The organism is Streptococcus porci DSM 23759, from assembly GCF_000423765.1.
Lineage (GTDB): Bacteria > Bacillota > Bacilli > Lactobacillales > Streptococcaceae > Streptococcus > Streptococcus porci.
Genome location: NZ_KE384089.1, coordinates 127,071 through 184,741, shown reverse-complemented (window position 1 = coordinate 184,741; position 57,671 = coordinate 127,071). Strand labels below are relative to the sequence as shown.

Here is a 57,671-nt window from a genome sequence, read left to right as displayed (position 1 = left end):
ACCAATAATGTGACCAGCACTTGTGGTTAAAAGCATGGTTCCACCATCTGATAGACTTGGCACCTGCACGGTGACGTACCATTTACCAGACGCCTCTTGCTGAGCTTGATAAGTCTGCCCGCTATAGGCATCTATCACACTTGCATCTTGGCTAACTTCTAGACGCAATTCTTGTGCCTGATTTTTCAGTTGGAAAAGAAGGTAAGCTGAGTCATTGTCAGTTTCGCGCTTTGCTAAAAGCCACTGTTGACTATCATTGGCGGCTACAGTTGAACGGTTTCCTCGTGCCATCAAGTCACTATGTGCATTTCTAAAGGCTAGAAGTTTTTGGTAATGGCTGAGCACTGAGCTGGTTGCCACCTTATCCCAGTCAAAAAGATAACGGTTCTCATAGATAGGCCAGTTATTCGCTCCGCTTTGACCCAACTCTTCACCATAGTAAATAACCGGCTGACCTTTTGATGTCAAAAGAAGACTAGCCGCAAGTTTTAGTTTTCCTTCATCGCCTCCAATGCTGAAAAGGAAACCATCCTCATCATGGCTACCTAAAAATTGTGCCAAGGCATAGTTGCTGGACAAAACCTCATTTCGAGCAATCAATTCTTCATTTGCAGTCTTCAAGCGACCATTAACTGCTAGCTTAGCAATATCTTTGAAACCAAAGTCCAAGAGACTGTCCATGGTTCCAGTCCCTAGGTCACCTTTGGTATCCTTGTAGTTTGCCCCCCAAGATTCACCAACCAAATGGAAGTCTGCATCTTTCAGAGCTAGCTCATTTTTGAAGTGTTGCCAAGTGACATCATCAACATGCTTAACCGTATCCACACGGAAACCGTAAATGCTGTTTCCTTTTGCTGTTGTCGCTGTTTTTAGCCAAGCGGTCTGCCAGTTGACTAACTGTTGACGCACAGCCATTTCTTCCGTTTTAAAGTCTGGAAGATTTGACAATGAACCTTTTTGGTCATCACCTGAAACTTCTTCTTCTGGTTTACGAACCATTCCTGTAAAGGTATCCGCTGTCCCATAGCCTGAATGGTTGAGCACCACATCCACGATAATATTTATGCCACGAGCAGCCGCTTCATCAATCAAAGTATGAAATTCTGCTAAAGTTCCAAGGTGTGGATTGAGTTTTTCAAAGTTTTTTGCCCAGTAGCCATGGTAAGCATAATATTCGCCATCTTTTTTGGTTCCAAAGTCTTCATCCACATTTTCAACAATTGGGGTGACCCAAATGGCTGATACACCGAGCTCTTTTAGATAATCTAATTTATTAGTAACACCTTTGAAATCGCCTCCCTGATAAGCACCAGCTTTGTTTTTAGCACTTGCCAGAAGGTCGGCTGCATCATTTGTACTATCTCCATTGCTAAAGCGGTCAGTCACCATGAAGTAAATGACCTGCTCATCCCAATCGCGCTCATTGGCTGCTTTTTGGCGTTCAGTGATTGTTACTGAAACTTTAGTATCATAATAACCGTTATTTTCGTCATAAACACGTACAGGTAAATCATAATTTCCTGCGGCTGTTTGAGAAGATGCCGTGATAGTAACTCGATTCAATTCAGGTGAGATTTCAATGATACCACCGCCTATTGTTTTGGTATCAACTTCCATACGGGTAACTTTCAGCTGACTTGGATTCGTTACAGAAAGATCAATTAGACCTGTTTCATTATAATTAAAGGGACGGTAACTACTTGCTGTGACTGTAATGCCTGCTTGACCTGGAGTAGCCTTACTAAAATCCTGTTCAACCTGGGTTGGGATGCCATATGGATTAGTATAAACAGTATCGTCACCTGCTTTGATAAAGATATGACTATGAGTTTCACGGTCTGAAAAGGCTAAGTCTTTGGTCTTATTCCCAGGTGCTTGATCATCATTTTGATTAACCAATAAAAAGCCGATATTTGACGCTAAGCCTTTTGATAATGAAATATCAAGGTAAGCACCTTTATCATCCTTGCCAGTGAAATCAAGTGCATCGCTCGGCCATTTTTCAAAGGAAGCTGACGTATCTCCCCAAACCCAAACGCCCCAGCCTTCGTATTGGTTATCTTCACGTTTGTAATGCAGGCGTAACAGATTTTCATCTGCTAAAGGAGCATAACTGTAAGTAGTGAAATCTGAACGTATCCACGCTTCGTTCATTTCCGCTGCTAAAGGAGATATTTCTTGGTCACCTTCTGCTACTTTTTCTCCATCTTTTAGAAGGAGGTAGCCGATTTTGCCCGGCGTCTCACTCTGTTTGACATCAATGTAATAGCCGAAATCATCTTTTTGCTCAGCGACAAATGGTTCTACATCATTTGGCCATTGATTACCATCCGATGGTTCGGCAACTGCTCCCCAAGTCCAAAGTCCGTATGAAGATATTTTCTCATCTTCCAAGCCCTCGAAGTGTAGACGAATGTGTTGATCAGCGATTGCCCGGTCTGCTGGTAACTCAGTAGCTACTGGAGTCGCTTCAAGAGAATTTACTGGCGCACTTTCCAGACTTGCAAGTGGCTGCACTGACTCAGCAAGCTTACTAGGCTCTTCAACTTGCTCACCGACAGCAATTTGGGCAGAGGTTGCTTCAGGAACTGAGAGTGACTCAGCTAATGCCACCCCATCAGTAGAATTTGCAACCGCTATTTCTGCCGTTGGAGCTTGGCTAACGGGCTGCTCAGGCTGGCTTTCTTGAGAGACGATAGGAGATGTTTCTTGCTTCGGAGCGTCCTGCTCCTCAACACTATTACTAGCAAGAACAACCTCATTTGGACTATCGGTCACAGTATCAGCCGATACATTAGCATTTCCAAGGCTTGTTCCTAAGAAAAAGGCTGACGCTATCGTAACAGAAGCAACTCCCACCTTCAAACGACGAATACTAAAAATCTCGCGTTTCTCTGGATAGGCGTGCCCATGGTTTTTAGGCTTGAGATACATGATATCCTCCTTATATTAAAATATAGTACAACATCTTCATTATAACCATCTCACCAAAAATACGCAAGCGTTTTCATTTATGTTTTTAATCTTTTTGAGCATTTTCTGATGTCTACGAAAGTCTACTACTTGCTTTTTAAAGCAAGCGATTGCTTTTAAATTATGATAAAAGAGCTGGAATAACTCACGATGACTGCTGCACAAACACCCGCAGAACACAGAAAAGAACTGACAAAGCCCTCACTAGGATTATACTCCTAATGAGGGCTCTTGCTTTTTTTATCACACTCTCTTATTTCGCATACTTCATGCGTAGAATTTTCTCTTGATTTTTTGATAGGCGAAGTAAGATGACTACCTTATCAATAGACATGTTACTTTCTAAAAGGCGCTCGGCTGCCATCATAAGACCATTATTGATACCCATCTCAAGCACTGGATTTTTCTTATCATTGACATCAAAGATAAATTTATTATCAGGAAGGTCAAAGAGGACTTTAACTGCACCAAAGAGTTGCTCAAAGTTGTCAATAGCTACGTCATAAACCGGTTTTGTCCCAGGTTTAAGGGTGCGTCCGCGATGGTTAAACCACATAGAATGCCACCCACCATTATGAGCTCCCTTAACATCATTATCATAAGAATCACCAACGTAAAGCGTCGTTTGAGGATTCATGTCAAATTGCTCAGCAGCCAAATTAAAAATCTCTTTTTCTGGTTTTTGAAAACCTGTCGCCTGACTGACAATGACACGTTTTGGATCTACATAGTCATATAACCCTAACTTCTTGACTTTTTTAAGCTGGTGCTCCGTTGGACCATTGGTAATAATGCCTATGGGAACACCTTTTGATTTTAGAAAATCAAGGGTCATGCGCATTTCATCAAGCATGGTAATATTTTCCAGCTCATGCTCATAGACTTCTTGAAAATGATGTCCCTCTTCTTCAGTGATTTCCTGATAACCAAACTCCAAAAGCGTCTCCTTGCACCGCCAGAAACGAAAATATTCTGTCGTCCACTGCCCTGCCATTACCCTTGGAAAACCAACATCCGAATAATGACGAAAGCGGATATAGGCCTGATTAATTTTGCTCATATCAAAGTCAGGGAAACACTTCTCCATGGCAATGCGGTAAGGTGCCTGCTGGTCATAGATGGTATCATCAACGTCAAAAACAATAGATGTAATCATGGATCTCTTTCTTTCCTTTTTGCTCTGTTTATTATACTATCTTTCTGCACAGTTTTCAATAAGCGCCTGTCACCAGAACTTTCACGATAAAACACCTTAGCTTTACTTTTCCTTGAAAGAAAATCGCTATTTTTGTGGGAAAAGCGGAGCTTTTATGGTAAAATAGTTTGGAATATCTATTGGAGGATAACATGTCTAACGAACATTTAGAAGAATTAAACGACCAGCAGATTGTTCGTCGTGAAAAAATGACTGCCCTTGCAGAGCAAGGTATTGACCCTTTTGGAAAACGTTTTGAGCGTAGCCACAATTCTGCAGAGTTAAAGGCTCTTTATGCTGACAAAGGTAAAGACGAATTGCATGAGCTGGGAGAAACAGCTACTATCGCTGGTCGTCTCATGACTAAGCGTGGTAAGGGAAAAGTTGGATTTGCCCACTTGCAAGACCGTGAAGGTCAAATTCAAATTTATGTCCGCAAAGATGAAGTCGGCGAAGAAAACTACGAAATCTTCAAAAAAGCAGACCTCGGTGACTTTCTCGGCGTAGAAGGCGACGTTATGCGCACAGACATGGGAGAGCTTTCAATTAAGGCTACTCACATCACCCATTTGTCAAAAGCCCTGCGCCCACTTCCTGAAAAGTTCCACGGGCTAACCGATGTTGAAACCATTTATCGTAAACGCCACTTGGATTTGATTTCAAATCGTGAAAGCTTTGACCGCTTTGTAACACGTTCAAAAATCATTTCTGAGGTACGTCGTTACATGGACGGACTTGGTTTCCTTGAAGTCGAGACGCCCGTCCTTCACAACGAAGCTGGTGGTGCTGCTGCTCGCCCATTTATTACCCACCACAATGCTCAAAATATTGACATGGTGCTTCGTATCGCGCTTGAACTGCACTTGAAACGCCTTATCGTGGGAGGTATGGAACGTGTTTATGAAATCGGACGTATCTTCCGAAATGAAGGCATGGACGCCACTCACAACCCTGAATTTACAATGATTGAGGTCTATCAAGCTTATGCTGACTATCAAGACATTATGGACCTAACCGAAGGGATTATTCAACACGTTGCTAAAGCTGTTAAAGGCGATGGATCAATTCTATACCAAGGAACTGAAATCAAAATCAACGAACCATTCAAGCGTATTCACATGGTTGATGCTGTCAAAGAAATTACTGGTGTTGACTTCTGGAAAGAGATAACCCTTGAAGAAGCGCAAGCACTTGCCAAAGAAAAACAGGTTCCTCTTGAAAAACATTTCAACACAGTCGGTCACATCATCAATGCTTTCTTTGAGGAATTCGTCGAGGAAACCTTGATTCAGCCAACTTTTGTCTATGGTCATCCAGTAGAAGTTTCTCCACTAGCTAAGAAAAATGCAGATGACCCACGGTTCACTGATCGTTTCGAACTCTTTATCATGACCAAAGAGTACGGTAACGCTTATTCTGAGTTAAACGATCCTATTGACCAACTGTCTCGTTTTGAGGCACAAGCAGCCGCTAAAGAGCTTGGTGATGATGAAGCAACTGGTATCGACTATGATTACGTTGAAGCCTTAGAGTACGGTATGCCACCAACAGGCGGACTTGGAATCGGTATTGACCGTCTCTGCATGCTCTTGACTGACACAACAACTATCCGCGATGTATTATTGTTCCCAACGATGAAGTAAGACGTCTCAGAAACGTTGTCATATCAACGTTTCTATAGAGTAATTGGTACAACTTACCAAAAATTTACCACAAGAATACAAACAGTTATAAAAACATATAACGACTTACAGCTTCTCTTGGATTATTTCAAGGGAAGTTTCTTAGTTTCTGGAAAACAAAAAATGACAGCAGAATTTCTACTGTCATTTATGTTTTTCGGAAAGCAATTTTTAAAATCTTAAAATTGAAGAATTGAATCTCTCCAACTTAAATCAAAATTTTGTGGCAACAACGCAAATGAATTCTCAACATTCGAAATTAACTGACTGCTTTTTGTATTGTTTTCCAACAACCTCTGCAATTCTTCGTTATTGATTGGCATTATTTTAACATTTTCAACCTTTTTCCCGTCAGTTTTGTGCTCTCTACTTGATTTTAAAGGTACACTCGCAACTGCACACCAAATGTTTATTGTATCATTTCTATACTTTACCGACGAGTTTAAACAACTCTTGTTGCCTTTTCAAAGCTAATTCAAATAACTGTAGAAGTTTTCTAGTTTCTCAGATGCAGACTTTGGACTTCTTTTGGACATACGAAAACTCCTCTTATAGTTTCTTGTGAAAATTTTTGTTTTTCACAGTCCACGATATGGGGAGTCACTCGTCTTGAAGAAGTTTATTTTTTCCAAGCTGATTTTTCAGCTACGGCAGTAAAGAGAACATCTGTTGATGAATTGAGAGCTGTTTCGCAAGAGTCTTGGATAACCCCAACCACAAATCCCACTCCTACGACCTGCATAGCAAGGTCATTTGGAATACCAAAGAGGCTACAGGCTACAGGAATAAGGAGGAGTGATCCTCCTGCCACACCTGAAGCGCCGGCGGCAGATAAGGCAGCTACGACGGACAAAAGCAGGGCTGAACCAAAATCAACTGTTATGCCTAGCGTATGAACCGCAGCCATAGTCAAAACGTTAATGGTTACAGCTGCACCAGCCATGTTAATGGTGGCACCTAGTGGAATAGAAACTGAATAAGTATCCGGATCAAGCCCCAATTTTTCACACAACTTCATATTGACAGGGATATTAGCTGCCGAACTACGTGTAAAAAAGGCAGTTACACCACTTTCTCGCAGACATTGGAAAACCAACGGATAAGGATTGGTTTTCATAACAAAGAGGGCAATCAAAGGGTTAACCACCAAAGCTACAAAAACCATACTACTGACCAAGACCAGCAAAAGCAAACCATAATTTTTCAAGGCTACTAGACCATTACTTGCAATCGTTGAGAAAACCAGCCCCATAATACCAAATGGCGCCAAGTTGATAACCCAAGTTACTACTTTTGAAGTTACTTCAGCCGCTGACTGCAACAAATCCTTAGTCTGATGACTGGCGTGACGAAAGGCAAGGCCAAAGATAACTGCCCAGGACAGCACACCGATATAATTTGCGGTAGCCAGAGCATTGATGGGATTGTCAACCACATTTAATAACAAAGTTTGAAAAACCTGAGCAACTCCTTGAGGTGGTGTAATGTCTGTCGTTGACGCTATGTCAGAGAAAACCAAGCGCATAGGAAAAAAGAAACTAGCCACCACCGCCACTAGGGAAGCAGAAAAGGTTCCAACCAGATACAAGAAAATGACCATTTTCATATTGGTTTTCTGACCTTTTTGGGTTTGGGACAAGGCGTGCGCAACCAAGGAGAAAACCAAAATTGGCGCAACAGCCTTCAAGGCTCCAACAAATAAGGTTCCCAATAGTCCAATAACCTGAAACTTGGGAACAATAAGACCCAGTATTAAACCTAGAACGACTCCCATAGAAATCTTCTTAATCAAATCTATTTTTTGCCAGATTGCTACTATTTTTGACATTGTTTTCTCCTTATAAATATACCTGTCTATTATAGCTTTTTTGTATATTTTTGTCAAATAGTCTGAGAATATACTAAAAAAAGAGAGGATAAAATCGATAAGTCGGTATACTTGCTGATTTTGATTTTGTCCTCCACTTCCGAACAGTTGATTGGGAGGGAACCTATCCATTGTATAGCAAAGGATGAAGACTTCCAATTGACCACTACGCCAAAGCAACTGTCTGCAATAATGTGAAAAGGCTAGGACTTTAGTCCCAGCCTCCCCATGTTTCATATAGTCATTTGAATTAGCTTTGATACATCATCACTTTCTACTCGCCGTACTCTAGTAGTGCCTATACCTTAGTTCCTTGCCTGAAAGCTAATTCATTCGACTATATTATTTTGCTACCGTTGCTTTGAGGGCATCAACTTTATCTAATTTTTCCCATGGAAGGTCAATGTCTGTACGTCCCATGTGTCCATAGGCTGCGGTCTGCTTATAGATTGGACGTTTGAGGTCAAGCATCTTGATGATGCCTGCTGGACGTAGGTCAAAGTTTTCACGCACCGCTTTTTCCAAAAGAGCCTCGGAAACTGTCGAAGTTCCAAAAGTATCGACACGAACTGAGACTGGGTGGGCCACACCGATAGCATAGGCCAACTGCACTTCTGCTTTCTTAGCAAGGCCTGCCGCTACGATATTTTTAGCAATATAGCGCGCCGCATATGAAGCTGAGCGATCGACCTTAGTTGCATCCTTACCGGAGAAAGCACCACCACCATGGCGAGAATAACCTCCGTAAGTGTCAACGATAATTTTGCGTCCTGTCAAGCCAGAGTCCCCTTGAGGACCACCGATAACAAAGCGACCAGTAGGATTGATAAAAAACTTGGTTTTGTCATCCAAATATTCCGCTGGAATTACCGCCTTGATAACTTGATTAATGATATCCTCGCGAATTTGATTGTTAGTTGCTTCAGGGTCGTGTTGTGTTGAAATAACAACAGTATCCACACGTACTGGTTTATCATTTTCGTCGTATTCAACTGTCACTTGAGATTTAGCATCTGGACGTAGGTAGCTGATAGCACCTGATTTACGAAGCTCAGCTAATTTTCGCACCAACTTATGAGACAGTGAGATTGGTAGTGGCATTAGCTCTGGCGTTTCATCAATAGCAAAGCCAAACATCAGACCTTGGTCTCCCGCACCAATCAGGTTAAGCTCATCTTTCTCACCTTCTCGCACCTCCAGAGCTTCATTAACTCCCTGAGCGATATCTGGAGATTGTTCAATCAATGACGGATGTACCCCTACTGAATCCGCAGCAAAACCGTACTCTGCGTTGTTGTAGCCAATTTCTGCAATGGTTTCACGAACGACCTTGTTGATATCAACATAGGCAGTCGTTGAAATTTCGCCAAAAACATGGACTGATCCTGTATAGACAGCCGTCTCAGCTGCTACGTGGGCCTCAGGATCCTGCTCTAAAATAGCATCCAAAATTGCATCTGAAATTTGGTCTGCAATCTTATCCGGATGCCCCTCCGAAACCGACTCAGACGTGAAAAGTTTACGTTCTGACATAAAAATGTCCCCCTTGATAATATAGTGTTACTAGGTTACAAAGCACCGACTGAAAGGAGATACTTTACAAGCGAAGTAATGAGTAGAAATCTCCATCCTTTTTTCCTTACAGCCGCCTTTTCGGGACTTAATAACCCTAGTATTCTAACATATTCCGTTCATTTTTACCATTAAATTTATTCTATAAAATGCTGTCCAAGAGCTTTTTTGTGCTATACTAGACTTATGAAAACCTACGAAAAAATTTTTGAGGCCCTCTACGAGAAAAAGGAGTTTATGACCGGTGAAATGCTGGCACAATCCTTGCAAGTATCTCGCACAGCTATTTGGAAAGCAATTAAAACTCTGGAGGAACAAGGGGTTTCTATCGAGACCTGTAAAGGAAAAGGCTATCGTTGGCTATCGGGCGACCTCCTTATTCCTGACAAGATTACACAAAAAACAGGGCTTCCGGTAACTTTTATGCAAAGTAGCGCTTCTACCCAGTTAGATGCAAAGCAGGGAATGGATAGGGGTAATTCCTCACCTCGTCTCTATCTGGCAGGAAATCAGACAGCTGCTCGTGGTCGCATGGGGCGGCAGTTTTTCGCTGAGAAAGATGGAGGCATTTACATGAGCCTTCATATCAAGCCAAACGTCTCCTTTGATAATCTTCCGACCTATACCATCATGGTTGCCAGCGCTACAGTTCGTGCTATTCACCGTCTGACTGGCAAAGATTGCGACATCAAGTGGGTCAATGATATCTATCTAGATGGCAAGAAAATTGTCGGTATCTTGACCGAGGCGGTTTCCTCAATAGAGACAGGTACCATCACTGATGTCATCATTGGCGTAGGAATCAATTTTCATCTAAAAAATATCCCAGATGAGCTGTCACTCAAGGTCGGTAGTCTGTTTTCAGAGGAAAATCCTAACATCACGCGCAACGAATTGATTAGCGAAATTTGGCAGATTTTCTCCACCGTTCCCGAGCAAGATCTCTATAAAGTTTATCGTGATAAATCCTTAGTCCTAGACAGACATGTCACCTTTACTCAAAATGGCGAAGATTACTCTGGAATTGCTCAGGACATCACACCAACTGGTGGACTTCTGGTAGAGCTAGATAAGGGTGGACTCATGGAAATTTCCAGCGGTGAAGTTAGTTTGACTTCTTGGTAAGCTAAGAAAGTGATGAAAAATTGACATTCTTCTCAATTTTTCATCACTTTCCCCTTTTCAGGTAGTCACCAAAAACAGCCTATCCCCAGACTTTGATTGATGTAAGCTGACTACCGTCAACTTATAAGCCCCGCTTCAAAAGGTCCCACAGGTCATTACACTTGATTAGGAAGGGCCATCCATTATATTACAAGGGTTGATGATGGCTTTCAATCAACTGCTGCGCTAAAGCGCTTATCTGCAATAATGTCAAAAGGTTAGGATTTTTATCCTAGTCTTTTCTAATCTTCTAAAATCTCCACCTTAGTTGCCAAGTATGAAAATTCTTCTGGTAAAGCTGGCGTCTCATCCGTCTCTTCAACTTGCTCAATGCGCTGTGCCTTCATTTTTTGGGCAAATTCGCTCCTAATATCGTTGAAATCCTGACGTGGTACTGCCATAATTTGTGGTGAAAAACCAGCAGCCTTGCTCATAATGTTGCCAAAGATAGCATTGAGATTTTCACGCTTCATAACTTGCTCGGCATTAAAGGCTGCGTCAAAAGCTAAGATGGCGTTTTCTGAGTTGGCTAATACAGGTTCAGAACCTAAAAGGAGCGCCCTATCCTGAGCTGAGATGGAGTCTAAAATCTCATTCCAAGCTCCTTTTAGTGCCTCCAGATATTCTCTAGAGCGTTGGCTATCTGCTACTGTTTCTTCCATAATGGTCACGATTTTCACCCTATCCACTTTGAAAGCGACAGCACTTTTCTTACTTTGCGATTTTGGAACAATGGCAGAGCTAGGAGCGGATGCCCCTTGAGCCACTTGTTTTTTCAGCTCTGCGATTTCAGATCGTAACTGGCTGAGCTCCGCTTCTAGGTTTTCAAAAATGTCCAACTGAGCAGCTTGGCTTGCTTGCCCCAAGCGAATGGTCATCATCTCTGCATAAATCTTAGGGTGAGTACCTGTCTTAATCTCAGGCAAACTTGTCGTCACCGTGTCAATCATGGTAAAAATTTGACTCTGAGGGATGGACAGATTTTCAGAGAAAGCCACTGTTTGGCGGGCTACCGTGCCACCTGTCTGCACAATAAGCAAATCACGCAGATAAGTCAGTAAATCTGTGGCAAAACGGCTCATGGACTTACCGTTGTTAAAGAGCGTTTCAAGATTTTCAAGGGCAGCCGTCACCTGATGTTGGCGGATGTTTGAGACATAAGTATCTAGCGCCACTAGACCAATGGAGCCTGTAATTTCCTCTGCAACAGCAACCGTCACTTGATTATCTGGAGCCAAGCTAAGCGCCTGATCCAAAATTGACAGGGCATCACGCATACCACCTTCAGCACGTCTAGCAATGATAACCAGGGCATCCTCATCAAAAGCAATGCCTTCAGTCCTTAAAATACTCGCTAAATGCCCCTGAATGGCCACCTGTTTGATCGATTTAAATTCAAAGCGTTGCACACGTGATAAGATTGTGGCGGGAATCTTGTGCAACTCCGTCGTTGCCAAAATGAAAACCACATTTTCAGTTGGTTCTTCCAAAGTTTTCAATAGGGCGTTGAAAGCTCCTGTTGAAAGCATGTGGACCTCATCAATGATATAAACCTTGTATGTGGCACGGCTAGGTGCATACGTTGATTTATCCCGAATCTCGCGGATTTCATCAACGCCGTTATTTGAGGCTGCGTCAATTTCAATCACATCCTCAAGGCTACCATTAGTGATGTCACGGCAAATATCACAGTCATTACAAGGCTCGCCGTCTACTTGATTAGGACAGTTCATGGCCTTTGCAAAGATTTTTGCCGCCGAGGTCTTACCCGTTCCGCGAGGTCCAGAAAAAAGATAAGCATGACTGATTTTACCAGAAGCGACAGCTTGTTTCAAAGTGGTTGAAATCACTTCCTGACCGACCATCTCATCAAAGGCTTGGCTGCGGTATTTTCGATAAAGAGCTTGGTACATTAGCTTTCTACTCCAAACATGTCAAAGTTAAAAATGGTTTTTTCAAGCAAAATTGCCACAAATTTTTCTAGATAATCTTTATCAATAGCATCATAGTCCGCTATCAAACGTGAATCTAAATCAAGCACACCAACTAACTGTTCGTTTTTAACCATAGGGATAACAATTTCAGACATTGCTGCGCTGTCACAAGAAATGTAGTTGGCATGTTTGGTCACATCGTCAACAATCATCGTTTGGCGCTTCTGAGCTGATTCACCGCAGACACCTTTTCCAAGTGCGATATGAACACAGGAAACGCCACCCTGAAATGGTCCTAAAATTAATTCTTTACCATTGTATAGATAAAATCCTGTAAAAACTGAATTTGGCAAGATTCCATTCAACATAGCCGAAGCATTTGATAGATTTGCTAATGCATTCGTCTCATTTGCAAAAAGTCCCTGAGCTTGCATTAACAATAATTCATAATTTTCAATTTTTTGCTTATTTTCCATAGGAATATTATAGCACATGCTAGCTGAATTTTCTTCACAGAAAAAACAGAAGTCGCCCACCCCAAAACACAAAAAAAGCCTACTGCATAACGTAGAAACGTTGATACAATAGGCTTTTTCACGTTAAATTATTTTACAGCGTCTTTAAGTGCTTTACCAGCTTTGAATGCTGGAACTTTTGAAGCTGCGATAGTGATTTCTTCACCAGTTTGTGGGTTACGACCTGTACGAGCTGCGCGTTCGCGAACTTCGAAGTTACCAAAACCAATAAGCTGAACTTTTTCACCAGCTGCAAGGTATTCTGAAACTGCTGCAAAGACAGCGTCTACTGCTGCTGCTGAATCTTTTTTAGTCAACGAAGTGCTTTCCGCAACTTTTGCAATCAAATCTTGTTTGTTAGCCATGTTAACAAATCCTCCAATTTTTTTTGAGCACATTGCTCTAACAGTGTTTATCATAACTTAAAAACGCTTCATAGTCAAGTTTTACGAGTCTTTTCCCAAAATTTCAAGGGAATTTAAGCCATTTTAAGAAATTTGGGTGCCATCAAACAAATCAATGCTCTAAAGTAAAATCCGATGAAACCACTATATATGGTAGTTTCTGAAAAATGTCCGTACTATATTTTGTGTTAGGCTAGGATTTTAAAGTTGCATTTTCTGTAGATTTTGGTATGCTAGTAAAGTATCAATCTAAGGAGAAAAGAAATGGCAAAAATTACTGTTTACTCAAAACATAACTGTATGCAATGCAATATGACAAAGAAATTTTTGGAAAAAGCTGGTGCTGATTTTGAAGAAATCAACATTGACGAACAACCCGAAAAAATCGATTATGTGAAATCTCTAGGCTTTACAGCAGCTCCAGTTATCGAAGCAGGTGATCTTGTCTTCTCAGGTTTCCAGCCTGCAAAATTGAAAGAAATCGTATAATCTTCACTATAGAAAAGGAACATCACAATGTCATTGAAAGATTTAGGCGACGTTTCCTACTTCCGCCTCAATAATGAAATCAACCGACCAGTCAACGGTCAAATTCCTCTCCACAAAGATAAAGAAGCACTTGATTCCTTCTTCAAAGAAAATGTGAATCCAAACACCATGACTTTCGATAGTATGATGGATAAAATTAGCTATTTGATTGAGCATGACTACATTGAGACAGACTTCATTGCTAAATATTCACCAGATTTTATTGAAAGACTAGCACGGGACTTGAAAAAGGAAAACTTCCGCTTCAAGTCTTTCATGGCGGCTTACAAATTTTATCAGCAGTATGCCCTGAAAGATAATGCTGGGGAGTTCTACCTAGAGTCTATCGAAGATCGCGTTATGTTTAACGCACTCTATTTTGCGGACGGCAATGAAGAATTAGCTCACGATTTAGCGATGGAAATGATTCACCAGCGCTATCAGCCTGCGACCCCATCATTCCTCAATGCTGGACGCAGTCGTCGCGGAGAATTAGTATCTTGTTTCCTAATTCAAGTGACTGACGATATGAACTCTATTGGACGCTCCATTAACTCTGCTTTGCAACTATCCCGTATTGGTGGTGGTGTAGGAATTTCACTCAATAACCTACGTGAAGCTGGTGCTCCAATCAAAGGCTACGCTGGTGCTGCTTCAGGAGTCGTTCCTGTTATGAAGCTTTTTGAGGACAGCTTTTCTTACTCAAACCAACTTGGTCAGCGTCAAGGAGCAGGTGTGGTTTACCTCAATGTCTTCCACCCAGATATTATTGCTTTTCTTTCTACCAAAAAAGAAAATGCTGATGAAAAAGTTCGTGTCAAAACTCTCTCTCTGGGCGTAACTGTTCCTGATAAATTCTATGAGCTTGCGCGTAACAACCAAGACATGTACCTTTTCAGCCCTTACACAGTTGAAAAAGAATACGGTATTCCTTTCAACTATATTGATATCACTGAAATGTACGACGAATTGGTTGCCAACCCCAATATTACCAAGACTAAAATCAAAGCTCGTGATTTGGAAACTGAAATTTCAAAACTCCAGCAAGAATCTGGCTATCCTTACATCGTCAACATTGATACAGCTAACCGTGCCAATCCAATTGATGGTAAAATCATCATGTCAAACTTGTGTTCAGAAATTCTTCAAATTCAAACCACAAGCGAGATTAACGACGCTCAAGAATTTCTCAAAATGGGCATGGACATCTCATGCAACCTTGGATCAACCAACGTAATCAATATGATGACATCCCCTGACTTTGGAAAGTCCATCAGAACCATGACACGTGCTCTAACTTTTGTCACTGATTCATCAAGTATTGATGCTGTTCCAACTGTCAAATACGGTAACTCTCAGGCTCATACCTTTGGTCTTGGTGCCATGGGACTTCACTCTTACTTGGCCGTTAACCACATTGAGTACGGCTCACCTGAGTCTATTGAATTTACCGATATTTACTTCATGCTCATGAATTATTGGACCTTAGTAGAGTCAAACAATATAGCTCGTGAACGTGGCGTTTCTTTTGCTAATTTTGACAAGTCAGCTTATGCAAACGGCTCTTATTTTGATAAATATGTGACTGGTCAATTTGCGCCTAAGTCTGACTTAGTAAAAGAGCTTTTCAAAGACCATTTCATTCCGACTGGTGAAGACTGGGCTGCTCTTCGTGAATTAGTCAAGGAGCACGGCCTTTATCATCAAAATCGCTTAGCAGTTGCGCCAAACGGCTCTATCTCTTATATCAATGACTGCTCTGCTTCTATCCATCCGATTACCCAACGTATTGAGGAACGACAAGAAAAGAAAATCGGTAAGATCTACTACCCAGCTTACGGGCTATCTACTGATACAATCCCATATTATACTTCGGCTTACGACATGGATATGCGCAAGATGATTGATGTCTATGCTGCTGCTACCGAACATGTGGATCAGGGACTTTCGATGACCCTCTTCCTGCGCAGCGAATTACCAAAAGAGCTCTACGAATGGAAGACGGAAAGTAAACAAACGACTCGAGACCTCTCCATCCTCCGCAACTATGCTTATAATAAAGGCATCAAATCGATTTACTACGTTCGTACCTATACCGATGACGGTGAGGAAGTGGGTTCTAATCAGTGTGAGAGTTGTGTCATCTGATTTTTTCACAAAGTAAAATAGTTTTTAATGCCATCATTTAGGAAATTATCATGCTTGGTCTTGATAAAACAAAACGAAAAAATGAGAATAAAAACGATTTAAATCAATAGCTATTGACGGATGACGCCACGGCAATCCTGAAGCTGGAAAATATCTAGTAAACAAACGAAAGAAGTCATTATGCAAACTTACTACAACGCTATTAACTGGAACGAAATCGAAGATGTGATTGACAAGTCAACCTGGGAAAAGCTGACCGAACAATTTTGGCTAGATACTCGTATTCCCCTGTCAAATGACTTGGATGACTGGAGAAAGCTGAGCGCTGCAGAGAAAGACTTAGTTGGAAAGGTTTTTGGAGGCTTGACCCTTCTTGATACCATGCAATCTGAATCTGGTATCGAAGCTATCCGCGCAGATGTTCGCACGCCACATGAAGAGGCTGTTTTGAATAACATCCAATTCATGGAATCTGTCCATGCAAAATCCTACTCATCAATCTTCTCAACTCTCAACACTAAAAAAGAAATCGAAGACATCTTTGAGTGGACAAACACCAACGAATTTTTGCAGAAAAAAGCTCAAATCATCAATGAAATCTACAAAAATGGTGATGCTCTACAGAAAAAAGTTGCTTCAACCTATCTTGAAACCTTCCTCTTCTACTCTGGTTTCTTCACACCACTCTATTATCTTGGAAACAACAAACTTGCCAACGTAGCTGAGATTATCAAGCTTATCATACGCGATGAGTCTGTTCATGGAACTTACATTGGTTACAAATTCCAACTTGGTTTTAACGAATTATCGGAAGAAAAACAACTCGAGTTTCGTGAGTGGATGTACGACTTACTTTATGAACTTTACGAAAATGAGGAAAACTACACGCACTCCCTCTACGACTCTGTTGGTTGGACCGAGGAAGTCTTGACCTTCCTTCGCTACAATGCCAATAAGGCTCTGATGAACTTAGGTCAAGACCCACTCTTTCCAGACACAGCCGATGATGTTAATCCAATCGTTATGAACGGAATCTCAACTGGTACTTCTAACCATGATTTCTTCTCACAGGTCGGTAACGGTTACCTTCTTGGTACTGTTGAAGCCATGCAGGATGATGATTACAACTACGGACTTTAATACAAGATGTACACCAATTTATTAATTGGTGTTTTTTTAGGATAACATAGAGTAAAAAAGAATTTGAGACGAACGTTTAATCTCAAATATAAAAAGCGAACAAAACTGGTTTTCTGAGCTTTTCTGATGCTCGGAATCCAGCATTGTTCACTTTTTATGTTTAATTATCAGAGTTACTGATGAAAAATCACATGAATCAAAATCATTTGTCCCAGCTTCCTTTGTGTCATCAGAAATAAATTTTACTTTTCATCTTCATCCATTGAAAGAACAGACAAGAAGGCTTCTTGGGGAACTTCAACAGAACCAATAGCTTTCATACGCTTCTTACCAGCTTTTTGTTTTTCAAGTAATTTACGCTTACGGGAAACGTCTCCACCATAACATTTAGCCAGAACATTTTTACGTAGGGCCTTGATGTCTGTACGCGCCACAATCTTGTGCCCAATAGCCGCCTGAATAGGTACCTCAAATTGCTGACGGGGGATTATTTTCTTCAATTTATCAACAATTAACTTACCGCGTTCATAAGCAAAGTCTTTATGAACAATAAAGCTAAGCGCATCAACCTTATCTCCATTGAGGAGGATATCCATTTTCACCAATCGAGAGGCACGATATTCTGAAATTTCATAGTCAAAAGAAGCATAGCCACGGGTTGAAGACTTGAGTTTGTCAAAGAAATCAAAGACAATTTCAGCCAATGGAATCTGGTAAATAACATTGACACGATTATCGTCAATGTAGTCCATAGTCACAAAGTCTCCACGCTTGCGCTGGGCGAGCTCCATGACCGCACCCACATACTCTTGTGGTACCATGATTTGTGCCTTGACATAAGGCTCTTCAATAGCAGAGATACGAGTTGGATCTGGAAATTCAGACGGGTTAGAAACACTGATTTCCTCACCATCAGTCGTTTGAACGTTATAAACAACGGACGGCGCTGTCATGATTAAATCAATATTAAACTCACGCTCCAAGCGCTCTTGGATAACATCCATGTGAAGAAGTCCCAAGAAACCACAGCGGAAACCAAAGCCTAGAGCTTGTGAGGTTTCTGGTTCAAATTGCAAACTGGCATCGTTGAGCTGGAGTTTCTCCAAAGCCTCACGGAGATCATTGTACTTATTGGATTCGATTGGGTAAAGCCCCGCAAACACCATAGGATTCATCTGTTTGTAGCCAGAGAGAGCCTGATCAGCTGGAGTATCAGCAAGCGTCACCGTATCACCAACACGAGTATCAGCAACCGTCTTGATAGAAGCCGCAATATAACCAACATCACCCGTAGCAAGATAATCACGACCAATAGCCTTAGGTGTAAAAATACCAACCTCTGTCACATCAAATGTCTTGCCATTAGACATCATCTGAATCTTATCTCCAGGCTTAACCATGCCATTAACAATACGAACTTGTAAGATAACCCCACGATAAGGATCATAAACTGAGTCAAAAATTAGAGCTTGAAGCGGTGCTTCCACGTTACCAGTTGGTGCGGGTACTTTTTCAACAATCTGCTCCAAAATTTCCTCAATACCGATACCTGCCTTGGCTGATGCTGGAACAGCTTCCGAAGCATCTAAACCAATGACATCTTCGATTTCAGCACGAACGCGCTCAGGATCAGCTGCAGGCAAATCAATTTTATTGATAACAGGTAAAATTTCCAAGTCATTATCAAGTGCTAAATAAACATTAGCAAGAGTCTGCGCTTCAATACCTTGAGCCGCATCAACAACTAAAATAGCACCTTCACAGGCTGCCAAAGAACGAGACACCTCATATGTAAAGTCAACGTGCCCCGGAGTGTCAATCAGGTGGAAAATATAGCTTTCTCCATCTTTAGCCGTATAGTTGAGCTGTACTGCGTTAAGCTTGATAGTAATCCCACGCTCACGTTCTAAGTCCATAGAATCCAACAGCTGCGCCTGCATTTCACGACTGGAAACAGTCTCAGTTTTTTCCAAAATCCGATCAGCTAGAGTTGATTTGCCATGGTCAATATGGGCAATAATGGAGAAGTTACGAATCTTCTCCTGACGTTTTTTTAATTCTTCGATAGTAGGCATTTTTCTTAATCTTTCCAAAAGAGCTTTGCTCTTATTATACCAAAAAAGAGCCTGAGACAAAAGTCTCTGACTCCCATTTGTTACTTTCACACCTTAAACGATGCGAGTCTCTGTCACTTTCTTCTGCGTTTGCCTTTCTTTTGATCAGCTTTTTGACCATAGCTACCGTAATTACCGTAAGCCCCATATGAATCTAGTTGGCTATCAACCTTATTTAAGATAATACCAAGAAAAGCAGCGCCGCTTTGTTCCATTTGCTCCTTAGCTTTTTGAACAAACTTGCGCTTAATAGCTCCTGCCTCGGTCACGATGATAGTCCCGTCACATTTTTGAGCAATGATAGCCGCATCGATAACAAGACCAATCGGTGGTGTATCGATAATAATGTAATCGTAGTACTCCTTAAGACTATCAACCATGCTTGTAAAATTACTATTTTGCAAGAGAGTTGTTGGATTTGGAGCTGTTTTTCCAGCAGGAATAATGGATAAATTAGGAACGTTAGTTTCACAAATAGCTTCCGATAGGTAGGCATTCCCTGATAAGTAACCAGTCAAGCCATTGACCTTGCCAGTCGCTTTAAAAGATCCTGACAAAACTGAATTTCGGGTATCTGCATCAATTAAAATGGTTTTAAAACCAGCATTTGCAAAAGATATTGCTAGGTTAGATGATGTGGTTGATTTCCCCTCGCCAGGTTGTACAGATGTGAGAGCAATGACACGGATGTCTTGACCACTGAATTGGATATTGGTACGAATGCTATTGTAGTATTCTTCAACTTGTGTATAAAGATCTTGTTTTGATTTTACTAATTCTAAGAGTGCCATAATCGCTCCTATTTCATCTTATTAATATCTGGAATAACACCAAGAAGGGTCATGTGAAGAACTTCTTCTACATCTTCTGCACGGTGTACGCGGTCATCCAGAACCTCTTTAACAAGGATAATAACGATTGCTAAAAATCCTCCCGCTAACAGTCCCAAAATTGCATTTCTTTTGAGATTTGGTGAGGACGGTGATGATGATGGCTCTGCTTCTTCAATCGTCTTAACATCCTCAACGTTAGTTACTTCTTTAACTTTTTCAGAAGCAACTTCTCGGTAAGTATTGGCTAATTGACTAGCAACTTCAGGATTTTCATCTGTCACTGTAATGGAAATGATACGAGTATTGACTGGAATATCAATACGCACTTTTGAACTCAATTCTGAGGGTGATAAATCAAGCTGTTCTCGTTCAATAATCGTTGAAAGAACAGTCTTAGAAGTAATAATCTCTTTGTAGTCTTTTACCAAATAATCTCCTGCCTGTAAATCTTGCGTAGAAATTTTTGTATCATCTGAAGCCTTGTTGATGACGTAGAGTTTTGTCAAAGATTCATACTTAGGTGTGATTAAGAAAATGCTACCAGCCAAAGTAGCCAAGGCAAAGACTAGAGCTGTGAAAATGATGGCAAATTTACGTAGCCAGAGTTTTTTCAAAAGATGTAATACATCAATTTCAAGTTGTGAATCGTTTTGGTTTTGCATGATTTCTCCTAAATAAATTGATTTGCTAATAAAGTAGCTGGGTTGTCATGGAAGAGTTGTTTAGCTTTTTTGGCACCAAACTTTTTTTCAACAAGAGCGTAGGCCTCTTGCATATAAGGTTTTCGACCTTCCAGATTATGCATATCACTAGCCACACAATGAACCAGATCCTCTTCCAAAAAATAAGCCGCGCGCTTTTTGAAAACCTTATACTTATCTCCAAAAAGCTTTGCCTTCAATAGGTGAGAACTATTAACTTGTGTGTAGCAACCCATATCAATCAACTCCTTGACACGCTCCTTGTGATTTTCCAAGGCATTGTAACGTTCGATATGTGCAACAAGAGGTGTAATCCCTACATTTAATAAGTCTTCTACAGCTCCGTGTATCGTTTTCCAAGGTGTCATCGAAGAAAATTCGACCAAAGCAAAACGCGTGCCGTTAAGAGTTGGTATCGTCTGGTTTTCAAGTTTTGAAACGATGTCCGTTGTAAAATAAATCTCTCCCCCATAAAGTAGGGTCATCTCTGGCAATAGCAATTCAACCTCGTCCTTTACAATAGCAAAGTGAGAAAGAATGGTTGCCTCTGGTGTTTCAAACATGCCCTTTCGGCGATGAGAGGTCGCAACAATGGTTCTAACCCCCTGGCGGTATGACTCCTTGATAAGGGCAAGGCTCTCTTCAAGAGTCGCAGGACCATCGTCAACACCAAAAATAATATGAGTGTGGATGTCAATCATTTTAATTTCCTTCCATCGTTGCTTTTATAGCCTCTTTTGCAGCCTCAAGACTAGCATTATCAATACTTAACATGTAAAGACTGGCATTAGGCATAGCGTAAGAAGGAAGCTCACCCGTTGAACCTGTACCTGTGATTGCTTGTGAAGTCACTTCGTACTTTTGCCCGGATTCCAACTGACCGTTAGCAAGAGTCATCATGGTTTCAAATGGCATATTAGTTTGGATAGAGTCTCCTAAGCCATTGATAATATCACTGTATTTAGCAATGGAGTCAAGGCTTGCTAATTTGTTAACGATTGCTGCGATAACCTTGGTCTGATTCTTCCCACGATCATTATCGCCATTTACTAGAGAGTAACGCTCACGGACAAAGGCAAGAGCCCGTTCTGAGTTAAGAGTTACTTCGCCAACTGGGAAATGTCCTTGACCGTTTGTGAATTCTTGATCATTTGTCACAGTAATCCCACCAATTAAGTCAATCAAATTTAAAAATGTGGTGAAGTTAATACGAGCATAGTAGTTAATGTCAATACCATAGAGATTTTCCAGGGTGTGAATGGAAGAGTCAACCCCGTAAATACCCGCATGGGTCAATTTGTCGTATTGATTGTTGCCACCATCTGCTATAGGTACATAGGAGTCACGAGGTGTGGTCGTCAATAAAATTTTATGCGTTGTGCGGTTAACTGTCATGATAATATTGACATCTGAGCGTGAAACGGATGAAATTGATCCGTAAGTATCAATCCCTGAGATATAGACGTTGAAACTATCTGAATCTAACTTTTGACTACTGCTATTTTGAACTTTTTTCTTAACGGTGAAGGTGTAAATAGCTTTCACCTTGCTATCAAAATCCTGATGTTCACTACTTAGCAGTTCTGCATAGGCTGAGTTCATGACCATGGCCTTTTCTTCGCCTGCTAGCAGACTTTCATAGGCTGTAGCATAAGACAGAGAGGTCTTCTCAGTCAGAGTGATTCCTTTATCTGTACTGATATGGCTAAGTAGAGCAGTGATATTATCTGCATCACTGGCAACTGGAGCTAGAACTGATTCTAACTCGGTCACATCTGTAATCGGACTATCCACTGGTACAAGGACACTCATCTCCACTTGGGACACGCGGGCAGTTGTGTTAAGCTTATTTGAAAAATCAAGGGCTGATTTAACAAAAAATAATCCCGTACACAAAACAATCACCATCAAGGTCAGAAATACAGTGACCAAAACTTTGCCTTTTTTCGATAAAATCCAAAAGAAAAAACCTAAAATAAAGACTCCTAAGATGATTGGAATGATAACATTGAGGCCGTTAAAGGCCAAAATGTTGTAGGTCAGCATAGCCACAAGAACTGTAGCAGATAGCAAAACGACTAGTAACCACAAGGTAAAATTGAGAACTCCCAATAGTCCATGTTTTGACGTGTGTTGAGGCCTTCTGCGGCGACTCCGTGAAGACATAATAATCCCCCATTTTATAACTTTTTCTCTTTATTATATCTAAATTTTCTTTATTTTACAAATACTTTACAGATATCTTTCATTAATTATTCACTTTTCTTAATATCTTCTTTCATTTCGTCAACATTAAATTTGGCAAAGAGGTATTTTCTGTCCTGAACAGGAAAACGCTGATCCAACTGATCGACTGGGCCAACTTCCACAATCCCTTCTTGGATAACAAAATCCATGACATGACCACCAAAACTATGGTCATCTGAAAGAAAGTGCAAGTGATAGCCAGCCACGCTAACACCGTGAAACATTTCTGGTGTCCAGATACCGACAATAGTTCCTGTCACTTCCTCTGCTTCATACTCAGGCTGGCTAATCGCCACCTCAGCAAATTTACGGTCACTTGTGGATTTAGGAATCATTCGGACATGCATACGGCTGAATATTCCATGAATTTTGATAGAACGAAAGAGATTTTCTCCATCGTAGTAGGACTCGATACGCTCCTCTAATTCCTTATCGGTCATCTCAAAACGTTGCTTGAAAATCACTTCTGCCTGATGCGGAACAACGGCTGCATAGGGCACCTTAACATGACCTGGAACTTCCACCACCTGAAGATTTCCATCTGTCGATTTAGCTTGATACGCTTTGCCGTCTAGGACGATAAGTTCTCCGTCAATGGAATCTAGAGTGCCAATCCCTAAATCCCCATGTTCGAGGAGCTCTGCTATGGTCAACGAGCCGTCATAAAGACCAGCCATGAGCGCTCCTAATGTGTTGTACTGAAAAAGTTTTATCGGTTCTGACACTAGAGTTCCTCCATAAAGGTCGCCATATTGATATCATCAGGTACCAACTTCAGGTATCGCTCTGCCATTTTTCTTGCCTCATCAGGATAAGCAAATTCTCGTAAAATATAGGCGTAATCCTGCAAAAATTCTGGATTTTCAGATAAGTCCACTGAAATTTCTTTGTAGAGTTCAAAGGCCTCTTCTTCTTGATCCAGCTCCTGATAAGCCTTAGCAATATTCCATTTAGTCAGAACCATTTCGATATCCTCTGAAAGCAGGGCTATCACTTCTTCGTACCGCTCGTCTTCAAGATAGAGAGTTGAAAGTCGTAGGAGAACTTCTTCCACATCCTCTGCCAAGTCTTTAGCCAATAAAAGATAGGACTCAGCAGCTTTTTTATCGTGTGTTTCATAGGAAAGTTGTGAAGCTAGCAGTAAAAGTTGACTGTCAAATTCATTTTTTGTCAACCCCTGCTGAACTAGACGTAGTCCTTCTTCTGCTCTATGATCAGCTTGTAGCGATAGGGCGTAGATATACTCATAGCCAGCAAAATCAGGGTTCATGGTATCTAATTGCTTAAAGTAGAGATTAGCCTTTTGGTATTCTCCTTGATCGTACAATATAACACCAAGTTCAAAAGCAGTGGCATCATCGTATTCAATTTCAAGAGCTTTTTCTAAGAACTCAATTGCGGCTTCAAATTTGCCAAGATTGGCGTAAGAACGACCAATGCGCTGGTAGGTTGAGATGCCAGTCATTTCCAACATCTCACGGTTATCGAGTTTGGCGTAGTAATCAATAGCAGTTTTGTCATTTTCTAATTCGTATTCTAATTCAGCCAGCCCAAAGATAACCAAGGGTTCGTCTGTCAATTCTGATGCAAGAAGGAGCTTGTCTCGGGCCACATCTGTTAGGCCTTCCATCTGGTAAAGGTCTGCCATAACTAAGAGGGCTGACAGATAATCCTCACTCTCTTCTGAGATAGCATCAAGGTAGAGAAAGGCTGATTCCAGATCACCATCTTCAGCCGCAATCTGCGCTAGGTTAATTGAGACTTCTGGATAAAGAGGTCTTATTTTTTCATATATGACCTTGGCTTGGTGTAAAAAACCAATGGATTCCAGATATTCTGCTAATCCTAAAAGGACATCCTCAGGATCACTTTCAAGAGCTTTTCGAAAATATTTTTCAGTGTGAGCTAGGTCCTGAGCCTCCAAGGAGGCTAACATCTTCTCACTATTTAACATGATTTTCTCCTTCGCTTTCTGTCTGCTCTGCGATTTCTTCATACAAACCACTCGCGTCCTTATACCAGTTAAAGAGTTCAGCTAGAACAACCTTTGCTGCGGCATAAACTGGAATACCAAGAAAGACTCCCCAGACACCAAAGGCTGAGCCCGAAATCAAGAGGATAAACATGATGGTTATAGGATGGATATTGAGTTTACTGCCCAGTACCAGTGGCGTCACAAAACGTCCCTCAATAGTTTGCTCAATAGTGAAAACCACAGCAACCTTAACCAGCATCAGAGGCCCGTCAACTAAAGCCAAAATGACAACCGGTACCATCGCTAAGAATGAACCTAGGTAGGGAATCATATTCAAAAATCCAGCTGTAATACCGAAAGTCACCGCATAAGGAAGACCAATTATCGTAAAGAGAATGGAGAACATAATGCCAACAACGATAGCCACTGTCACTTGTCCTTGAACGTAACCAGAAAGTTGCGCATTGACGTTATGTAGGATACGCGCAGTTGTTTCTCTCATCGGAGTTGGGAGAAATTTGACAAAGCCATCTTTCATGGTACTGCCGTCACGTAGTAAATAAAAGATGATAAAAGGCGAGATGATGATAGCAACCGTCACACGGGCGACAGTACCTGCAAAGTTTCCCGCCCAGTCAACAGCATTCTTCGAGAAGGTTTGAGCAAGTTCAAGTGCTTTGCCAGAAAAGTCTGTCACGAAACTTTCTAACTGTGGACGGAACTGTGCTAGACGATCATCTTTTAAGATTAGGGTCACCTGATTTTCAACGTCCGTAATATAGTTAGGGAGATTAGTGACAAAAGCCGTCAGCTGAGTCTCAATCATGGGCACTAGCGCAGCAATTGCCCAAATCAAAAAGAGAATAAGACCTAAAAAAACGATAAGGATGGCCCATAAACGACCAAGGCCTTTTGACTCCAGCCAATCCACTGCCGGCTTGAGAAGGTAGTAAACTAGGGCGGAAATCACCAAGGGCAGACTAATAACCGCTAGAAATGAAAAAATTGGCGTCAGCAGAGAGCTAATATGAGTAAAAACCCAGATGTTCAGAAAAACCAAAAGCATGACTAAAAGAACAGTCACACCTTGATTGTTTAAAAACCATCGGAAGAACCAACTTAGTGAAAATTTGTCGTCATCTTTCATAACCATTCTCCAAAGACTAATATTCTGCTACTATTATACCAAAAATTAAGCAAAAAAATCACCGATAAGGGTGACTTTCAGGCCTATAGAATAAAAGAAATTCAAAAATAGAACACTAAGCGTTGCTATTAGAGTAAACCAGTAGAAAACCCTCATACTAAAACCAGAGGTCTTGGATCCTTCATCTTCTTTGATGAGTTTCAACTCCTCTTTATAGTAAGGGAAGAAATAGTACATCAAGAGTAAACTTGCAGTGAAGTGTGAAATCATAAAAGCAACTTTTGGCAATATGCCCAGTTGTTCGAAATAAAACAACTCTATCATTCCCAGCCCATTTAAGGCGACTGCTCCATACAAATATCTTTCACCTACCACTTTCGTGCTCCCACTAAGCATAGCCATGACCTTAGCATCTCCCTTGATAAGTCCGTCCAGAGAAACTCCGTATAGGTCACTAAGTGCAACTAGGCTATAGATATCAGGAACTCGCCTATCATTTTCCCAGTTGGAAATGGTTTGACGACTGACCCCTATTTTCTCAGCCAACCGCTCCTGATTCAGTCCATTTTCTAAACGAAAGCTCCTTAATTTTTCTGAAATCATCTCAGGATATCCTTTCTTTTTGATGCTTTTATTATGGCAAAAAGCTGACACCTTGTCTGCCTACAAAGCTTGTCAAATCAGCATGTAAACAGATTTTGATATCAATTTTCATGAGGATAGAAGGTCACTTGCTTCTCGATCAACTTTTCATTTTCATAGGTCATTTTGGCAGAGAAAAAGGGAACATCATCTAAAATCCATTTGAACATTTCATAGTCACCTTCCCAAGTTGGTTTTGACAGCACTTGATCATAAGGTACCCATTCTAAAGTTCCCTCGGGACTATCTTCCATAACCTGGCCTTCAAACTTAGTCACCTTAAAGACATAGGTGTACCAATCATTACCAGGAGTAAACTCTGGGAAAGTAATGATGCCAGAAAAATCCATGTCAAGAACAGTTAGCCCAGTCTCTTCAAGAATTTCGCGCTTAGCACATTCTTCTGGTGTCTCCCCTTTTTCAAGTTTTCCACCCACAGAAATCCATTTCCCTTGATGCACGTCATTTGGCTTTTTATTCCGATGCAAGAGCAATAGCTCGCAGCCATTATCAATATAACAAATTGTTGCTAATTTCATATTTTCCTCGAATTTCAAAATCATTATCGTCTCTTATTATAGCAAAAGTTGCACAGTCAACCAAATTACTTTTAAAATACGCTAGTTTATGATTTAATAGCCTTATCAAAAAGAAAGAGGTTTCACTATGAATCCACAAGACCTATTTAACCAAGTTAAAGAAATGATTGAGAAGAAAGATTTCTCAGCTGCTATGAACTTTGTCAACGAACACAAAGACAATCTTGGCGAATATTTCGACCAAGCTAAACAGCTCATCGACGGCGCCCAAGGTGCTGACGGTATTCTCGATAAAGTCAAGGGACTTTTCGGTGGCAAGTAGCTCTAACAGATCGACAGTGTCGGTCTGTTTTCTTTTGATAAAAAAGAAAGTCAGGAAACTCCTAACTTTCATCTTTATTTTTCGTCAATAACCAAGCGGACTTTTTTACCTGATGTTGGTACCGAATAGACAATGGCTCTAATCGCTGTAATTGTGCGCCCTTTTTTACCGATAACACGACCGATATCTTGTGCGTCCAAATTAAGGTGATATTCCAAAAACTCTGGTGTATCTTCAATTTTAATAGTCAATTTATCTGGTTGTGAAATCAAGGGCTTCACAATAGCGATAATGAGATTTTCAATGGTATCCATAGGCTTTAGTCACTCGCTTAAATTATTTTGAGAATTTTTGTTCGTGGAATTTCTTCATAACACCTGCTTTTGAAAGGATGTTACGAACGGTATCTGAAGGTTGTGCACCTTTAGCCAACCAGTCAAGAACGCGATCTTCTTTAACTGTGATTTGGTTTTCTTCAACAAGTGGATTATAAGTACCAACTGTTTCAATGAAACGACCATCACGTGGTGCACGTGAGTCTGCAACGTTAATGCGGTAGAAAGGTTTCTTTTTAGAACCCATACGAGTCAAACGGATTTTTACTGCCATTTTAAGTGTTCTCTTTTCTTTATTGTAATTTTGTTTGGGCCAATAGCAGTGCTATTAACTTACTAAAATTAGTATACCACAAATATTTTGTCTGTCAAGAAAAAAACTTGACAGACTTACAAATTCTCTTGGAGCAGCTGCATCACTCGATCAAACAAGGAGGTTTGTTCCCTGATATCTCGTTCAACTTGCCTAACTTGGTCTGGATAGTCCGTAATGATACCATCAACAGCTTGGCGTAGAAAATGCTCCATACGCTCGGAGTCATTGATGGTCCAGACATAAACCTGCTTTTTCAACCAAGCTGCTTGGTAGGCTAAAGTTGGACGATAGGAGAAGTCTTCGATAACATAGAAATCAATCTTTTCTTCACCGAAAAAGCCGAATTGCAAAGGGATGACATAACCAGTCTCAATTTCTGGTTTTATCCTATTGATTTTTTCCATCAGTTTGACATCTAAAGACATGGCTTTATAGTCCAGCTCAACGAGTCCAAGTTTTTCAAATTTATCAATAAAGCGCTGGCCATAGTCAGCTGGTTCCTTGCCAGTTGGTTTTAATTCCACTAGGAGTTTGACCCCCAGTTCTTTAGCCCTAGCCACGTAGGTATCAAAAGAGACCAGCTGGCTGGTAAAGTTTCCCTGACTAATCTTAGTTCCTACTACTTCATTCAAAGTCGAACCAGAAATCGTTTGATTGAGACCTGCTAAACGTTTGAGGTTATCATCATGCGAAACCACAAACTCACCGTCTGCTGTCATGATGATATCCATCTCTACATAATCACTGCCATGTTTTGCAGCAGCTTCCAAGGCTTCAAGAGAATTTTCAACCCCGCCTGATACCATGCCACGATGAGCTATGATAAGCTTTTCATGATTGGATGGGAGGGTGTGAAGGCGCTGACTGGCAACAAAGCCTGTCCCCAGGCATGCTAGGATAGAAAGGACAGCTAGTCGTCTTTTTTCACTCAAAGTTGGCTGACTCTGTCTCTTTTCCAAACCCAAAGGACGCCCTAAACTATCGGCTATTAGGAGCTTGATTACTAGACTGGTTAGAAATATCAAAATCCAAGAGAGGGTTAGAAAGGGAATTTGGTAGACGAGACGGTTTCCCGCTGCATCAAGTTCCGTCATCAGGAGCATCAAGACTAACATCAGCAAGACTAGACCTAGAGTGGTAATGACACTAACTGCAATGATAGAAAAAGCTGTCGCTAGCATGCGCTTGTGACTAATCTTCCAGCTGGCTTTGATGCCATTGAGGAAAGTATCATCTTTAATGACCACATAGGGAATGGTAAACATGAGTCGCAAGTTCAGATAGAATATTACCAGATAAGTGCTATATAGGCCTAATTTACCAATCAAAGTCTTGCTTAACTCACCTGTAATAAAGTTTGGAATGGCGAGCTTTTGCGTCACAATGGTGGGTAAAACAAGCTGTAAGACAGGGATTGTGATTATCAGATAGAGTATAACAACTGGTAAATTCCACCCACCAAAAAGCCTCCAAATTTTTTTAGCATAATCCAGCGGTGAACTCCACTTGAAAAGTTGCTCTCCTTTGACAATCTGAAAAAGAAAGTAGAATTCCACATGCAATATAGCAATGGCTAAAAGACCGTAAAGGAAAAAAAGAGCTAGGCCGAAGGGGTTGGTAAAGAGCATTTTTATATTGCTGATAGTCACATTGGACTGGCCCAGAAGTACCAAGCTCCCATAAAAAGCTTCACGTAAGATCAACTGACCAAGGATGACTAGAGCCAGTTGCAAGAAGGCAGATTTTTGAATTTTAACCAAAGATAGACTTTTAAACAGAGTAATAATTTCTCTAAACATTCGTCACTTTCTAAAAATCCCCTGCAAAAGACAGAGGATTTAATCGTATTCTTTCTTTTTGTCCTATAAAAATTGCTGGATCCATTGACCTCCGTAAATCCACAGATAACCGTAAGCTATCGTCGAAAAAGGTTTACAGAGGAGGATAATCCGAATAAATTTATAATAAGACATGTGAGATAAGCCTGTTACCATAACCATGATGTCTGCCGGTGCAACGGGCGAAATCATATTGAAGATAAAAAATCGTTCAAAGTTTTTGGAACTGAGATGCCTCTCGTACTTCTGCAAATGTTTTTCATCCACAAACAAGAGAATAAAGGCTCGGCCGTATTCCTTAACCAACCAGAAGAGGATTAAAGATCCTATGCAAAGACTGATGTAGTTTAAGACAAAGCCCCAAACAGGTCCAAAGGCCATAAATCCTACAACTGTTGTGATTCCCCCTGGAATGATAGGAATGACCACCTGAACAATTTGAACGATGAAAAAAACAATAGAGCCAATCAACATATGATTTTTGATAAGCTCGGCTAAGGCATCTGGCTCTTTAAAAATATTCAAGCCTCGAATCAGATAAGCAATCAGAAAAATAGAGATAAAGATAGAAACCGCACCAACTATTTTGATAATTTTCTGATACATCTGATAGCGCTTAGGGTCAATTTTTCTATTCATAACGTAAGGCCTCAATAGGGTCTAGTTTACTTGCTTTATTGGCTGGTAAGAGTCCAAAGATAATACCGATAACTGCTGAAAAGGCGATCGCTACTCCTGCTACGTCTAATGAAACGGTAGCGTTTGGCATATTGAGAGCATTTCCGACCACATTAACTAGCCCGAATGCTAGTCCAAGACCGATTAAACCTCCTAAAACTGTCAATACTACTGCTTCAATCAAGAACTGAGTCAAGATTTTCTGACGAGTAGCACCTAGCGCCTTACGCAGACCGATTTCTCGAGTACGTTCAGTGACAGATACCAGCATGATATTCATGACACCGATTCCGCCAACCAAAAGTGAGATACCTGCAATGGCACCTATTACTGTAGTTATTGTACCATAAATGGTATTTAATTGCTCAGTTAAAGCTGCCATGTCAGCCATAACATACTTGCCCTCAGTCACTCCTGAACGTTTTGTCAAAAGCTGCGCAGCTTTTTTTCCAGCCACTTCAGCCAGGCCAGCATCCTCCAAGTGCATATAAATTGAGCCTACTTCATCAACACCAAATTCTGAGGCAACCTGAGTGTTGGTCATGATGGCAGATCCCGTCAAGCCAAGTATGGAGATGGTTTCTGTCGCAGATTTGTAGACACCAACAACCAGATAGTCTTTATTTCCCAAACTGACAACCTTGTTAAGGGCTTGATGATAATTCCCTTTCCCGAAAAGCTCGTCAGATAAGACACTATCCAGCATAATGATGCGCGAAAAATTCTGGTAGTCGTTATCTCTAAAGATACGACCAGCTAAGATATCGTATTTTTTGGCAGAGAAATAAGCAGAGCTAACACCCGTAAGGGTTACATTTTCCATGGTTTTCTTACCAAAGCTGATGGGTGAGCTAGACATATTGGTCACATAATAACCATCAATCCCTTGAACCTGAGTGGCAATTTCTGCCAACCAATCAGGCTTGATGGAAACGTTGGAGATAGAGGAGCCTCCGTAAAGTGCCGCATAGGGATCGTCCTCAGCATCAGCTGCTTGATAATAAAGTTGTACTTCCTTCTTATCACCGGCAACACTATCAGTTACGCTTGTGCGCATCGCATTTCCCAGTCCCATAATCAAAACAACTGAAGACACCCCAATAATGATACCTAACATGGTCAAAAAAGATCGCATCTTGTGACTGAGGACAGAACTAATCGCAAATTTCCAATTTTCCATAAGTCCTCCTAATCAATTCTGACACTATCTGTGGTGTCAGCAGTAATCTCACCGTCACGAATGACAATTTTCCGTGTGGCGTAATCAGCTATTTCAGGTTCGTGAGTAACCATGATAATGGTCTTGCCTTCTTTATTAAGTTGAGTCAATAGCTCCATGATTTGCTTACCAGTCTTAGTATCAAGGGCACCTGTTGGCTCATCTGCAAGGATAATTGATGGACTGTTGACCAAGGCTCTTGCAATCGCCACGCGCTGCTTTTGCCCACCAGAAAGCTCTGAAGGCAGATGTTTGCGACGTTCAGCTAGTTCCACCTTTTCGAGAAAGGTCCGCGCTAACTCACGGCGCTTGCTGACGCCAACGCCTGCATAAATCAATGGTAACTCGACATTTTCCTGAGCAGTCAATTTAGCCAGAAGAAAGAACTGCTGAAAAACAAAGCCAATCTCATCATTTCTGACCTGAGCTAACTTTTTTTCACCGAGTTCTTCAACTGCTGTGCCTGATAAATGATAAGAACCAGATGTCGGACGATCCAAAAGGCCAATGATGTTCATCAGGGTTGACTTCCCAGAACCTGAAGGTCCCATAATAGCGACAAATTCCCCCTCATAGACCGTCAAATCAATTCCTTTTAACACCTGCAACTCCTCATCACCATTACGGTAAGATTTGGTTATGCCTGACAAGGACATCAATTCTTTTTCATTATTTGTCACGGGACGTCACCTCTGTTTCCTTAAATGGCTCGGTGTCTTCTAATTTTTGATTGGCTTTGAGCGAATCATCTGGATTAACAATAAGGGTCTGACCTGCAGTTAAGCCTGCTGAAATTTCTTGTGAAACAGCATCAGCATCTCCAGTTGTCACTTCCACCTTAGAGACCTTGTTCTTGTCATCAAGAACCCATACATAGGATTTATCCCCGTCGGTCACTAGAGCCGTCAATGGTACCAGAAGACTCTTTTGCTCATTGACCACTTCAACTGAGACAGAGAAACCTTGCTTGAGTTCCCCTAGGTCACTCGTAATTTCAGCCTTATAAGCGTAACTAGCACCAGTACCTGACGTGGCTCCCGTTCCTACCCCTGAAACGCTTTGTCCTGTATTTTGTGCTGGGTAGTTTGAAATGTAAGTGATTTTTCCAGTCCACTCCTTGTCAGGGTATACTTTAGATTTGATTTTGATGGCTTGACCAACCTTGATATTGGCTAGGTCATATTCAGTCAAATGACCTTCAACTTGTAGCTTTCCTTCGCTGGTTACATGAACCAAGACCTGACTCTCTCTGGCTGATGGGTCAATATTGTCATTGATTTCAACAACAGTTCCTTCCACATCACTAAGGAAAATGGTTTCGTTAAGCGCTGCCTGTGCCTTAGCTACCTGAGCCTCGGCAGAAGCATAGGATTCATACAAGGTCTGCAACTGATTTTGATATTCAGCGTTAGCTTGATCTGTAGGATTAACAGTGATTTCTTGTCCAGTTTTTTCATCAAGACTTGTGCTTGCTTGCGGAACACCGTAGGTTGTCAACTGGTTGATATCACGACCAACTTTGTTGAGGGCGCGAACAGCTTCATCATAGGTAGCTTGCGCAGTCGTCGTATCATATTGAACCAACTGCTGACCGGCTGTTACCTTATCACCTACTTTAACCGTCACTGTTGCACTTGAGCCTTTTGTAGCATCGAAATAGACATACTGTTCGGCCTTAGCCTTCACCGTTCCGGACAAAAGTGTTGAGGAAGCCAAGGTTCCTTCCGCCACTGTTGAGGTCTGATAAACCACCTCTTTTGTTTGCTGTCCTAATCCTGTCGATGCCATATACGCATAACCACCAGCCGTCAAAATAACTAAACCAGCTACACCACCGATGATGGTCTTTTTGTTCCAGAATCTTTTTTTATCTCTTCTTCCTGCCATGGTTTTTCCTTTTTATGTATTTATTGTGTAGTACAATGATACCTTTTCAACAATTTCTTGTCAAGTACTTACCTGTAACTAGTATAGGATTTTTCAGAAAAGCTGCGCTTACAATTTTGTAAGGTCATAGCAAGCTAAAAGGAGTGAGCCGAGACTCACTCCTGTAACATCTTATCCAAAAAAAGCTAAAAGTGCGCCTGCTGCGATAGCAGAGCCTATAACACCAGCAACATTTGGTCCCATGGCGTGCATTAGTAAGAAATTAGATGGATCTTCTTCCTGACCCACTTTTTGCACCACACGCGCAGCCATTGGTACTGCTGAGACACCCGCTGCACCAATCATCGGATTGATTTTCTTACCAGACAAGCGGTACATGACTTTACCGAGTAGTACGCCACCGGCTGTACCGATAGAGAAAGCCAAAAGTCCTAAAGCAATTATTTTAAGAGTGGTTAAAGACAAGAAAAGCTCTGCATTTGCCTTAGCACCAACAGTCAAACCAAGGATAATGGTAATGCAGTACATGAGGGTATTTTGCAGATTTTCCGTAATTTTAGGAACAATCTTAATCTCACGCACTAAATTGCCCAGCATGAGGCATCCAACCAAAGTGGTGGCACTTGGAACCATAAGGCTAACAAAAATAGTCACCACGATTGGGAAAATAATTTTCTCAGTCTGAGAAACAGGGCGTGCCTGAACCATCTTGGTCTTACGCTCTTCCTGAGTTGTCAGAGCACGAATGATTGGCGGCTGAATAATTGGTACTAAAGCCATGTAAGAATAAGCCGCAAGAGCAATGGTCGCCAGTAAATCAGGTGCTAAACGGGTCGTAACATAGATAGCCGTAGGACCATCAGCACCGCCAATGATTCCCACCGAAGCTGCTTCTTGAGGAGTCATTCCAAGGACGATAGCTAGGAAAAAGGCCGCAAAGATGCCAAGCTGAGCCGCTCCTCCAAGAAGAATAGTCTTAGGGTTAGCAATGAGAGGACCAAAGTCTGTTGAAGCACCCAGACATAAGAAGATAAGCGGTGGATAGATACCCAAATTAGTTCCTTGGTAGAGATAATACAGAAGACCACCTGGATTGCCGTTTTCTGGATGAGCCATCAATCCTCCCAGAGGCAAATTAACGAGCAAAATTCCAAAAGCAATAGGCACCATGAGATAGGGCTCATACTCTTTCTTAATCCCAAGATAAAGAAAGACCAATGCCAAAGCAATCATGACTAGGTGTTGCCAGGTCAGATTAGCAAATCCAGATGTCTCAATCATCTGATTGATCACTTCTAACATAGGCGCCTCCTAGAATGCCAAGAGCGCTTGGTCTGACTCAACCGCTTGATTTGGACTGACGAAAACCTGTGAAACCGTCGCATCAGCTGGTGCAAGAATTTCATTTTCCATCTTCATAGCTTCAAGAATGGCAACTACATCACCTCTCTTAACTGCCTGACCTGCCTGAACTTTGATGGCTAAAACCGTTCCAGCCATAGGTGCCTTAAGGACATCCCCCGTTGTAAGTTGAGGAGCTGTCGTTACCGGTGGGGCTGGAATAGGACTTGTTGTCGTCACAGATTCACCCTCAGCCAATTCACGCAAGGTCACTTCATAGACCTGACCATTTACTGTTACTTCGTATTTCATTAAACATTCCTTTCTACTTTAACGTTTCACAACATCTGCTACTTCAAAGCGTTTACCACTTTCTTTTTTAGAAGCAAAAGCCAGCGCTGTTAAAACTGCCACCTTAGCAAACTCGTCTTTTTCTACCAAGGCAAGACCTTTTAAGCTAGGTGCCGCTACTTCAGGTGTCTGAGTTTGTGATGGGGACTCTTTAACAACTGGTTTATCTTTGCTCAAGATTTTCCCCGTTAATTGCATCATCCACATGATTCCAGTCAGGCAAACAAAAACCAGACCCATAGACACAACGGTCACCTGCAATATATCAATTAGTGAGTAAGTCATTTTCCCTCCTTAAATCACATAGCCCGTCACACGGACAACCTCATCCTTAAGAGCATATTTTTTAGTCAAAAACTCTTTAGCCACATTTGGAAAAAGGGCAAAACTGAGCACATCTTCGTCAGATTTTGCTAAATCGCCAATTTCCGCACGAAGTTTGTCCAATTCTGGTTCCAAACGGTCTGCTGGCCTCCCCGTGTAAACCTTTGTCTCTCCGATAATGGATTTGGCAAACTCTCTATCAACTGGAACGGGTGACTTGCCGTATTCGCCAGCTAAGTATTGCTTGACTTCCTTAGAGACCATCTTATAGCGTTCACCCAAAATAATATTCATCGCCGCCTGGGTACCAACAATCTGGCTCATTGGGGTAACTAGAGGTGGATAGCCCATGTCTTTTCTGACTTTTGGAACTTCCGCTAAAACTTGGTCAAGTTTATTTTCAGCACCAGCTTGTTTCAGTTGCGACAGCATATTTGACAACATACCGCCTGGAACCTGATAAATCAGTGTGCGTGGATCAGAAAAGAGTAGGCTTGGGCTCATAGTCCCATCATCAAGATACTTTTGCCGAACCTTTCGCATATAAGTCGCAATCTCCTCCATCACCTTTTCATCTAAGCTCACATCATAGCCCTCATCTTTCAGGGCTAGATAGAGAGATTCCGTCGCAGGCTGCGAAGTTCCGCCTGAAAACGGTGATAGAGCTGTGTCAATCCTATCTACTCCTGATTCAATCGCCGCATGATAGGTCATCTCAGAGATTCCGCTAGTTGCATGAGTATGCAAAATAATAGGTAAAGCTGTCACTGATTTCATGCCAGAAATTAAATCCCTAGCGTCTTTGGGTGTCAGCACTCCAGCCATATCTTTGATACAGATTGAGTCTGCCCCCATGGCTACCATCTCCTTAGTCAGCTCAATATAGTAATCAACCGTATGAACTGGGCTGGTCGTATAGGAAATGCAGAGTTGAGCTTCTTTTCCAGTCTTTTTGACTGCATCCAGCGCGCATTGTAGATTTCGGGTGTCATTAAGTGCATCGAAAATCCGAAAAACATCGATTCCATTTTTGGCTGAGAGTTCGACAAATTTATTTACCACATCGTCTGAATAATGGCGGTAGCCCAACAAGTTTTGCCCTCGGAGTAGCATTTGTAGCTTTGTCTTGGGTAAGTTTTTCTTGAGCGTGCGCAATCTTTCCCAAGGATCCTCACTCAGAAAACGCAGACAGGCGTCAAAAGTCGCGCCACCCCAGCATTCCAGAGAATAGTAGCCTACCTGATCCAAAAGGGGCAGAACTGGCAGCATATCCTCTATCGACAAACGCGTCGCCATCAAACTCTGATGAGCGTCACGCAATAAGGTTTCTGTAATTGCAACTGATTGCATAGAAACTCCTTTCCACTTTTGATATATTAAAACGATATTCACGCTTACATTATAGCACAAAAATGTAAACGCTTTACATTTTTTTTAGAAAAAAAGAACTGAATTTTTCAGTTCTTAAATCTCAGACATAACATCTATGCTTTATTTGCTGAAGCTATGCTAAGAGGTTCAAACAAAAGAAACCCTGACCTAGCGAGCCCTAGCGCAACTTCTACTGTAGTGAAAAATACACAAATCAACTGTTTATGCGGTACGGAAGTTTTGAGATTTGGACTCAAGAATCAGCCATATAATTCTGTCAAGAAGTTGCTAGCGTCCGACCACACCTAAGGAAGTGGCAAAAATGGTGTTTGTCTAAAACAGCATAGAAATCAAAGTCAAAATAGCCAAGCCACCTTGTTTAAGAATAATCCCCTTATCGCTTGTGATGGCACCATAAGCTGCTACTAAGACAATATAGCACATCAGTAGCGCTAGCCATTGCTCGCTTGGGAAGATGAAAAGTGCTACTAAAATCAAAACAGCAATCAGGGCGTTGTAAACACCTTGATTTTTAAAAAGAGTATTGACAGATGGGCGCGCTAGTTCTTCTTCCGTCATTTTAAAAACTCGAGAAGTTGATGCTGAACTTGTTGCAATAGTCTCAAGGTAGAAGATGTAGAAAAATTCAATAGCTACTAAAGTTCCTAGAATGGTTGTAAAAAGTGACATAAGTTCCTCCTAATTATCATAAATGTAAAAAGATTTGCGATTAAGCTATATCGTTTAAAATGTTGGCAACTGCTTTGCCGAGAGCACGTGCTGATTGGAGATTTTGACCTGTTAAAAGGCGACCTTCCTGACGGACAACTGGTGCGAACGGTTCTCCAAGGTCAACGTTTGCCCCTTTTTCAAAAAAATCATCTTAAAGACCTGTAAAAACTGGTACCGTCCCAGCATTTTGCGTGACTTCATAGGCTAAGTAATCAATACGCTGACGAAGTTCTTCTTTTGTTTCAGTCATCTTAACGCTTCATTTAGTCGTGTGCGATTGTTTAATATTTTAAGATTTATCGTCTTAATTGTCAAGAAAAATGATTTATGCTATAATTTTTTATCGCAAGCGATTAAAAATAGGATAAAGGAACCACGATGTCTCACTACGATTTTTCCCAGCAGCTTTGCCATTCTTTCTACCAGGTCAATAAACTCTTTAATCAGTTTTACCTCAAAAACCTCAAAGAATTTGACCTGACCTACACCCAATATCTCGTTCTGCTAGTGCTTTGGGAAAAGGCTCCGCTGACCCTGAAAGAGTTAGGGAAAGAGCTTGATTTGGCTAGTAACACTCTGACTCCTCTCCTCAAACGATTAGAGGATAAGGGATATATCCAGCGCCTGACACCCAAACAAGATAAGCGCCAGCTTTTTCTCTGCGTCACAGAAAAAGGCATGGCCTTACAGGAACAGTTAGAAGCAAAACTTCTGACCTGTTTTCGCCAAATTGAAGGTCTAACCAAGGAAAAATCTCAGCATTATATCCAGCAAAATCAAGAACTGATTCATCGTTTACAAGATTATCTTAACCAATAATCCCTTAGAGCACACAAATAGGCTGAGACATGAGTCCCAGCCTTTTAACATGATTGCAGATAGGCATTTGGGTGCAGTGGTGATTGGAAAATCCTATTCCTTGCTACACAATGGATAACAACCTTCCTAATCAACTGTGCGGAGGCTGGACAACAAAATCGGGAAATCGGCAAAAATGCCGATTTCCCGATTTTTGTCCAGCTCTCTTTTAAAGTTTCAAATGTTTTAATGACCACTAGTTCCAGTAACTTCTTCAACACTTGGAGGGACTACTTCGCTCGTTTCTGGTTGCGATGGGGCAATAGTGGTTTCTGATGGTGCTGATGTCGTTTCGACGTTGGGGATTGTGTTTGTATTTGTCGAGCTATTCGAGTTAGCCTCCGATTGTGGACTTCTGTTTGGTGTACTTGGTGTCTCTATTTCTGAGAAGACCTCTTGAGGCTCTACTGGCTCGACAACTTCTGTCACTGTGCTTTGGTACAGACTTTCTGGTTCATAGTCTGAAAGAGCACTCTTAATCTTGTCGATACGGGCTTGTAAGCCTTCTTTCACTTTTTTCTCAAGCACCTTATTAACAGCTTCTTGGGCAGAAGAGACATTTTCTTGTGACGGATGATTTTCTACGTTTTTTACCGCTTTTTCAGCCTTAGCCTGAAGCTTTTCGTTCTCGGCTTTTTTAGCTAGTTCAGCTTTGACAGCCTTGATACGGTTTTGAAGTTTTTCTCTGCTATCCTTGTCTGTTATGGCATCAACAGCCTCTTGAGCCTTTGCGATATTTTCTTCTTTTTTGTCAGCTTCAAGCTGTTTGACTGCTTCCTCAGCTTTACTCAGAAGTTTGTCTTGTGACATCTGTGTCACTTTTTTCTCAATGGCAACGCGCTGTGAATCAAGCTGTACTTGTCGGTAACGAAAGAGCGCTAAAATCGCTAGGATTAAAGCTAGGATACCTACAATCGCAAAAATGTGTTTCTTCTTCTCTCTGTCCACATCATATCTCCAAAACAGTTATGGTGATATTATTTTACCATTTAAGCATTTTTATGACAAATAATTCGCTAAATGCCTAGTTTATTCTCCTAAGATACTCGCTATTTTGGTATTAATCAGGTCAATGGCTACCACATTTGAAACGCCCTCTGGAATGACAATATCTGCATAGCGCTTGGTTGGTTCGATAAATTGATGGTACATGGGTTTAACAACAGTGGTGTACTGCTCAATAATACTATCTAAGCTACGCCCACGTTCTTCCATGTCCCGTTTGATACGGCGGATAATACGGATATCATCATCCGTGTCAACGAATAATTTAATATCCATCAAATCGCGCAGCCTTTTATCCTCAAGAACCAAAATCCCTTCCACGATAAAAACGTCCTGAGGCTCCTGGCGATAAGTCTTGGCGCTACGAGTGTGCTGAGTATAATCGTAAATAGGAATGTCCACTGGACGACCAGCAATTAACTCACTCAAATGCTCAATCATCAAATCCGTATCAAAGGCCAAAGGGTGGTCATAATTAGTCGTCACACGCTCCTCAAAGGTAAGATGACTCTGATCCTTGTAGTAAGAATCGTGCTCAATCATAGCAATCTTTTCATCTGGAAAATTCGATAAAATAGCACGCGAGACACTCGTTTTTCCCCCGCCTGAACCACCAGTAACACCAATAATAATAGGTTTTTTACGCATAAAATGTCTAAGCCCTCACGAATAAAGGGCCTGTTCAGTTAAAAAAAACTGAACAACTCTCCTCCTTACAAAAATGTTCTTCGTCATATTTTATCATAAATCATGCTATAATGGGAAAGAAGAATTTTAAAAGGACATCTTTATGCATTACAATTTTCCAACTATTTGGCAAGAAAAATTAGAAACCCTTGGTTTTACCGAGCTAACCCCCATTCAAAAAGAGATTTTTGAGCCCATTTTTTCTGGGGAAAATCTGCTGGGCATAAGCCCTACGGGGACTGGCAAAACTCTTGCCTACCTCTTACCAGCACTTCTCAAGCTGAAGCCAAAAAAATCACAACAACTACTTATCCTAGCACCAAATACTGAATTAGCTGGACAAATCTTCGACGTCACTAAAGAATGGGCTGAACCAATCGGCTTAACTGCGCAGCTTTTTCTCTCAGGGTCAAGTCAAAAACGCCAAATCGAACGCCTGAAAAAAGGACCTGAAATCCTAATCGGAACCCCTGGCCGTGTCTTTGAACTGGTTAAACTGAAAAAAATCAAAATGATGGCTGTTGACACCATCATCTTAGACGAATTCGATGAACTTTTGGGTGATTCCCAATATCATTTTGTCAAAAATATTATCAGCTATGTGCCACGTAATCACCAGATGATTTACATGTCAGCAACTAGCAAGGTTGAGGCTTGGGCTTTAGCTGAAAAGACAAAAATTGTTGACTTATCTGATCAAAAATTAGATACCATCAGTCATTACTACATTCAAGTAGATAAACGCGACCGTCTGGAAATGCTTCGCAAGTTTTCCAATATCCCTGATTTTCGTGGTCTTGTATTTTTCAACAACCTGTCAGACCTTGGTGCTGCCGAAGAACGCCTGCAATTTGCGGGAAGCTCTGCCCTTTCACTTGCCAGTGACGTCAACGTTAAATTCCGCAAGGTTATCTTGGAGAAATTCAAAAATCACGATATTTCACTTCTTCTAGGGACTGACTTGGTGGCGCGTGGCATTGACATTGAAAATCTTGAAGTAGTCATCAACTTTGATGTAGCACGTGACAAAGAAGTCTATACCCACCGCTCTGGTCGTACGGGTCGTATGGGGAAATCAGGTAGCGTGATTACCTTTGTCACTCACCCGGAAGACCTGAAAAAATTGAAAAAGTTTGCCAAGGTCTCTGAAGTTATCCTGAAAAATCAACAATTAAAAGTCAAATGAGCTGGTAACCAGCTCATTTTTTAGGACCACTCACTCTTTCAACCAGACGATCTTTTCGCAGTTCAATTCAAAATAATTCCCGCAACAATTGGGCTGACAATCACATAGCAAATCCCGGTCACCCCAATTGCGAGACCAGACATGGCAGCCGCAACCTGACCATATTTCATAGCAGCCCCAGTTCCAATTGCATGTCCCGTACCTCCCAAGGCAAGACCAATGACAACAGGATCTTCAATCTTTAGCCATTTTAGGACAAGCGGTCCCAATACACTAGTCAGAATCCCTGTAGCCACTACTACGACTAGAGTAATGGTTGTAATACCTGCCATCTTACCTGTAATACCAACAGCCATAGCTGTCGTAACTGATTTTGGAAACAGAGAAATTGCCAAAAAATAGTCCATACCAAAAAACTTGGCTACCAACGCAGTATAAATTGTATTAACAACTGTAGCAATGAAAATTCCCAACAGAATACTCCTATAATGGTGTTTCATTAAGTGAAATGTTTTATATAGGGGAATCCCCAAGGCTACCGTTGAGGGGACAATCAAAGTATTAAGGTAAGAGCCGCCTACATAGTAGTCATCATAGGAGATACCTGTCAGTAATAAAAAAGCTATGACAAATAGCGTCGCTAACAACAAGGGCGTCGTTAGCGGATGTGGGAAACGTCTAAAAATCAAGACCCCCAAAAAATAGGCACTAATACTGACAGTCAAACCAAACATAGGGTTTGAAAAAATTTCAGTCATGGTAAACCTCCTCATAGTTACCCTCAAAATGATTTTTGATCCATCGCACTACAAAGACAATGACAGTAATATTGAGGACTAAAGCTCCTACAATAATCAAAAGAATTGGTAAAATGTTAGGAGCTACCAAATTATAGCGCTCCATAATTCCAACAGCTGCTGGTAAAAATAAAATAGTCATATTAGCTAATAAAAACTGCCCCACACGGTCAACATGCCTCAGACGAATGAGCTTAAATTGCAGAGCTAAAAAGAGTAACACTAAACCAATAATAGACCCTGGAACTGGCAACTTAAAAATGGTACTGATTGTTTCACCCGCAAGAGCAAAAAGTAGAATTATCATTAACTGAACATAGTATTTCACACCATTACCTCTTTCACTAAGCTACCTCTAGTTTACTCCTATTGAAATATTTTTCAAGTCATTTCATAGGTATTTTCAAACATCCTTACAGAAGAAACGATTTTCAATCATACGATAGATATATCCAGAGTCCCTGTTTTCTTCCTTTTCGCTAAAAATCACAGCTGTCTGCCACTTTATCTGTCACCTATAGAAAAAATAACACCCCAAAAGTTCGATTTTTTCTGTCTAACTTTTGGGGTAGGGATCAAATCAGAAGTTCTTTTTGATTAAAATTCCATTTTTAATAATGTTAATTGGTGTTCTTTAACCTTAATAGTTACAAAAAAATCCGTACTTTGTACTTCAGGTCTTCGAAAACCAATTCGATAGCTACCATCTTCAACCTTGGAATAGTCAAATGATTCTACCTTTTGTCGTAAATTAACCACTAGTTGCTTTTATTTAGCTGATATTTCTTCCACATCTAAGTCTTCTTCAGAGCCCAAGTCTTTGGTATTTAAAAATTCAACTTCAATTACAGCTAGCTCTTTTTCCATCAACCAATCTAAACTTATATCGTAAAAGCCAGCGAATGCACCACCATTGAGGCGATTTTCTTCTACCTTCTGATAAAACGGACTTAATTTCTCATCCTAGTTTTTAATCCTACCATCCACTTCATACAAAGTGAAGTCTTTCTCTTCCATGGGTTTAAAAGCTTTCTGTGCCTGTTTCAGCAATTTCTTACCTCTCGGCTGATGCCACATGGCTTGGTCCACAATACCATCAAATTGATGTAACATACTGCTTGGGCTATCGTGAAAATATGCAGCCATACTTAGCATTCCCTGTAATTCTTCCTTACCTTCAATCTGGTCATTGACCAAGGTATCGGAAGATTGAAGTGTAATCGACTGACCATCCACAACTTCAGTATAATCATACTCTAAAACATCCCATGGGTTACCAATGGCAATAGGACGAAATTTTGTCAACTCTACCTCCCCAGTGAAACCATAGGACTGCATACCTTGTTCAAGCATACTTTGATACAAGGCCAGTTCCTCTTGACTAGCTGCCTTGGGACTAAATAAGAGATACAAACCAACTATTATGACAATAAAGAAACCAACGATTCCTAACATCAGACCGACAATAACTTTTATTACTCTTTTCATTATAACCACCACTTCCCTCAGGACAAACGCATGAAGAAAATCATTTATTGAAAAAGTTTTGAAAATATCAAAAGTCTAAATTTTTAGGTGTTTTGTGAAATTTTACTCAAAAATATTTGGTTTCTTGTCTATCAATAGCTCTTGAAAAGATTGCTTTCTGTAACTATTGTTCTTGACTGCCTAACTTTTCAGAATAAATTTTTTTATTTCAGAAATTTATTGGAACTCTTTTCTTCATGCGTTTGTCGTTCACTTTCCTTGACTATTATACCAAAAAAGAAGCCCTTTCAGACTTCTTACTTTATTTATTCAGCTGCTTCAGCTGGACGTGATTTGCGGGCAATATCTGCTAGGATATGATCCACAAATTCTGATACAGACTGAGTTTGCGTTGCCTTACTTCCGTAGCGACGAACGTTGACTGCATTGTCTTCCATTTCCTTATCACCGACGATGAGCTGGTATGGAATCTTGCTGGTCTGGCTCTGACGGATCTTGTATTGCATCTTCTCGTTCCGTTCATCCACGTGTACGCGAACGCCACGGTCTTGCAATTCCTTGGCAACCTTCCAAGCATAATCCAAGTGAGCTTCCACAGAGATTGGAATCATAGTCACTTGGGTTGGAGCCAACCAAGTTGGGAAAGCACCCTTGTAGGTTTCAATCAAGATGGCTGTGAAGCGTTCCATAGTCGAGATAACACCACGGTGAATCATAACTGGACGGTGCTCCTCACCATCAGCACCGATATAAGTCAAACCAAAGCGTTCTGGCAAGAGGAAGTCCAACTGAATGGTTGACAGGGTTTCTTCGTTACCAAGAGCAGTTTTCACTTGGATATCCAATTTCGGACCGTAGAAGGCAGCTTCACCCTCAGCTTCAAAGTAGTCCACGCCCATTTCATCCATGGCACCTTTCAACATCCGCTGGGCATTTTCCCACATCTCATCGTTGTCATAGTACTTCTCTTTGTCCTCTGGGTCACGATAAGACAGGCGGAAACGGTAGTCGTTTAGGTTGAAATCTGCGTACACATCGATAATCAACTGGAGAGCTTTTTTGAACTCTTCTTGGATTTGCTCAGGTGTGACAAAGATATGACCGTCGTTGAGAGTCATCTCACGCACCCGTTGCAAACCAGTCAATGCACCTGACTTCTCATAGCGGTGCATCATACCAAGCTCGGCGATACGCACTGGCAATTCACGGTAAGAACGCACATGGTTTTTATAAACTTGAATGTGGTGCGGACAGTTCATCGGACGTAGAACAAACTCTTCACCGTCGCCCATGTCCATAGTTGGGAACATATCTTCTGAATAATGCTCCCAGTGACCCGAAGTCTTATAGAGTTCAACAGAAGCCAATGGTGGTGTGTAAACGTGCTGGTAACCAGAAGCCAATTCCTTGTCTGTGATGTAACGCTCCAAGGTACGACGGATGGTCGCTCCATTTGGCAACCAGAATGGCAAGCCTTGACCAACTTCTTGGCTGATCATGAAGAGATCCAATTCCTTACCAAGTTTACGGTGGTCACGCTCTTTGGCTTCCTCACGCATTTGAAGATAGGCCTTCAGGTCTTTCTTGTCAAACCAAGCTGTACCATAAACACGTTGCATCATTGGATTTTCGCTCTTACCACGCCAGTATGCACCAGCCACATTGAGCAATTCAAAAATCTGGATACGGCCTGTTGACGGAACGTGTGGGCCACGGCAGAGGTCAACGTATTCGCCTTGGGTATAGATGGTCAAACCGCCCTCGTCATCCGAGTGTTCCTGAATCAATTCCAACTTGTACGGATCATTTTTGAAAATTTCAAGAGCTTCTTCCTTAGTCACCTCACGACGTTCTGAAGGGAAGTTTTCCTTGACAATCTTCATCATTTCTTCCTGAATGCGTGGCAAATCTTCATTTGAAATCTGACCAGCCGCATTGTCCGTATCATAGTAGAAACCGTCCTGAATAGCTGGACCAACCCCCAACTTGATGTCTGGGAAAAGACGACGAGCCGCTTGGGCGAACAAGTGAGCCGCTGAGTGACGCAAGATGTCCAAGGCATCCTCGTGGTCAGGCGTTACGATTTCAAGCGTGCCGTCCTCTTCAATAGCACGAGTGGTATCAATCAATTTACCATTGAACTTACCAGCAAGCGCCTTTTTCGCCAAAGACTTGCTGATGCTCTCCGCAATTTCAAAAGTTGTCACACCAGCCTGGTACTCACGAACAGCACCATCTGGGAAAGTAATTTTAAGCATATTTATCTCCTTTTTATTTATTTTTTAATCCCCAATAACTCTTCTTTTTGAGCTAAAAAGGTTTCCATTTCTTTTTGAATATCAATATCTAGGCGGTCAGCTAATTCAATCAACCACCAGATATTTTCAGCCATTTTATGCTCCAAGGTATAGGGTGTTTCGTCATAGTAACGACCCTGCTTGGTCATAATCAGGCGGTTCATGTTGCCAATATCATTGGTCAAAGCCAGGAGGTCTTCCTCAATGGACCACTCTTTGTCGTGGTGCTTGAGTTCCAACTCTCTATAAACCTTACGAATAGCTAGGCAACGATCAAGCGTTTCTTGTGGAATGCTGGTCAACTTCATCTCCTTATTTTGTCAAAAAAGAAAACACGACGCCCTCGCAAAAGGACGTCGTAACGTGGTTCCACCTTCATTCGCAGTCACGCTAAAAAGCCTGACTACCTCAGATTGGCGATAAGGGAACCACCCTTTTATGTTTGCATAAAATCATACCGAGTAGTGTCAATCCTATCCTCTATGTGCTTGCACCGACCGCACACTCTCTCAAAGATTTCCTAGAATTGATAAGTCTCTACAAAGTATTATAGCAAGTTTTTCTTAAATTTCAAGTATAAAAGCTATCTCTCGCCTAATCCAAGAAATCACGAATACCTTTGACTAATTTCAAAGGAGCTTTGACCACCTGAGCTGTGTTCTTAGCTAAGCGTTGAGGAAAAATACGACTTTCTGTCTCAATGGTCAACTTTGGTTCGCCATCATTTTTATCAACTGTCAGAGATAGTTTTTCACGTTTTCTGGTGGTCTGTGTGCTTTTGGAGATGATGACATCTAGATAAAACTGATAAACAGTCTTGCCAAAATGTTCAGCAGAAATAGCACAGCGTTTTTCCTCTAACTGCTCACTCGTCATTTGGGGAGTGCTTATAATAGCGTCTAAAATAGCTGACGCTAAGTCTGAAGGATAGTAGTAAAGCGTTCCAAAAGCCTTATCTTCAATCAAATCATCAAGGTAAGGATTCCCATGGGCAATAATAGGGCGTCCGCTAGCCAAACTTTCCAAGTAAGTCAAACCTTGCGTCTCGCTAGTTGAAGCTGAGATAAAGAAATCACATGCCTTATAGTAGAGAGCGACTTCATCGGGACTGACCATACCTGTGAATATAAGATTATCCGTGATTTGCAATTGCTTAGCTTGTTCTTTTAAAGTATCCAGATAAGGACCGTCACCAACGATGACTAGCTTTATGCGGTCATTTTCACGCAAGACTTCTGGCAGACTGTCAAGAACAGCTTGGATATTTTTCTCAGAGGAAATTCGTGAAACACTGAGTAACATGGTCTCGTTCCTAGAAATTCCCAACCTGTCTCTCAGTGCCAGCCACTCTTCCTCTTTAATATCGTCACGGACAAAGCGCTCTAAATCAATACCCGTTGGAATAATCCGCTTAGGAATTTTCACCGCATAATCGTCTAACAGATCAAGTACAATTCGACTAGGACAAATGACACCGTCAAGATCATTGAGGTAGCCACGCACAATATATTTGACCATACCTGGACGTATAAGTTTGCCATTAGCAATGTAGCCCACGTAGTCCTCGTACTGGGTATGATAGGTGTGCACAACTGGAATCTTAAGCGCCCTGCCGATGATTTTTCCTAAAAGCCCCAGACTAAATTCCGTCTGTGTGTGGATGATATCCAACTTGTAGCTCTTAGCAATTTTGAGAGAGGTCATAATACCACGATAAGCAATACGACGATCTGTAAAGGAAATAAACGGAACACTGGGAAGTCGAATAATGGTCGGATCCTCATAGCGTTTGACATTTTTATCTGTGGTGGTAAAAACATAGACCTCATGTCCAGACTTTTCCAACTCTTTTTTGAGCGTCCTAATACTGGTTGCCACACCTGAAACCTGTGGCAAATATGTGTCTGTAAACAAACCTATCCGCATTTACTTCTCCTTATTCTACCTCAATTTAGCCTGCTCTCTGTAAAAATCAATCCATACTTGCAGGAGTCTCTCTTGTGAATACTGAACTGAAATGTGTCCAGACTTTTCTTTTAATTGGGACAAAGCGGTGCTATCTTGAGACAAGTGCTCAATAGCTTTTTTCATAGCTGTCCTATCAGTAGCTGGCTGATAGTCTCCCTCTAAGATAACTTTGTAAAGTTCCAAATCACGCAACATAATCGGTGCCCCACAAGAAGCCGCTTCTAAGATAGTCATTGGAAACAGTTCATTAAAACTTGGCAGTAAAAACAAATCTGTCGACGCATATAACTCGCGCATTCGATCGGCTTCAACGATTCCAGTGAAGGTAAGATTAGCTGGGGGATTATCCATAATCTTCTTGTAATGATCATAACCATCTGTAATCCCACCAAATGAAAAACCACCTGCCCAAATGAATTTAATATGAGGTAATTCTTCTGCCAACCTTACAAAATCGTCAATACCTTTACGTTTTTGTACCTGACCAGCACCTAAAACAACAAAATCATCATCATTTAAACCCAATTCGCTTCGTATGCTCTGCCTTTTTTCCTCAGAGGAAGGATACCACTTCTCCTTATTGACAAAATTAGGAATATAGGTAATTTTGTCACGCGCGATGCCAAAGGCAACCAAATCATCAATAAAACTTGGATTAACTACCACCAAGTGGTCCATACGATTATAAAAAGAGGTGACATATTTTCCCAAAATTTTTTGAAAAAGGCTTGGCATTCTAAGGCTGCCCTCCAAGGTGTCAGGCAGAAAATGAACGTACCCTACACGTCGCCCTACCCTTTTTTTGAAAAAGGTAGAGAGATAAAAAAGCGGGTCAATAGTATGATAGTGGGTAATATCAGCTCGAACTAATCGATTTTCCGTAATCATAAGCTGATCTTTGGCATCTCTCTGTAGCAGACGCATCAATTCGCGATAAGCTCCAGAGACACCTTGTCCGGCAACTTTCTCGCTGGAGCTCAACATATTAACACGTAATAACTTTTCATTCATAACCTTAATTATAGCTTTTTTTAAGATAAAAGTAAAACACCACCCAAACTTGGAGAGGTCTTAGCAATCAATAAAAAGCCTATTTCTAGGCTTATTAAGCTTATTTAGTTGTCCCACGTTCTTTGATACCGTGTTTGAGGACGATTTCTTTTTGACTCAGTTCTTCTTTGTTCATGATTTTGGTTAACATACGCATAGCAACTGCTCCCAAGTCATAAATTGGTTGACTAACAGAAGTCAAGTTTGGGCGTGTGTAATTCACAATTGGCGAATCGTTGCTGGTAATGATTTCAAAATCCTCTGGCACTGACTGACCAGCTTCAAAGAGTCCATTTAAAAGCCCAGCTGCCAATTCGTCTTCAGCAACAACTGCTGCGGTCGCACCGGCATTTAGGACACGTTGAGCAAGGGCGAAGCCTTCTTTATATTTATAGTTAGCTTCAAACACGAGACCTTCGTCAAATTCTAAACCATTTGCTGCAAGACCTTGCTGATAACCAACTAGACGCACCTTACCGTTGATATCATCGATAAGTGGTCCTGAAATGAAAGCAATACGCTTATGTCTAGTAGCTAGTAACTTGATGCCATCAGCAACAGCTGCGCTATGATCAATGTTTACACTTGGTAGTTGGTGTTCCAAATCAACCGTACCAGCTAGAACAACTGGTGTGCGGGAACGAGAAAACTCAGCGCGAATCTTATCCGTCAGGTGGTTCCCCATGAAGATAATCCCATCAACTTGCTTAGCAAAGAGGGTGTTGACCACTGCAACTTCTTTTTCATCATCTTCATCACTTGAAGCAAGGACGATATTGTACTTATACATGGCCGCGATATCATCAATCCCTTTAGCAAGAATGGAAAAGTAGCTATTTGCTAGATTTGGTAAAACAACTCCAACTGTCGTTGTCTTCTTGCTAGCCAGGCCACGAGCCACAGCATTTGGACGGTAATCCAAGCGGTCAATAACTTCCAAGACTTTCTGACGAGTGTTTTCTTTGACATTTTTATTTCCATTAACAACACGACTGACCGTAGCCATAGAAACACCAGCTTCACGGGCAACGTCATAAATCGTAATTGTATCATCTGTACTCATATTGAATTTCCTTTCTATGTGAAAATATCGTTTTCATCATATTTTATCACCTTTTGTAAACACTTTCAAGTGATATCTTTCAAAATTTCCAAAAAATACGACAAAATCTTGTAGTTTTAGATTTCTTTCAGAAAAAACTTGCATTTTTGCCATTTTGTCCTAGAATAGATGTAGATTACCTGGACTTGGCTTAAAGTCAATCCAAACAAAAGGAGAATTTCATGTCAAAAATTAGCCAACTAACTAAAACTCTTGAGCAAGAACAGGTTTACGCTGCAGTTTTGTCTGATCCTGTTTCCATCAATTACCTGACGGGTTACTTAGCCGATCCCCACGAACGTCACATGTACCTCTTTGTTTTTGCTGATAAGAGCCCCCTTCTCTTTCTTCCAGCACTTGATGTGGCAAGGGCAGAGCTTACCGTCGATTTCCCAGTTGTAGGTTATCAAGATTCTGAAAATCCTTGGGAGAAAATCAAAGCCGTGCTACCGAAAACAGACTACCCACAAGTCGCTGTCGAATTCGACAACCTCAATGTTTCTAAGTATAAAGGACTGCAAACGGTCTTTTCTGGTGATTTTGTCAACCTGACACCCGCTCTCCAGCAGATGCGTCTGATTAAATCAGCTGATGAGATTGACAAAATGTTGGTGGCTGGTAAATATGCTGACATGGCTGTTCAAGTCGGTTTTGATAACATTTCACTTGATGTGACCGAGACTGACATCATCGCCCAGATTGAGTTTGAAATGAAAAAGCAGGGCATTAACAAAATGAGCTTTGATACCATGGTCTTGACAGGCAATAATGCCGCAAACCCTCACGGGATTCCTGGAACAAACAAGATTGAAAATAATGCTCTTCTCTTGTTTGACCTGGGCGTGGAAACTCTAGGATATACTTCTGATATGACCCGCACTGTGGCGGTTGGAAAACCCGATCAATTCAAAACAGACATCTACAACATTTGCCTTGAAGCTCAGCTAACAGCCCAAGACTTTATCAAGCCCGGTGTGACTGCATCTGAAGTTGATGCTGCTGCTCGAAAGGTGATTGAAAAAGCTGGATACGGAGAGTACTTCAACCACCGTTTAGGACACGGTCTCGGCATGGATGTACATGAATTTCCATCCATCATGGCAGGAAATGATATGGAAATTCAAGAAGGCATGTGCTTCTCTGTTGAACCTGGTATCTATATCCCTGGAAAAGTCGGTGTCCGCATTGAAGACTGTGGTTACGTAACGAAAACGGGATTTGAAGTCTTTACCAAGACGCCAAAAGAATTGCTTTACTTCTAATTTTCTAAAGAGAAGGAAAAATGATCCTCATCTTTTCAACATCATAAATTAATCTTGAAAAGGCTTAAAATTAAGGCTACTACATCCTTGATTTTAAGCCTTTTAACAATTTTAGGACTTTTTGCTCAGCCTCTTCTCATCATTTGTGCTACAATTTTTCTATGACTAAACTTGCAATCATGAGCGACCTTCATATTGACCTCAACAACTTTGGTGATTTTGAAACAGCCACACTCATTAGCACCCTCAAGCAGAAAGATGTTGACTGGCTACACATGGCTGGAGATATTTCTAATCACTACTATGAGAGCTCCCTTCCTTTTTTTGAAAAAATGGCAGAGCATTTCAAGATAACCTATAACCTTGGAAATCACGATATGCTTGATTTAACAGAAAAAACCATCAAAGCCTTGGACTTTCAAATCCATGACTTAGGTGATAAGGTCTTTCTAGCCTTCCACGGCTGGTATGACTACTCCTTTTCACCAGATAAAACCGAAGCTGAAAATCTTCGTTTCAAAAACAGCTTTTGGTTTGATAGACGACTTAAGCAATCACTATCTGATCCAGAACTGACCGTGAAAATAAGCCAGCAACTAGAAAGTCTCCTAGCTGAACAAATAAAACCCGTCATCATCGCCATGCACTTTGTTCCCCACAGTCGTTTTACCATGACCCATGAAATCTTTAAACCCTTTAACGCCTTTCTAGGCTCTCAAGTATTTCATGACATCTTTACAAAATATCAAGTCACAGATGTGGTCTTTGGCCATGCCCATCGCTCCTATGGTAGTCAAACCATTGATGGCATCCGCTATCATTCACGCCCCTTGGGTTACGTTCGCGAATGGGATTTGACCATTGATTTTGTCAACCAAAATGCTCATCTCAACCCAAGTGGGACTTGGAATCTGTCTAAACGCTATCATTTGGTTAAAAAACGAGCTGATTTTCAAGACCACCTGAAAAACCACTTGGCAGAGGAATTTGAAAAATCCATAACACTATTTGACATCTAAAAAATCAGCCCCATGTGGAGCTGATTTTTGCTAAGAGCAATAGTATTTACTCTCTCTTTTAAATTTAGATTGCATTTTTATCTTGTCCAAGCGCACGTTGCACTGCTTTTACAACTTCTACAATAACAAGAGCTAAGAATGAACCGATAAGAACCACAATCCATTGGTGCCAGTCAAGGTGGGACACGTGGAAGATTTTTTCCAAGAATGGGATGGTCAACGTTGCAACCAATAGGATAAGGGAGCCAACTATTGCCCAGTTAAAAGTTTTATTTTTGAATGGACCAACTGTAAAGATAGATTGATAAACAGATTTAACATTAAAGGCGTGTACCAGCTGGATCAATCCAAGCGTTGCGTAAGCCATAGTTAGTGCATCAGCGTGAATGGCTTTATCTCCAAGGTGGACTGGATTGAAGATGGCATAGCCATAAACACCCAAGACCAAAGCACCTTGCATGAGTCCTTGGTAAGCAACAGCTCCCAAGACACCACCTGAGAAGAAGCTTGAATTACGTCCACGAGGTTTGTGGGTCATAACACCAGGCTCAGCAGGTTCCATACCAAGAGCAATCGCTGGAAGAGTATCTGTTACCAAGTTAATCCAAAGAAGATGAACTGGCTCTAACACATCCCAACCAAACAAGGTAGCAAGGAAGATGGTGAGAACTTCCGCAATGTTGGCTGAAAGCAAATATTGAACAGTCTTTTGAATGTTTGAGAAGACCTTACGCCCTTCTTCAACGGCAACGATAATAGTCGCAAAGTTGTCGTCAGCGAGAACCATGTCAGAAGCCCCTTTAGAAACTTCTGTACCTGTGATACCCATACCAATACCAATGTCAGCTGTTTTCAGAGATGGGGCATCGTTGACACCGTCACCAGTCATGGCAACCACTTTACCTTCATTTTGCCAAGCTTTTACAATACGAACCTTATGCTCTGGAGAAACGCGGGCATAAACCGAGTATTGTTTGAAGACTTTTTGGAATTCTTCATCAGACAATTCATTAAGTTCAGCACCCGTGAAAACATGGTCTTCCGTATCGTTAGGGTCGATGATCCCAAGACGTTTGGCAATAGCTTCCGCTGTATCTTGGTGGTCCCCTGTAATCATGATTGGACGGATACCAGCCTCTTTAGCCACTTGAACTGCTTGCGCTGCTTCTGGACGTTCTGGGTCAATCATACCAACCAAACCAGCAAAAATAAGATTATTTTCAACAACCTCTGTTTCAAGCGTTGGAACGCTTGTCTCATACTTATAAGCCATCATGAGGACACGAAGAGCTTCTTTAGCCAAAGATTTATTAGTTGCGAGGATTGCTGCTTTATCCGCGTCAGTAATAGGACGGATTGTACCGTTCTCCTCGATTTGAGTCACACGTTTAAGCAATTGGTCTGGGGCACCTTTTACAGCTACCAAAAATTGATTATCAGCCATCTTATGAATGGTTGACATAAGCTTACGCTCTGAGTCAAATGGCAATTCAGCCACACGAGGCTCAGCTTTAAGAGCTTCACGAACATCAAAAGTATGGTCAAAACCAAACTGTACCAGTGCTGTCTCTGTTGGATCACCAATCAGTTTGCCATTTTGGTCAACTTTGGTATCGTTAGCAAAGTTCATGACACGAAGAGTCATGTTATCTTTAGCAATGTCATCTGTCGCATCAAAAACTTGTCCGTTGTAGTAAACTTTTTCAACGGTCATTTGGTTCATAGTCAAGGTACCTGTCTTGTCTGAGGCAATAATTTCTGTAGAACCAAGTGTCTCAACAGCTGGAAGCTGACGAATGATGGAATTGCGTTTGGCAAGAACCTGTGTTCCCATGGATAAAACGATGGTAACAACCGCAGGCAACCCTTCTGGAATAGCTGCTACAGCAAGGGCAACTGCTGTCATAAGGGCTGCAAGCGGAGCTTCCTTACGAACGAAAACAGAAACCACAAAGGTAATTGCTGCAATGACAAGAACGGCATAAGTCAAAATCTTAGACAAGTGATGCAGGTTTTGCTTGAGTGGCGTATCCGTTTCTTCTGCGTTTGCCAGCATGCTGGCAATATGACCTACTTCTGTGTACATACCCGTATTGGTAACAACCCCTATACCACGGCCATAAGTAACATTTGAGTTTTGATACCCCATATTAACACGGTCACCAAGACCTGCATCTTCTTTGAGGGTTACATCAAGATTTTTTTCAACAGGAACAGATTCTCCTGTCAATGCAGCTTCCTCGATTTTAAGAGACGCAGCCTCTAAAAGGCGCATATCTGCAGGGACAACGTCACCTGCTTCAAGCATAACAACGTCACCTGGAACCAACTCTTTTGAATCAACTTCCTTAACATGGCCATCACGGCGAACACGTGCGACAGGACTGGACATGGATTTGAGAGCATCAATAGCAGCTTCAGCCTTACCCTCTTGATAAACCCCAAAACCAGCATTTAGGACAACAACCAAAAGAATAATAATGGCGTCAGTCATTCCTTCTGTTCCTTCTGTGATTACAGAAAGGACAGCAGCGGCTAGCAAGATGATAATCATCAAATCCTTGAATTGGTCCAGAAATTTCTGCCAGATGGTGCGTTTCTCACCCTCATCAAGCTCATTGTGGCCATACTGGCTCAAGCGATTTGCTGCTTCTTCGCTTGACAAACCCTTTTTAGATGTCTGCAAGGCTGAAAGCACAGCATCTTCCGTCTGCGTAAAATACGCCTGACGTTTTTGTTCTTTAGACATAATGTCTCCTCCCTTGGTTTTTCCAAATAAAAAAACCTGTTTGATTTTTGAACAAGTCTCGCTGTTTAAGATCATGCCGGAAAATCATTTTCGTAGTGACGACATAATCACGGGCTCTCCCGTCTGCTACTCCCTTGATAGTTAATAATTATATAAAAAAAGCAGGAAAAAAACAAGTTTTCTCTGCTTTTATCTGGATGAAAATCCTTTACATAACTTCTCAAAGAGATACTAGATAAGAATCAAAAAATAACGGTAGACTATTTCTATCTACAATCGATTTAAGTCGACAAGAAGATAAGATTTGAATAAGAGCTCTATAATTTCTATAGTGGATAAACCAAAACTATCATGGAGATTATAGAGCCTGAAATTTTAGACACACGAAAATTTCCTTAAGGCTTCTAGTGAATTCTTTTCACTGTGTACACTTTAACTTAATCTCTCCTCTTTGACGTATGCAATCGGTAGCATTTCCAAGAAAACTTCTAATTGTTTTTCCCAGTAGTACCATTCGTGCTTACCTGGTGCATGTGCATAGCTTAAATCAAGACCTGCTTTCTTAAACTGCTGTACTGCAACTTGGTTCGCCTGATAAAGGAAATCCTCCTCACCACACCAAGCATAGAATTTCGTTTTCTTATCATGGTCTTTTATAAGGTTTGTTAAGACATGTTCAGATGTTGATATTTGACTGATATCGCCAAATACGCCCTTCCAATAAGCTCCCTCTGCACCAGTTGCATGCGTTAAGTCTTGCTGGTCCAAACCAATTCCAATGGCACCTGAAAATGAGCCCGCCCAACTGTATTGATTTGTAGATAAGGCAATTTTAAAAGCACCATACCCACCCATAGAAAGCCCTGCAATAAAGGTTTTATCCCGCTTTGTCGTCATATTAGGAAAGAAACGCTGCATAACCCTAGGTAATTCTTTTGCGATAGCATCGTAGTAATTGAGTCCATAGGTCGTATTGGTGTACCAGCCCAAATCGGTTGTCGGCATTACGACAATTAGATTGGTATGACGTAAAAGGCGTTCAATGGCAGTTCGTTTACGCCACGAGTCCTCATTTCCACCCATTCCGTGTAAGAGATAAAGCACAGGGATATCCCTTGATGCAGCTTCTTCTGCTGTTACCTCAGCCGCATCTGGATAAATGACCGACACATGGCGCACCATATCCAGCACAGCTGATTGATATTCTATTTCAAATGTAGCCATATTTCCCTCTTTCTTTTCAAGAAAACAGCCTTACCTTAGGCACTGTTTGCCAATGATTTAGCGCACTTCCATGATAACAGGTAGCACCGCTGGGCGACGTTTTGTCTGATCAAAAAGGAATTTACTGAGGTCATCGCGAACCGCTGCCTTCAATTCTGGCCAATCAAAGTTGTCCTTAGCTAGATAATTTTCAACTGTGGTATTGACCAATTCAGCAGATTCTCGCATAATATCACGACTTTTCTTGACATAGACAAAACCGCGTGTGTGAACCCTTGCTTTTGAAATGATTTTCTTATGGCGTTTGTTGACCGTTAAAGCAACGATAAAAATGCCATCTTCTGACAAGATTTTGCGATCACGCAAGACGATATTACCCACATCACCGATAGCATTTCCATCAATCATAACATCTGCTGCTGGGACACCTCCCTCATGGAGAAATCCTTGGTCGGACAGGTGCATAATATCACCGCGTTTCACGATGTAAATGTTTTCTGGAAGGATTCCAATTTCCTCGGCTAATTTAGCATGGGCAGCTAAATCACGGTATTCTCCTTGAATCGGGAAGAGGTATTTTGGTTTTATCAGGTTCATCATCAGTTGCAAATCACGACCATTAGCATGACCCGACACGCGCAAATTTTGCGTAATCATCTTGACCGAACCGCCGGCCTTGTAAATTAGGTTGTTGACACGCGCCACCATTGCTTCCTTAGCGATACTTGGAGTAGTTACGATATAAACCAAGTCTCCATCCTTGATGTGAACATAGCGATGGCGACCAAGTGCCATTTTTTGCAAACCATTGATTGGCTCACCCATACGTCCTGTCTCAAGGATAATCAACTCATGATCCTCGTACTGGTTCATGTCTTTGGCTTTGATAATCAAACGGTCATTAAAAACCGATAATTTTTTTAGTTTAATGGCTGTTCGAACAAT

At 41.3% G+C, this 57,671-nt stretch carries 52 protein-coding genes and 1 pseudogene (2 of these 53 cut by a window edge); 10 read left to right on the top strand and 43 right to left on the bottom strand.

The features are described from left to right. On the bottom strand, positions 1-2,934 hold the 5' end (the start) of the coding sequence (locus G576_RS13055; protein WP_051178104.1) for a pullulanase. The gene continues 3,702 nt to the left of window position 1, outside the view; 2,934 of the gene's 6,636 nt are visible here — the first part of the coding sequence; the start codon lies at positions 2,932-2,934; its stop codon lies off the left edge, out of view. A gap of 292 nt (positions 2,935-3,226) precedes the next feature. Further along, positions 3,227-4,129 (bottom strand): HAD family hydrolase, encoded by a 903-nt coding sequence (locus tag G576_RS0110565; protein ID WP_027974577.1) that lies wholly within the window; start codon positions 4,127-4,129, stop codon positions 3,227-3,229. A gap of 191 nt (positions 4,130-4,320) precedes the next feature. Between G576_RS0110565 and lysS the strand changes: the two genes are divergently transcribed. After that, positions 4,321-5,811, top strand: a complete 1,491-nt coding sequence (lysS, locus tag G576_RS0110560; protein WP_027974576.1) for a lysine--tRNA ligase — start codon at positions 4,321-4,323, stop codon at positions 5,809-5,811. A 658-nt stretch (positions 5,812-6,469) separates the two neighbouring features. On the opposite strand, the gene sstT is transcribed toward lysS, so the two are convergent. Continuing rightward, positions 6,470-7,678 carry a serine/threonine transporter SstT gene (gene sstT / locus G576_RS0110555; RefSeq protein WP_027974575.1) on the bottom strand — a complete coding sequence of 403 codons (1,209 nt, stop codon included), beginning with the start codon at positions 7,676-7,678 and terminating at the stop codon, positions 6,470-6,472. A 381-nt stretch (positions 7,679-8,059) separates the two neighbouring features. Beyond that, on the bottom strand, positions 8,060-9,250 hold the full coding sequence (metK, locus tag G576_RS0110550) for a methionine adenosyltransferase (protein ID WP_027974574.1): 1,191 nt from the start codon (positions 9,248-9,250) through the stop codon (positions 8,060-8,062). Positions 9,251-9,475: 225 nt separating this feature from the next. Between metK and birA the strand changes: the two genes are divergently transcribed. Further along, positions 9,476-10,414 carry a bifunctional biotin--[acetyl-CoA-carboxylase] ligase/biotin operon repressor BirA gene (gene birA, locus G576_RS0110545; RefSeq protein WP_027974573.1) on the top strand — a complete coding sequence of 313 codons (939 nt, stop codon included), beginning with the start codon at positions 9,476-9,478 and terminating at the stop codon, positions 10,412-10,414. A 281-nt stretch (positions 10,415-10,695) separates the two neighbouring features. On the opposite strand, the gene dnaX is transcribed toward birA, so the two are convergent. The 3 genes from dnaX to G576_RS0110525 all read right to left on the bottom strand — a co-directional run bounded on the left by dnaX (position 10,696) and on the right by G576_RS0110525 (position 13,267). After that, positions 10,696-12,366, bottom strand: a complete 1,671-nt coding sequence (gene dnaX / locus G576_RS0110540; protein ID WP_027974572.1) for a DNA polymerase III subunit gamma/tau — start codon at positions 12,364-12,366, stop codon at positions 10,696-10,698. Next, on the bottom strand, positions 12,366-12,863 hold the full coding sequence (locus tag G576_RS0110535; RefSeq protein WP_027974571.1) for a GAF domain-containing protein: 498 nt from the start codon (positions 12,861-12,863) through the stop codon (positions 12,366-12,368). The genes dnaX and G576_RS0110535 overlap by 1 nt, the downstream gene beginning before the upstream one ends. Before the next feature lie 128 nt (positions 12,864-12,991). After that, the gene (locus G576_RS0110525; protein ID WP_027974570.1) at positions 12,992-13,267 is read right to left on the bottom strand and encodes an HU family DNA-binding protein; all 276 of its coding nucleotides are present in this window, start codon (positions 13,265-13,267) and stop codon (positions 12,992-12,994) included. A 303-nt stretch (positions 13,268-13,570) separates the two neighbouring features. Between G576_RS0110525 and nrdH the strand changes: the two genes are divergently transcribed. From nrdH to nrdF, 3 genes are all read left to right on the top strand, one after another. Next, entirely contained in the window at positions 13,571-13,795 is a 225-nt protein-coding gene (nrdH, locus tag G576_RS0110520; protein ID WP_027974569.1) for a glutaredoxin-like protein NrdH, read from the top strand. A 27-nt stretch (positions 13,796-13,822) separates the two neighbouring features. Further along, complete coding sequence (gene nrdE / locus G576_RS12760; RefSeq protein ID WP_037618950.1) at positions 13,823-15,982, top strand: class 1b ribonucleoside-diphosphate reductase subunit alpha; 2,160 nt, start codon at positions 13,823-13,825, stop codon at positions 15,980-15,982. A 180-nt stretch (positions 15,983-16,162) separates the two neighbouring features. After that, the gene (nrdF, locus tag G576_RS0110505) at positions 16,163-17,122 is read left to right on the top strand and encodes a class 1b ribonucleoside-diphosphate reductase subunit beta (RefSeq protein WP_027974568.1); all 960 of its coding nucleotides are present in this window, start codon (positions 16,163-16,165) and stop codon (positions 17,120-17,122) included. 242 nt (positions 17,123-17,364) lie between these two features. On the opposite strand, the gene lepA is transcribed toward nrdF, so the two are convergent. The 10 genes from lepA to G576_RS0110455 all read right to left on the bottom strand — a co-directional run bounded on the left by lepA (position 17,365) and on the right by G576_RS0110455 (position 27,344). Continuing rightward, positions 17,365-19,197 carry a translation elongation factor 4 gene (gene lepA / locus G576_RS0110500; RefSeq protein WP_027974567.1) on the bottom strand — a complete coding sequence of 611 codons (1,833 nt, stop codon included), beginning with the start codon at positions 19,195-19,197 and terminating at the stop codon, positions 17,365-17,367. A gap of 113 nt (positions 19,198-19,310) precedes the next feature. Continuing rightward, a complete protein-coding gene (locus G576_RS0110495) occupies positions 19,311-20,027 on the bottom strand; it encodes a tyrosine-protein kinase (RefSeq protein WP_027974566.1) in 717 nt (238 codons plus the stop codon). Between the two features lie 8 nt (positions 20,028-20,035). Beyond that, on the bottom strand, positions 20,036-20,731 hold the full coding sequence (locus G576_RS0110490; RefSeq protein WP_027974565.1) for a Wzz/FepE/Etk N-terminal domain-containing protein: 696 nt from the start codon (positions 20,729-20,731) through the stop codon (positions 20,036-20,038). Positions 20,732-20,739: 8 nt separating this feature from the next. After that, positions 20,740-21,471, bottom strand: a complete 732-nt coding sequence (gene cps4B / locus G576_RS0110485; protein ID WP_027974564.1) for a capsular polysaccharide biosynthesis protein Cps4B — start codon at positions 21,469-21,471, stop codon at positions 20,740-20,742. 1 nt (position 21,472) lies between these two features. Continuing rightward, the gene (gene cpsA / locus G576_RS0110480) at positions 21,473-22,936 is read right to left on the bottom strand and encodes an LCP family glycopolymer transferase CpsA (RefSeq protein WP_027974563.1); all 1,464 of its coding nucleotides are present in this window, start codon (positions 22,934-22,936) and stop codon (positions 21,473-21,475) included. Positions 22,937-23,022: 86 nt separating this feature from the next. Beyond that, a complete protein-coding gene (gene budA / locus G576_RS0110475) occupies positions 23,023-23,742 on the bottom strand; it encodes an acetolactate decarboxylase (RefSeq protein WP_027974562.1) in 720 nt (239 codons plus the stop codon). Beyond that, positions 23,742-24,971, bottom strand: coding sequence for a tetratricopeptide repeat protein (locus tag G576_RS0110470; RefSeq protein ID WP_027974561.1), 1,230 nt, complete (start codon positions 24,969-24,971; stop codon positions 23,742-23,744). Before G576_RS0110470 ends, budA begins: the two co-directional genes overlap by 1 nt. After that, entirely contained in the window at positions 24,961-26,145 is a 1,185-nt protein-coding gene (locus tag G576_RS0110465; RefSeq protein ID WP_027974560.1) for an AI-2E family transporter, read from the bottom strand. The genes G576_RS0110470 and G576_RS0110465 overlap by 11 nt, the downstream gene beginning before the upstream one ends. A gap of 39 nt (positions 26,146-26,184) precedes the next feature. Beyond that, a complete protein-coding gene (locus G576_RS13050; RefSeq protein ID WP_051178101.1) occupies positions 26,185-26,742 on the bottom strand; it encodes a helix-turn-helix domain-containing protein in 558 nt (185 codons plus the stop codon). A gap of 101 nt (positions 26,743-26,843) precedes the next feature. Further along, complete coding sequence (locus G576_RS0110455) at positions 26,844-27,344, bottom strand: NUDIX hydrolase (RefSeq protein ID WP_425423383.1); 501 nt, start codon at positions 27,342-27,344, stop codon at positions 26,844-26,846. Between the two features lie 103 nt (positions 27,345-27,447). On the opposite strand from G576_RS0110455, the gene G576_RS0110450 reads away from it, so the two are divergent. Next, positions 27,448-27,642: a hypothetical protein gene (locus G576_RS0110450; protein WP_027974558.1), complete on the top strand. Its 195-nt coding sequence runs from the start codon at positions 27,448-27,450 to the stop codon at positions 27,640-27,642. Positions 27,643-27,716: 74 nt separating this feature from the next. On the opposite strand, the gene G576_RS0110445 is transcribed toward G576_RS0110450, so the two are convergent. The 13 genes and pseudogenes from G576_RS0110445 to G576_RS13965 all read right to left on the bottom strand — a co-directional run. Beyond that, the gene (locus G576_RS0110445) at positions 27,717-27,956 is read right to left on the bottom strand and encodes a KH domain-containing protein (protein ID WP_027974557.1); all 240 of its coding nucleotides are present in this window, start codon (positions 27,954-27,956) and stop codon (positions 27,717-27,719) included. A gap of 22 nt (positions 27,957-27,978) precedes the next feature. Beyond that, positions 27,979-28,251 carry a 30S ribosomal protein S16 gene (rpsP, locus tag G576_RS0110440; RefSeq protein ID WP_027974556.1) on the bottom strand — a complete coding sequence of 91 codons (273 nt, stop codon included), beginning with the start codon at positions 28,249-28,251 and terminating at the stop codon, positions 27,979-27,981. Between the two features lie 116 nt (positions 28,252-28,367). Then, positions 28,368-30,092, bottom strand: a complete 1,725-nt coding sequence (locus tag G576_RS0110435) for a glycerophosphodiester phosphodiesterase (protein WP_037618947.1) — start codon at positions 30,090-30,092, stop codon at positions 28,368-28,370. A gap of 63 nt (positions 30,093-30,155) precedes the next feature. Further along, a complete protein-coding gene (locus G576_RS0110430) occupies positions 30,156-30,770 on the bottom strand; it encodes a TVP38/TMEM64 family protein (protein WP_027974554.1) in 615 nt (204 codons plus the stop codon). After that, a complete protein-coding gene (locus tag G576_RS0110425) occupies positions 30,763-31,989 on the bottom strand; it encodes an ABC transporter permease (protein ID WP_027974553.1) in 1,227 nt (408 codons plus the stop codon). The genes G576_RS0110430 and G576_RS0110425 overlap by 8 nt, the downstream gene beginning before the upstream one ends. A gap of 8 nt (positions 31,990-31,997) precedes the next feature. After that, complete coding sequence (locus tag G576_RS0110420) at positions 31,998-32,684, bottom strand: ABC transporter ATP-binding protein (RefSeq protein WP_156875148.1); 687 nt, start codon at positions 32,682-32,684, stop codon at positions 31,998-32,000. Positions 32,685-32,697: 13 nt separating this feature from the next. Continuing rightward, complete coding sequence (locus tag G576_RS0110415) at positions 32,698-33,915, bottom strand: efflux RND transporter periplasmic adaptor subunit (RefSeq protein ID WP_027974551.1); 1,218 nt, start codon at positions 33,913-33,915, stop codon at positions 32,698-32,700. 171 nt (positions 33,916-34,086) lie between these two features. Beyond that, entirely contained in the window at positions 34,087-35,217 is a 1,131-nt protein-coding gene (locus G576_RS0110410; protein WP_027974550.1) for a sodium ion-translocating decarboxylase subunit beta, read from the bottom strand. Positions 35,218-35,226: 9 nt separating this feature from the next. Further along, positions 35,227-35,568: a biotin/lipoyl-containing protein gene (locus G576_RS0110405; RefSeq protein WP_027974549.1), complete on the bottom strand. Its 342-nt coding sequence runs from the start codon at positions 35,566-35,568 to the stop codon at positions 35,227-35,229. A gap of 18 nt (positions 35,569-35,586) precedes the next feature. Beyond that, positions 35,587-35,892, bottom strand: a complete 306-nt coding sequence (locus G576_RS0110400) for an OadG family protein (protein WP_027974548.1) — start codon at positions 35,890-35,892, stop codon at positions 35,587-35,589. Between the two features lie 9 nt (positions 35,893-35,901). Beyond that, positions 35,902-37,281 carry an oxaloacetate decarboxylase subunit alpha gene (locus G576_RS0110395; protein ID WP_027974547.1) on the bottom strand — a complete coding sequence of 460 codons (1,380 nt, stop codon included), beginning with the start codon at positions 37,279-37,281 and terminating at the stop codon, positions 35,902-35,904. A 354-nt stretch (positions 37,282-37,635) separates the two neighbouring features. Continuing rightward, positions 37,636-37,992 (bottom strand): DUF1304 domain-containing protein, encoded by a 357-nt coding sequence (locus G576_RS0110390; protein WP_027974546.1) that lies wholly within the window; start codon positions 37,990-37,992, stop codon positions 37,636-37,638. 196 nt (positions 37,993-38,188) lie between these two features. Beyond that, positions 38,189-38,284: pseudogene (locus tag G576_RS13965) on the bottom strand (peptide-methionine (R)-S-oxide reductase MsrB); the annotation flags it as partial. A gap of 128 nt (positions 38,285-38,412) precedes the next feature. Here G576_RS13965 and G576_RS0110380 point away from each other — a divergent pair. After that, on the top strand, positions 38,413-38,853 hold the full coding sequence (locus G576_RS0110380; protein WP_027974545.1) for a MarR family winged helix-turn-helix transcriptional regulator: 441 nt from the start codon (positions 38,413-38,415) through the stop codon (positions 38,851-38,853). A 225-nt stretch (positions 38,854-39,078) separates the two neighbouring features. Here the strand turns inward: G576_RS0110380 and G576_RS0110375 are convergent, their stop codons facing one another. Next, positions 39,079-39,840, bottom strand: coding sequence for a GA-like domain-containing protein (locus G576_RS0110375; protein ID WP_027974544.1), 762 nt, complete (start codon positions 39,838-39,840; stop codon positions 39,079-39,081). 81 nt (positions 39,841-39,921) lie between these two features. Next, positions 39,922-40,545 (bottom strand): uridine kinase, encoded by a 624-nt coding sequence (udk, locus tag G576_RS0110370; RefSeq protein WP_027974543.1) that lies wholly within the window; start codon positions 40,543-40,545, stop codon positions 39,922-39,924. 142 nt (positions 40,546-40,687) lie between these two features. Between udk and G576_RS0110365 the strand changes: the two genes are divergently transcribed. Further along, positions 40,688-41,770, top strand: coding sequence for a DEAD/DEAH box helicase (locus G576_RS0110365; protein WP_027974542.1), 1,083 nt, complete (start codon positions 40,688-40,690; stop codon positions 41,768-41,770). 62 nt (positions 41,771-41,832) lie between these two features. Here the strand turns inward: G576_RS0110365 and G576_RS0110360 are convergent, their stop codons facing one another. From G576_RS0110360 to ccpA, 8 genes are all read right to left on the bottom strand, one after another. Beyond that, positions 41,833-42,528: an LrgB family protein gene (locus G576_RS0110360; protein ID WP_027974541.1), complete on the bottom strand. Its 696-nt coding sequence runs from the start codon at positions 42,526-42,528 to the stop codon at positions 41,833-41,835. Next, positions 42,521-42,895: a CidA/LrgA family protein gene (locus G576_RS0110355; protein WP_027974540.1), complete on the bottom strand. Its 375-nt coding sequence runs from the start codon at positions 42,893-42,895 to the stop codon at positions 42,521-42,523. The genes G576_RS0110360 and G576_RS0110355 overlap by 8 nt, the downstream gene beginning before the upstream one ends. 635 nt (positions 42,896-43,530) lie before the next feature. Then, on the bottom strand, positions 43,531-44,055 hold the full coding sequence (locus G576_RS0110345; protein WP_027974539.1) for a hypothetical protein: 525 nt from the start codon (positions 44,053-44,055) through the stop codon (positions 43,531-43,533). 305 nt (positions 44,056-44,360) lie between these two features. Next, positions 44,361-46,313: a threonine--tRNA ligase gene (thrS, locus tag G576_RS0110340; RefSeq protein ID WP_027974538.1), complete on the bottom strand. Its 1,953-nt coding sequence runs from the start codon at positions 46,311-46,313 to the stop codon at positions 44,361-44,363. 17 nt (positions 46,314-46,330) lie between these two features. After that, positions 46,331-46,660, bottom strand: a complete 330-nt coding sequence (locus tag G576_RS0110335; protein WP_027974537.1) for a nucleoside triphosphate pyrophosphohydrolase family protein — start codon at positions 46,658-46,660, stop codon at positions 46,331-46,333. Between the two features lie 286 nt (positions 46,661-46,946). Next, entirely contained in the window at positions 46,947-48,278 is a 1,332-nt protein-coding gene (locus G576_RS0110330; RefSeq protein WP_027974536.1) for a glycosyltransferase family 4 protein, read from the bottom strand. A 15-nt stretch (positions 48,279-48,293) separates the two neighbouring features. Then, complete coding sequence (locus tag G576_RS0110325) at positions 48,294-49,331, bottom strand: glycosyltransferase family 4 protein (RefSeq protein ID WP_027974535.1); 1,038 nt, start codon at positions 49,329-49,331, stop codon at positions 48,294-48,296. A 100-nt stretch (positions 49,332-49,431) separates the two neighbouring features. Continuing rightward, positions 49,432-50,433, bottom strand: a complete 1,002-nt coding sequence (gene ccpA / locus G576_RS0110320) for a catabolite control protein A (RefSeq protein ID WP_027974534.1) — start codon at positions 50,431-50,433, stop codon at positions 49,432-49,434. 221 nt (positions 50,434-50,654) lie between these two features. Here ccpA and G576_RS0110310 point away from each other — a divergent pair, with 221 nt between their 5' ends. Then, positions 50,655-51,734 carry a M24 family metallopeptidase gene (locus G576_RS0110310; RefSeq protein WP_027974533.1) on the top strand — a complete coding sequence of 360 codons (1,080 nt, stop codon included), beginning with the start codon at positions 50,655-50,657 and terminating at the stop codon, positions 51,732-51,734. Between the two features lie 161 nt (positions 51,735-51,895). After that, positions 51,896-52,753: a metallophosphoesterase gene (locus tag G576_RS0110305; RefSeq protein ID WP_027974532.1), complete on the top strand. Its 858-nt coding sequence runs from the start codon at positions 51,896-51,898 to the stop codon at positions 52,751-52,753. Positions 52,754-52,817: 64 nt separating this feature from the next. Here the strand turns inward: G576_RS0110305 and G576_RS0110300 are convergent, their stop codons facing one another. The 3 genes from G576_RS0110300 to G576_RS0110290 all read right to left on the bottom strand — a co-directional run. Further along, the gene (locus tag G576_RS0110300) at positions 52,818-55,502 is read right to left on the bottom strand and encodes a calcium-translocating P-type ATPase, PMCA-type (protein WP_027974531.1); all 2,685 of its coding nucleotides are present in this window, start codon (positions 55,500-55,502) and stop codon (positions 52,818-52,820) included. A gap of 432 nt (positions 55,503-55,934) precedes the next feature. Then, positions 55,935-56,726, bottom strand: coding sequence for an alpha/beta hydrolase (locus tag G576_RS0110295; protein WP_027974530.1), 792 nt, complete (start codon positions 56,724-56,726; stop codon positions 55,935-55,937). 57 nt (positions 56,727-56,783) lie between these two features. Next, a protein-coding gene (locus G576_RS0110290; RefSeq protein WP_027974529.1) for a ribonuclease J crosses the window boundary here: on the bottom strand, positions 56,784-57,671 show its 3' portion. The gene runs 774 nt beyond the window's last position; only the last 888 of its 1,662 coding nucleotides appear in the window; its start codon lies beyond the right edge, outside the window; its stop codon occupies positions 56,784-56,786.

Bases quoted from the DNA above. Each gene is read 5' to 3' on its own strand.
- dnaX (WP_027974572.1), bottom strand. From the start codon at position 12,366: ATGTACCAAGCTCTTTATCGAAAATACCGCAGCCAAGCCTTTGATGAG.
- metK (WP_027974574.1), bottom strand. From the start codon at position 9,250: ATGTCAGAACGTAAACTTTTCACGTCTGAGTCGGTTTCGGAGGGGCAT.
- G576_RS13050 (WP_051178101.1), bottom strand. From the start codon at position 26,742: ATGATTTCAGAAAAATTAAGGAGCTTTCGTTTAGAAAATGGACTGAAT.
- G576_RS0110425 (WP_027974553.1), bottom strand. From the start codon at position 31,989: ATGGAAAATTGGAAATTTGCGATTAGTTCTGTCCTCAGTCACAAGATG.
- udk (WP_027974543.1), bottom strand. From the start codon at position 40,545: ATGCGTAAAAAACCTATTATTATTGGTGTTACTGGTGGTTCAGGCGGG.
- G576_RS0110300 (WP_027974531.1), bottom strand. From the start codon at position 55,502: ATGTCTAAAGAACAAAAACGTCAGGCGTATTTTACGCAGACGGAAGAT.
- G576_RS0110360 (WP_027974541.1), bottom strand. From the start codon at position 42,528: ATGACTGAAATTTTTTCAAACCCTATGTTTGGTTTGACTGTCAGTATT.
- nrdE (WP_037618950.1), top strand. From the start codon at position 13,823: ATGTCATTGAAAGATTTAGGCGACGTTTCCTACTTCCGCCTCAATAAT.
- cps4B (WP_027974564.1), bottom strand. From the start codon at position 21,471: ATGATTGACATCCACACTCATATTATTTTTGGTGTTGACGATGGTCCT.
- G576_RS0110495 (WP_027974566.1), bottom strand. From the start codon at position 20,027: ATGGCACTCTTAGAATTAGTAAAATCAAAACAAGATCTTTATACACAA.
- G576_RS0110395 (WP_027974547.1), bottom strand. From the start codon at position 37,281: ATGCAATCAGTTGCAATTACAGAAACCTTATTGCGTGACGCTCATCAG.
- nrdH (WP_027974569.1), top strand. From the start codon at position 13,571: ATGGCAAAAATTACTGTTTACTCAAAACATAACTGTATGCAATGCAAT.
- G576_RS0110325 (WP_027974535.1), bottom strand. From the start codon at position 49,331: ATGAATGAAAAGTTATTACGTGTTAATATGTTGAGCTCCAGCGAGAAA.
- lysS (WP_027974576.1), top strand. From the start codon at position 4,321: ATGTCTAACGAACATTTAGAAGAATTAAACGACCAGCAGATTGTTCGT.
- ccpA (WP_027974534.1), bottom strand. From the start codon at position 50,433: ATGAGTACAGATGATACAATTACGATTTATGACGTTGCCCGTGAAGCT.
- G576_RS0110450 (WP_027974558.1), top strand. From the start codon at position 27,448: ATGAATCCACAAGACCTATTTAACCAAGTTAAAGAAATGATTGAGAAG.
- G576_RS0110390 (WP_027974546.1), bottom strand. From the start codon at position 37,992: ATGTCACTTTTTACAACCATTCTAGGAACTTTAGTAGCTATTGAATTT.
- G576_RS0110400 (WP_027974548.1), bottom strand. From the start codon at position 35,892: ATGACTTACTCACTAATTGATATATTGCAGGTGACCGTTGTGTCTATG.
- sstT (WP_027974575.1), bottom strand. From the start codon at position 7,678: ATGTCAAAAATAGTAGCAATCTGGCAAAAAATAGATTTGATTAAGAAG.
- G576_RS0110295 (WP_027974530.1), bottom strand. From the start codon at position 56,726: ATGGCTACATTTGAAATAGAATATCAATCAGCTGTGCTGGATATGGTG.
- G576_RS0110430 (WP_027974554.1), bottom strand. From the start codon at position 30,770: ATGAATAGAAAAATTGACCCTAAGCGCTATCAGATGTATCAGAAAATT.
- G576_RS0110535 (WP_027974571.1), bottom strand. From the start codon at position 12,863: ATGGAAAATAAGCAAAAAATTGAAAATTATGAATTATTGTTAATGCAA.
- nrdF (WP_027974568.1), top strand. From the start codon at position 16,163: ATGCAAACTTACTACAACGCTATTAACTGGAACGAAATCGAAGATGTG.
- birA (WP_027974573.1), top strand. From the start codon at position 9,476: ATGAAAACCTACGAAAAAATTTTTGAGGCCCTCTACGAGAAAAAGGAG.
- G576_RS0110310 (WP_027974533.1), top strand. From the start codon at position 50,655: ATGTCAAAAATTAGCCAACTAACTAAAACTCTTGAGCAAGAACAGGTT.
- lepA (WP_027974567.1), bottom strand. From the start codon at position 19,197: ATGCCTACTATCGAAGAATTAAAAAAACGTCAGGAGAAGATTCGTAAC.
- G576_RS0110335 (WP_027974537.1), bottom strand. From the start codon at position 46,660: ATGAAGTTGACCAGCATTCCACAAGAAACGCTTGATCGTTGCCTAGCT.
- G576_RS0110410 (WP_027974550.1), bottom strand. From the start codon at position 35,217: ATGTTAGAAGTGATCAATCAGATGATTGAGACATCTGGATTTGCTAAT.
- G576_RS0110330 (WP_027974536.1), bottom strand. From the start codon at position 48,278: ATGCGGATAGGTTTGTTTACAGACACATATTTGCCACAGGTTTCAGGT.
- rpsP (WP_027974556.1), bottom strand. From the start codon at position 28,251: ATGGCAGTAAAAATCCGTTTGACTCGTATGGGTTCTAAAAAGAAACCT.
- G576_RS0110420 (WP_156875148.1), bottom strand. From the start codon at position 32,684: ATGTCCTTGTCAGGCATAACCAAATCTTACCGTAATGGTGATGAGGAG.
- G576_RS0110445 (WP_027974557.1), bottom strand. From the start codon at position 27,956: ATGGATACCATTGAAAATCTCATTATCGCTATTGTGAAGCCCTTGATT.
- G576_RS0110380 (WP_027974545.1), top strand. From the start codon at position 38,413: ATGTCTCACTACGATTTTTCCCAGCAGCTTTGCCATTCTTTCTACCAG.
- G576_RS0110565 (WP_027974577.1), bottom strand. From the start codon at position 4,129: ATGATTACATCTATTGTTTTTGACGTTGATGATACCATCTATGACCAG.
- G576_RS0110490 (WP_027974565.1), bottom strand. From the start codon at position 20,731: ATGCAAAACCAAAACGATTCACAACTTGAAATTGATGTATTACATCTT.
- G576_RS0110415 (WP_027974551.1), bottom strand. From the start codon at position 33,915: ATGGCAGGAAGAAGAGATAAAAAAAGATTCTGGAACAAAAAGACCATC.
- G576_RS0110465 (WP_027974560.1), bottom strand. From the start codon at position 26,145: ATGGTTATGAAAGATGACGACAAATTTTCACTAAGTTGGTTCTTCCGA.
- G576_RS0110305 (WP_027974532.1), top strand. From the start codon at position 51,896: ATGACTAAACTTGCAATCATGAGCGACCTTCATATTGACCTCAACAAC.
- G576_RS0110455 (WP_425423383.1), bottom strand. From the start codon at position 27,344: ATGATTTTGAAATTCGAGGAAAATATGAAATTAGCAACAATTTGTTAT.
- thrS (WP_027974538.1), bottom strand. From the start codon at position 46,313: ATGCTTAAAATTACTTTCCCAGATGGTGCTGTTCGTGAGTACCAGGCT.
- G576_RS0110345 (WP_027974539.1), bottom strand. From the start codon at position 44,055: ATGAAAAGAGTAATAAAAGTTATTGTCGGTCTGATGTTAGGAATCGTT.
- G576_RS0110405 (WP_027974549.1), bottom strand. From the start codon at position 35,568: ATGAAATACGAAGTAACAGTAAATGGTCAGGTCTATGAAGTGACCTTG.
- cpsA (WP_027974563.1), bottom strand. From the start codon at position 22,936: ATGTCTTCACGGAGTCGCCGCAGAAGGCCTCAACACACGTCAAAACAT.
- G576_RS0110365 (WP_027974542.1), top strand. From the start codon at position 40,688: ATGCATTACAATTTTCCAACTATTTGGCAAGAAAAATTAGAAACCCTT.
- G576_RS0110435 (WP_037618947.1), bottom strand. From the start codon at position 30,092: ATGTTTAGAGAAATTATTACTCTGTTTAAAAGTCTATCTTTGGTTAAA.
- G576_RS0110470 (WP_027974561.1), bottom strand. From the start codon at position 24,971: ATGTTAAATAGTGAGAAGATGTTAGCCTCCTTGGAGGCTCAGGACCTA.
- G576_RS0110525 (WP_027974570.1), bottom strand. From the start codon at position 13,267: ATGGCTAACAAACAAGATTTGATTGCAAAAGTTGCGGAAAGCACTTCG.